General features: G+C 71.3%; 48 protein-coding genes, 2 tRNA genes and 3 pseudogenes (1 of these 53 only partly in view). 16 read left to right on the forward strand and 37 right to left on the reverse strand.

Features of this window, described 5'->3' with window-relative positions; translation table 11 throughout:
- The first annotated feature begins 263 nt into the window (after positions 1-263).
- Positions 264-1,097, forward strand: a complete 834-nt coding sequence (locus TBIS_RS00510) for an MBL fold metallo-hydrolase (RefSeq protein WP_013130367.1) — start codon at positions 264-266, stop codon at positions 1,095-1,097.
- A gap of 165 nt (positions 1,098-1,262) precedes the next feature.
- Here the strand turns inward: TBIS_RS00510 and TBIS_RS00515 are convergent, their stop codons facing one another.
- From TBIS_RS00515 to TBIS_RS20180, 13 genes and pseudogenes are all read right to left on the reverse strand, one after another.
- Positions 1,263-2,138, reverse strand: coding sequence for an NUDIX hydrolase (locus TBIS_RS00515; protein WP_013130368.1), 876 nt, complete (start codon positions 2,136-2,138; stop codon positions 1,263-1,265).
- A gap of 43 nt (positions 2,139-2,181) precedes the next feature.
- Entirely contained in the window at positions 2,182-2,373 is a 192-nt protein-coding gene (locus TBIS_RS00520) for a hypothetical protein (protein WP_041431022.1), read from the reverse strand.
- Positions 2,374-3,155: 782 nt separating this feature from the next.
- Complete coding sequence (locus TBIS_RS00525) at positions 3,156-4,220, reverse strand: YVTN family beta-propeller repeat protein (protein ID WP_013130370.1); 1,065 nt, start codon at positions 4,218-4,220, stop codon at positions 3,156-3,158.
- A 350-nt stretch (positions 4,221-4,570) separates the two neighbouring features.
- Entirely contained in the window at positions 4,571-5,035 is a 465-nt protein-coding gene (locus TBIS_RS19635; protein ID WP_013130371.1) for a YncE family protein, read from the reverse strand.
- Between the two features lie 13 nt (positions 5,036-5,048).
- Entirely contained in the window at positions 5,049-5,627 is a 579-nt protein-coding gene (locus tag TBIS_RS19640; RefSeq protein WP_013130372.1) for a YncE family protein, read from the reverse strand.
- A 562-nt stretch (positions 5,628-6,189) separates the two neighbouring features.
- A complete protein-coding gene (locus TBIS_RS00535; RefSeq protein WP_013130373.1) occupies positions 6,190-7,251 on the reverse strand; it encodes a YVTN family beta-propeller repeat protein in 1,062 nt (353 codons plus the stop codon).
- Between the two features lie 364 nt (positions 7,252-7,615).
- Entirely contained in the window at positions 7,616-8,038 is a 423-nt protein-coding gene (locus tag TBIS_RS00540) for a YncE family protein (RefSeq protein ID WP_013130374.1), read from the reverse strand.
- A 542-nt stretch (positions 8,039-8,580) separates the two neighbouring features.
- Positions 8,581-9,327, reverse strand: a complete 747-nt coding sequence (locus TBIS_RS00545; RefSeq protein WP_242384290.1) for a beta-propeller fold lactonase family protein — start codon at positions 9,325-9,327, stop codon at positions 8,581-8,583.
- Between the two features lie 85 nt (positions 9,328-9,412).
- A pseudogene (locus tag TBIS_RS19645) lies at positions 9,413-9,751 on the reverse strand (hypothetical protein); the annotation flags it as partial.
- A 211-nt stretch (positions 9,752-9,962) separates the two neighbouring features.
- Positions 9,963-10,781: a beta-propeller fold lactonase family protein gene (locus TBIS_RS00550; RefSeq protein ID WP_013130375.1), complete on the reverse strand. Its 819-nt coding sequence runs from the start codon at positions 10,779-10,781 to the stop codon at positions 9,963-9,965.
- A gap of 311 nt (positions 10,782-11,092) precedes the next feature.
- A complete protein-coding gene (locus tag TBIS_RS00555) occupies positions 11,093-12,157 on the reverse strand; it encodes a YVTN family beta-propeller repeat protein (RefSeq protein ID WP_013130376.1) in 1,065 nt (354 codons plus the stop codon).
- A gap of 330 nt (positions 12,158-12,487) precedes the next feature.
- The gene (locus TBIS_RS00560; RefSeq protein ID WP_013130377.1) at positions 12,488-13,552 is read right to left on the reverse strand and encodes a beta-propeller fold lactonase family protein; all 1,065 of its coding nucleotides are present in this window, start codon (positions 13,550-13,552) and stop codon (positions 12,488-12,490) included.
- 125 nt (positions 13,553-13,677) lie between these two features.
- Positions 13,678-14,034 (reverse strand): hypothetical protein, encoded by a 357-nt coding sequence (locus tag TBIS_RS20180; protein WP_148231417.1) that lies wholly within the window; start codon positions 14,032-14,034, stop codon positions 13,678-13,680.
- A 139-nt stretch (positions 14,035-14,173) separates the two neighbouring features.
- Between TBIS_RS20180 and TBIS_RS00565 the strand changes: the two genes are divergently transcribed.
- The gene (locus TBIS_RS00565; protein ID WP_013130378.1) at positions 14,174-14,998 is read left to right on the forward strand and encodes a DUF6597 domain-containing transcriptional factor; all 825 of its coding nucleotides are present in this window, start codon (positions 14,174-14,176) and stop codon (positions 14,996-14,998) included.
- 506 nt (positions 14,999-15,504) lie between these two features.
- Here the strand turns inward: TBIS_RS00565 and TBIS_RS19245 are convergent.
- The 3 genes from TBIS_RS19245 to TBIS_RS00575 all read right to left on the reverse strand — a co-directional run bounded on the left by TBIS_RS19245 (position 15,505) and on the right by TBIS_RS00575 (position 17,168).
- Positions 15,505-15,654, reverse strand: coding sequence for a hypothetical protein (locus TBIS_RS19245; RefSeq protein WP_158306162.1), 150 nt, complete (start codon positions 15,652-15,654; stop codon positions 15,505-15,507).
- Between the two features lie 113 nt (positions 15,655-15,767).
- Entirely contained in the window at positions 15,768-16,526 is a 759-nt protein-coding gene (locus TBIS_RS00570; RefSeq protein ID WP_013130379.1) for a M15 family metallopeptidase, read from the reverse strand.
- Positions 16,527-16,715: 189 nt separating this feature from the next.
- Positions 16,716-17,168, reverse strand: a complete 453-nt coding sequence (locus tag TBIS_RS00575; protein ID WP_013130380.1) for a hypothetical protein — start codon at positions 17,166-17,168, stop codon at positions 16,716-16,718.
- Between the two features lie 363 nt (positions 17,169-17,531).
- On the opposite strand from TBIS_RS00575, the gene TBIS_RS00580 reads away from it, so the two are divergent.
- Complete coding sequence (locus TBIS_RS00580; RefSeq protein WP_013130381.1) at positions 17,532-18,707, forward strand: ATP-binding protein; 1,176 nt, start codon at positions 17,532-17,534, stop codon at positions 18,705-18,707.
- 251 nt (positions 18,708-18,958) lie between these two features.
- Here the strand turns inward: TBIS_RS00580 and TBIS_RS00585 are convergent, their stop codons facing one another.
- From TBIS_RS00585 to TBIS_RS00595, 3 genes are all read right to left on the reverse strand, one after another.
- Positions 18,959-19,582: a hypothetical protein gene (locus TBIS_RS00585; protein WP_041431026.1), complete on the reverse strand. Its 624-nt coding sequence runs from the start codon at positions 19,580-19,582 to the stop codon at positions 18,959-18,961.
- 451 nt (positions 19,583-20,033) lie between these two features.
- Positions 20,034-20,846 carry a MauE/DoxX family redox-associated membrane protein gene (locus tag TBIS_RS00590; protein WP_013130383.1) on the reverse strand — a complete coding sequence of 271 codons (813 nt, stop codon included), beginning with the start codon at positions 20,844-20,846 and terminating at the stop codon, positions 20,034-20,036.
- A gap of 3 nt (positions 20,847-20,849) precedes the next feature.
- Complete coding sequence (locus TBIS_RS00595; protein WP_241019801.1) at positions 20,850-21,800, reverse strand: hypothetical protein; 951 nt, start codon at positions 21,798-21,800, stop codon at positions 20,850-20,852.
- A gap of 275 nt (positions 21,801-22,075) precedes the next feature.
- Here TBIS_RS00595 and TBIS_RS00600 point away from each other — a divergent pair, with 275 nt between their 5' ends.
- On the forward strand, positions 22,076-22,576 hold the full coding sequence (locus TBIS_RS00600; RefSeq protein WP_013130385.1) for a SigE family RNA polymerase sigma factor: 501 nt from the start codon (positions 22,076-22,078) through the stop codon (positions 22,574-22,576).
- A 331-nt stretch (positions 22,577-22,907) separates the two neighbouring features.
- On the opposite strand, the gene TBIS_RS00605 is transcribed toward TBIS_RS00600, so the two are convergent.
- The gene (locus TBIS_RS00605) at positions 22,908-23,657 is read right to left on the reverse strand and encodes a thermonuclease family protein (protein WP_041431031.1); all 750 of its coding nucleotides are present in this window, start codon (positions 23,655-23,657) and stop codon (positions 22,908-22,910) included.
- Between the two features lie 749 nt (positions 23,658-24,406).
- Complete coding sequence (locus tag TBIS_RS00610) at positions 24,407-24,886, reverse strand: MarR family winged helix-turn-helix transcriptional regulator (protein WP_041431033.1); 480 nt, start codon at positions 24,884-24,886, stop codon at positions 24,407-24,409.
- 97 nt (positions 24,887-24,983) lie between these two features.
- Between TBIS_RS00610 and TBIS_RS00615 the strand changes: the two genes are divergently transcribed.
- Positions 24,984-25,547, forward strand: a complete 564-nt coding sequence (locus tag TBIS_RS00615) for a YceI family protein (RefSeq protein WP_013130388.1) — start codon at positions 24,984-24,986, stop codon at positions 25,545-25,547.
- Positions 25,548-25,812: 265 nt separating this feature from the next.
- Positions 25,813-25,903: transfer RNA gene (locus tag TBIS_RS00620), tRNA-Ser, on the forward strand.
- 129 nt (positions 25,904-26,032) lie between these two features.
- Here TBIS_RS00620 and TBIS_RS17980 read toward each other — a convergent pair.
- The gene (locus tag TBIS_RS17980) at positions 26,033-26,791 is read right to left on the reverse strand and encodes a hypothetical protein (RefSeq protein WP_204251898.1); all 759 of its coding nucleotides are present in this window, start codon (positions 26,789-26,791) and stop codon (positions 26,033-26,035) included.
- 19 nt (positions 26,792-26,810) lie between these two features.
- On the reverse strand, positions 26,811-27,020 hold the full coding sequence (locus TBIS_RS00630; RefSeq protein WP_013130390.1) for a hypothetical protein: 210 nt from the start codon (positions 27,018-27,020) through the stop codon (positions 26,811-26,813).
- Between the two features lie 149 nt (positions 27,021-27,169).
- Here TBIS_RS00630 and TBIS_RS00635 point away from each other — a divergent pair, with 149 nt between their 5' ends.
- From TBIS_RS00635 to TBIS_RS00645, 3 genes are all read left to right on the forward strand, one after another.
- A complete protein-coding gene (locus TBIS_RS00635; protein ID WP_013130391.1) occupies positions 27,170-28,408 on the forward strand; it encodes an NsdA family TPR-like regulatory protein in 1,239 nt (412 codons plus the stop codon).
- 197 nt (positions 28,409-28,605) lie between these two features.
- On the forward strand, positions 28,606-29,064 hold the full coding sequence (locus tag TBIS_RS00640; RefSeq protein WP_013130392.1) for a MaoC family dehydratase: 459 nt from the start codon (positions 28,606-28,608) through the stop codon (positions 29,062-29,064).
- A gap of 259 nt (positions 29,065-29,323) precedes the next feature.
- Positions 29,324-29,396: transfer RNA gene (locus TBIS_RS00645), tRNA-Arg, on the forward strand.
- 558 nt (positions 29,397-29,954) lie between these two features.
- On the opposite strand, the gene TBIS_RS00650 is transcribed toward TBIS_RS00645, so the two are convergent.
- The 4 genes from TBIS_RS00650 to TBIS_RS00665 form a co-directional block, all read right to left on the reverse strand.
- A complete protein-coding gene (locus TBIS_RS00650; RefSeq protein ID WP_013130393.1) occupies positions 29,955-30,833 on the reverse strand; it encodes a hypothetical protein in 879 nt (292 codons plus the stop codon).
- Positions 30,834-31,517: 684 nt separating this feature from the next.
- On the reverse strand, positions 31,518-32,702 hold the full coding sequence (locus TBIS_RS00655) for an MFS transporter (RefSeq protein WP_013130394.1): 1,185 nt from the start codon (positions 32,700-32,702) through the stop codon (positions 31,518-31,520).
- Positions 32,699-33,100, reverse strand: coding sequence for a MerR family transcriptional regulator (locus tag TBIS_RS00660; RefSeq protein WP_241019802.1), 402 nt, complete (start codon positions 33,098-33,100; stop codon positions 32,699-32,701). The genes TBIS_RS00655 and TBIS_RS00660 overlap by 4 nt, the downstream gene beginning before the upstream one ends.
- 167 nt (positions 33,101-33,267) lie before the next feature.
- Positions 33,268-33,861: a TetR/AcrR family transcriptional regulator gene (locus tag TBIS_RS00665; protein ID WP_013130396.1), complete on the reverse strand. Its 594-nt coding sequence runs from the start codon at positions 33,859-33,861 to the stop codon at positions 33,268-33,270.
- A gap of 52 nt (positions 33,862-33,913) precedes the next feature.
- On the opposite strand from TBIS_RS00665, the gene TBIS_RS00670 reads away from it, so the two are divergent.
- On the forward strand, positions 33,914-34,750 hold the full coding sequence (locus TBIS_RS00670) for a CPBP family intramembrane glutamic endopeptidase (protein WP_013130397.1): 837 nt from the start codon (positions 33,914-33,916) through the stop codon (positions 34,748-34,750).
- 251 nt (positions 34,751-35,001) lie between these two features.
- Here TBIS_RS00670 and TBIS_RS00675 read toward each other — a convergent pair whose 3' ends face one another.
- The 3 genes from TBIS_RS00675 to TBIS_RS00685 all read right to left on the reverse strand — a co-directional run bounded on the left by TBIS_RS00675 (position 35,002) and on the right by TBIS_RS00685 (position 39,535).
- Positions 35,002-36,639, reverse strand: a complete 1,638-nt coding sequence (locus tag TBIS_RS00675; RefSeq protein ID WP_013130398.1) for a DNA recombination protein RmuC — start codon at positions 36,637-36,639, stop codon at positions 35,002-35,004.
- A 514-nt stretch (positions 36,640-37,153) separates the two neighbouring features.
- A complete protein-coding gene (locus tag TBIS_RS17985) occupies positions 37,154-37,849 on the reverse strand; it encodes a thermonuclease family protein (RefSeq protein ID WP_013130399.1) in 696 nt (231 codons plus the stop codon).
- A gap of 306 nt (positions 37,850-38,155) precedes the next feature.
- The gene (locus TBIS_RS00685; protein ID WP_013130400.1) at positions 38,156-39,535 is read right to left on the reverse strand and encodes an alanine/glycine:cation symporter family protein; all 1,380 of its coding nucleotides are present in this window, start codon (positions 39,533-39,535) and stop codon (positions 38,156-38,158) included.
- Positions 39,536-40,252: 717 nt separating this feature from the next.
- Here TBIS_RS00685 and TBIS_RS20280 point away from each other — a divergent pair.
- Positions 40,253-40,423: pseudogene (locus TBIS_RS20280) on the forward strand (hypothetical protein); the annotation flags it as partial.
- A gap of 53 nt (positions 40,424-40,476) precedes the next feature.
- Complete coding sequence (locus TBIS_RS00690; RefSeq protein WP_013130401.1) at positions 40,477-40,803, forward strand: Pycsar system effector family protein; 327 nt, start codon at positions 40,477-40,479, stop codon at positions 40,801-40,803.
- A gap of 403 nt (positions 40,804-41,206) precedes the next feature.
- Here the strand turns inward: TBIS_RS00690 and TBIS_RS00695 are convergent, their stop codons facing one another.
- Both TBIS_RS00695 and TBIS_RS00700 read right to left on the reverse strand, forming a co-directional pair.
- Positions 41,207-41,845 (reverse strand): SRPBCC family protein, encoded by a 639-nt coding sequence (locus TBIS_RS00695; protein WP_013130402.1) that lies wholly within the window; start codon positions 41,843-41,845, stop codon positions 41,207-41,209.
- A gap of 121 nt (positions 41,846-41,966) precedes the next feature.
- Positions 41,967-42,832, reverse strand: a pseudogene (locus tag TBIS_RS00700) (AraC family transcriptional regulator).
- Positions 42,833-43,540: 708 nt separating this feature from the next.
- Between TBIS_RS00700 and TBIS_RS00705 the strand changes: the two are divergent.
- Positions 43,541-43,933: a hypothetical protein gene (locus TBIS_RS00705; protein WP_013130404.1), complete on the forward strand. Its 393-nt coding sequence runs from the start codon at positions 43,541-43,543 to the stop codon at positions 43,931-43,933.
- Between the two features lie 300 nt (positions 43,934-44,233).
- Positions 44,234-45,730 carry an acyltransferase family protein gene (locus tag TBIS_RS00710; protein ID WP_013130405.1) on the forward strand — a complete coding sequence of 499 codons (1,497 nt, stop codon included), beginning with the start codon at positions 44,234-44,236 and terminating at the stop codon, positions 45,728-45,730.
- A gap of 230 nt (positions 45,731-45,960) precedes the next feature.
- Here TBIS_RS00710 and TBIS_RS00715 read toward each other — a convergent pair whose 3' ends face one another.
- From TBIS_RS00715 to TBIS_RS00730, 4 genes are all read right to left on the reverse strand, one after another.
- Positions 45,961-47,034: a 2Fe-2S iron-sulfur cluster-binding protein gene (locus tag TBIS_RS00715; protein ID WP_013130406.1), complete on the reverse strand. Its 1,074-nt coding sequence runs from the start codon at positions 47,032-47,034 to the stop codon at positions 45,961-45,963.
- Positions 47,031-48,692, reverse strand: coding sequence for a hydroxylamine reductase (hcp, locus tag TBIS_RS00720; RefSeq protein WP_013130407.1), 1,662 nt, complete (start codon positions 48,690-48,692; stop codon positions 47,031-47,033). Before hcp ends, TBIS_RS00715 begins: the two co-directional genes overlap by 4 nt.
- Before the next feature lie 70 nt (positions 48,693-48,762).
- Positions 48,763-49,317 carry a Crp/Fnr family transcriptional regulator gene (locus TBIS_RS00725; RefSeq protein WP_206771188.1) on the reverse strand — a complete coding sequence of 185 codons (555 nt, stop codon included), beginning with the start codon at positions 49,315-49,317 and terminating at the stop codon, positions 48,763-48,765.
- Positions 49,318-50,040: 723 nt separating this feature from the next.
- Complete coding sequence (locus TBIS_RS00730; RefSeq protein ID WP_013130408.1) at positions 50,041-50,937, reverse strand: tryptophan 2,3-dioxygenase; 897 nt, start codon at positions 50,935-50,937, stop codon at positions 50,041-50,043.
- Positions 50,938-51,106: 169 nt separating this feature from the next.
- On the opposite strand from TBIS_RS00730, the gene TBIS_RS00735 reads away from it, so the two are divergent.
- Entirely contained in the window at positions 51,107-51,553 is a 447-nt protein-coding gene (locus TBIS_RS00735; protein WP_013130409.1) for an Lrp/AsnC family transcriptional regulator, read from the forward strand.
- A 267-nt stretch (positions 51,554-51,820) separates the two neighbouring features.
- Positions 51,821-52,264, forward strand: coding sequence for a hypothetical protein (locus tag TBIS_RS19990; protein ID WP_013130410.1), 444 nt, complete (start codon positions 51,821-51,823; stop codon positions 52,262-52,264).
- A 74-nt stretch (positions 52,265-52,338) separates the two neighbouring features.
- Here the strand turns inward: TBIS_RS19990 and TBIS_RS00745 are convergent, their stop codons facing one another.
- A protein-coding gene (locus TBIS_RS00745) for a cation-translocating P-type ATPase (protein ID WP_013130411.1) crosses the window boundary here: on the reverse strand, positions 52,339-56,551 show its 3' portion. The gene runs 173 nt beyond the window's last position; 4,213 of the gene's 4,386 nt are visible here — the last part of the coding sequence; its start codon lies beyond the right edge, outside the window; it ends in the stop codon at positions 52,339-52,341.

The raw sequence follows: 56,551 nt of genomic DNA on the forward strand, positions 1-56,551 counted from the left end.
GACGCCGTCCCGTGCCCTGCGGAGCGAGAGCCGTACCACCACGGTCCTGGGAGACCCGCGGTCCGAGCCGGTCACCCGCGGCACGGGCACTCCGCCGCGGGCCGGGCGGGCGCACGAGGCCGCGATCAGGCGTGCCGTCGCCAGCGTGGGTATACGCCTGCTGAGAGGGTGCGGTGCACCCGCACCGTGTGGGTGATCGAACGCCGCTGACCGACCCCGGAAAGAAGCGCAGATCGAGCCCGACGCGGAGAGGGGGGAGCGGCATGCCCGAGTCCACGGACGCCAGCGTGTACTTCATCGGCAACGCCACGACGATCATCCGGTGCAACGGGTTCACCCTGCTGACCGACCCGAACTTCCTCCACCGCGGCCAGCAGGCGCGGCTCGGCTGGGGCATCCGCACCCGCCGCCGCACCGAGCCCGCGATGAGCGTGGCGGACCTGCCCCCGGTGGACCTCGTCGTGCTCTCGCACCTGCACGGCGACCACTGGGACGAGATCGCCGAGCGGGGCCTCGACCCGTACGTGCCGATCGTCACCACCCCGCACGCGGCGGACGTGCTCCGCGGCCGCGGGTTCGGCAACGCGATCGGCCTGGAGACCTGGCAGACCTACCAGGTGCACCGGAACTCGGGCGTGCTCTCCATCACCGCGGTGCCGGCGCGGCACGCGCCCGGCCCGCTGGACCGGCTGCTGCCGCCGGTCATGGGCAGCGTGCTCGACTTCTGCCGTGGCGACGACCTCGACCTGCGCCTGCACATCAGCGGGGACACGGTCCTCGACCCCTGCCTCGCCGAGATCCCGCGCCGGTTCCCGGAGATCGACGCCGCGATCGTCCACCTGGGCGGCACGCGGATCTTCCGGGTCCTGGTGTCGATGGACGGCGTGCAGGGGGCCGAGTGGCTGCAGCTGATCAAGCCGGAGGTCGCCCTGCCGGTGCACTACGACGACTACGAGGCGTTCACCTCGCCGCTCAGCGAGTTCCAGCACCATGTGCGCCGGCTCGGGCTCACCCACGCGGTGCACTACCTCATGCGCGGTGAGACCTGCCGGCTGCCGCTGCGCACCCGGCCGCGCCCGGTCGCGCGGCCCAGGTGATCCGGTACGGCACGGCCGGGAGGCCCAAGCGCCGGCCGAACGGGGACACGCTCCGGCAGATCGGGGACAAGCGCCGGCAGCGGAGGGGAAAGCGGTGGCCGGCCGGTGAAGATCACGGCGAGGCCGCGGGCACGGCGGGGCCGGCCTGCCGTACCGGGCCGGACCTCAGAGCTGGTTGAGCAGCCAGCGGGGACCGGCGACGAGCGCGCCGAGCGCGGTGACCCGTTCCCGGAGCGCGCGGTCCGCGGTGACCACGAGCACCCGCTCCCAGGGCTTGCGCTCGCGGACCGCCTGGACGATCGCGTCGTCCCCGCTGCCGTTCGCGACCACCACGCTGAGGTTCGTGCCGTGCGCCTCGGGGTCGGCGGCCACGGCGGCCGCGCCTTCGAGCACCACGACGATGCGGGGGAACCAGCGGGCCAGTTCGGGGAGGCCGTCGGGTGTCTCGCGCAGCCCTTCGGTGGCGAGCGGCTGCACCTCGTTGAGCAGCCGGTTGGCGGCGCGCGCCCGGTCCTTCCACCACAGCTCCTCGGGGCGGGAGCCGATGATGTTCGCCACGTCGAGGACGAGGACGAGCGGGCTGAGCGCGGGCCGCAGCTTCGGCCACGAGTCGGCGAACCCCGGGTGGAGCGGCTTCGAGGCGACCTCGTCGGCGGCCACCCAGCGCAGGTCGACGCTCTCGCCGTTCGCCGGGGCCGCGTCGAGCATGCCCGCCGCCTCGGCGATCACCGTCTGGAAGGACCAGCCGCCGTGGTCGTCGACGTAGATGCCCTGGACCCGGAAGAGGTCGGTGGAGAGCACCGTCTCCTCGCGTACCTCGCGCAACGCTCCGGATATCGCGTCCTCATGGCTGTCGAGCGCGCCGCCGGGCAGGGCCCAGGTGCCCCCGTGGTGGGTCCACCAGGAGCGCTTCTGCAATAAGACGTACGGCATGCCGTCGAGTGTGTGGTGGACGGCGAGCAGGCCGGTCGCCCCGTGGATGCCCCAGTGCTGATGACCACGCGCGCACAGCGCCCAACCGTCGCCGTCCTTCGCCGCCATGACCTCATCCTGCACTCATCCGGCGCCGTCATCCAGATATGGATCACCACTCGGCGAGCGGTCTATGCACCCCTGCGGCGAGGTCGTAGAGGATCGCTCCATCCGCGAGCCGGATCACCTGGATCTGCGTGGCGAGCCCGATGTCCCTGAGCCGGAGGGCGGCTTCCTGCGCCAGGGCGCTGAAGTGGTAGCGGTCGGCCGCCGGCGCCTCCGGGCCCGGGCGAATCGAGCGCACTTCGAAACGGTCCGGTGGCCAAACCGGAGGGAGCGGATCAAGGTGCAGCCAGCCAGACATGTTTCTCCTGTCGCGCTTTTCGAGATAAGGAGTCGGCCTGGAAGAAGGGTAGCCGTGGCGGTGCCGTGATGGTGCCGTTGACCGATTGTTATGTACCGGTAAGCGATCCGGCTGTGGCAAGGACGGGGTACCCGTTACGGTGAGGTGCTGTTCACTCTGATTCCCCTCGTCACAGGAGAATCAGGATGTCATATGCCGACACGCCCGCTTCCTGCCGGCCGGAGGAGCGGGCGTTTGATCTTTCTGACGGCTCGCCGCCGGCGAGGACGGCCGGCTCCGCCGGTTCGGCGGCCGAGCGCTGACGACGGCGCTGCCGGCTTCTCCCGCTCCCGGAACCATCCGGCGCGACCATCGCAGGTGGGGAGCGAGCCGACCGTCTGCGCGGCCACGACCCCTGGCACAGGAGCTCACTTCGGGTACGGCCCGCCGGATGCGATCGGGATTCGTGACCCCCGTGCGCATCGGCGGTGGCCCGGCCGGGGTCCGGCGGCAGCGGAGCCGCCTGAGCGCTGCCGTGGCCACGTGTTCCCCGGGCCAGGGCCGGTGATGGCGGCGGTGGCCCGGCGGTTCGCTGACCGCCGGCGGTGTCCGTCCCGGGACCGGTGGTGAAGGATTGAGGCCCCTGGCCGATATCGGTCAGGGGCCGTGTTGCCGTGTGCGAGCGGTGAATTGTGCCCGTTCCCGACGGTGGCTCAGCGTTCATCGCCGATGCCGGCCGGTCGCTACGGAACGTTGGCGATGGCTACCTCGATCGCATTGTTACCAACGCCCAGGGTGGCTTCCACGGTGTTGGTGGCGGTGTTGATCACGGACACGGTGGTGAGGTTGACCGCGTAGGCGCGGGTGCCGCCCAGGGTGACCGCCACTCCAAGCGGCTGGGTGCCGACTGGGACGGTGGTGATGACGCTGTTGCGCGCGACATCGATCACCGAGACGTTGTTGGCGCCGGTGTTGGCGACGTAGGCGCGGGTACCGCCGGGCGTGACCGCCACCCCGAATGGCTGTGCGCCGACGGGGATGGTGGCGATGACGGTGTTGGTGGCGGTGTCGATCACCGACACGGTGCTGTTCGCCCTATTGGTGACGAGGACGCGCGTGCCACCGGGGGTCACCGCCACCCCGAATGGCTGTGCGCCGACGGGGATGGTGGCGATGACGGTGTTGGTGGCGGTGTCGATCACCGACACGGTGTTGGAGCCGGTGTTGGCGACGTAGGCGCGGGTGCCACCGGGGGTGATCGCCACTCCCTGAGGTTCGTTTCCCACGGGGATGGTGGCGATGACGATGTTGGTGGCGGTGTCGATCACCGAGACGGTGCCGGCGCCCTGGTTGGTGACGTAGGCGCGGGTGCCACCGGGAGATACGGCCACGTCGTACGGAAGGGCGCCGACCGGGATGACGGCGATGACGCCGTTGGTGGCGGTGTCGATCACCGACACGGTGTTGGAGCCGTTGTTGGTGACGTAGACGCGAGTGCCGCCCGGGCTGGCCGCCACTCCGAGGGGTGCGTTTCCGACGGGGATGGTGGCGATGGTGGTGTTGCTGGCGACGTCGATCACCGACACGGTGTCGTCGTTCAGGTTCGTGACATAGGCCACCTGGCGTGCTTGGCGTGTCTGGTCGGCGGAGGCCGGAGCCGGCAGGGACGCGGTTGCGGTGAGGCCGGTGACGAGTGCCACCGCCGTGATCGCCGAGCGAAGCCGAGACCGCCTCACTCGTACCTGCGGCTGACCGGATATGCCGGTGCGGCGATTCGCCACTGTGGCTTTGATCCAGCGCGCGAGCATTGAGACCTCCCATCGAGATGACGGTCTTCTTTTACGCGGGCACGGTGCGGTGATCCGATGTCGGCACACCTGGTTGGCTCACCTGGCCGAAAGGTTTGGACGATTGCTGGTTGGAATTCCGGCTGATCGGCCGATTTGCGCGCTGGCAGGAATCGAAAGGAATTCATTCGGATTTATCAGGGGTAGGCCAGGCAACTCTGCGTGGCCCGCTGGCCTCGGTGGCGGTCGGATCGGTGGAGTGCGTTAAGGCCCCTGGCCGGGACGGCAGGGGCCGTGTGGTCGGTGCGGTACGGTGTTCCGCTGTCTCCGGCAGGCGGTGGCTCATCGCCTGGTGCGATGCCGGTGGGTCGCTACGGAACGTTGGCGATCGCCACGTAATCCGGATTGACACCCGCCCCCAGGGTGGCCTCCACGGTGTCGGTGGCGGTGTTGATCACCGATACGGTGCCCGAGTTGAAGTTGGCGACGTAAGCGCGGGTGCCACCGAGAGTGACCGCCACCCCGGTGGGCGAAGCGCCGGTGGGGATGGTGGTAATGACGGTGTTGGTGGCGGTGTCGATCACCGTCACGTCGCCGGAGGTCTGGTTGGTGACGTAGGCGCGGGTGCCGCCCGGGGTGACCGCCACCTCCGACGGTCCGTCCCCGGCGGGGATGGTGGCGATGACGGTGTTCGTGGCGGTGTCGATCACCGATACGTTGTCGTCGCTTCGGTTCGTGACGTACGCGCGGGTGCCGCCCGGGCTGAACGCCACTCCCCGGGGTGCGTTTCCCACCGGGATGGTGGCGATGACGGTGTTGGTGGCGGTGTCGATCACCGAGACGTTGTCGTCAAGCTGGTTGGTGACGTAGACGCGGGTGCCCCCCCGGGCTGACCTTCACCCCGATGGGCCCGTTTCCGACCGGGATGGTGGCGATGACGGTGTTGGTGGCGGTGTCGATCACCGATACGTTGTCGGAGCCCAGGTTGGTGACGTAGGCGCGGGTGCCGCCCGGGGTGATCGCCACATTGAAGGGTGTGACGCCGACCGGGATGGTGGCGATGACGCCGTTGGTCGCGGTGTCGATCACCGACACCGTGCGGGAACCCTGATTGACCACGAACACGCGGGTGCCGCCAGGGCTGGCCGCCACCCCGGTGGGTCCTAGCCCGACCGGGATCGTGGCGATGGTGGTGTTGCCGGCGACGTCGATCACCGACACGGTGTTGCCGTTCAGGTTGGTGACGTAGGCGACCTGGCGTGCTTGGCGGGTCTCGCCGGCGGAGACCGGGGTGGGCAGTGGCACGAGTACGGTGAGGCCGGTGACCAGGGCCGCGGTGATGGCCGAGCGGAGCCGGGACCGCCGCACCCGTACCTGCGGCTGCCCGGACCTGCCGGTGCGGCGTCTCGTGAGCGAACGGATGAGCATGGAGTCCTCCATCGAGCCGACGGTCTCGTTGTACGGAATCGAGGCCGTAGGAATTCGGCGGCGGCACGCCGGATTTGCTCATCCGTCCGGCGGTTTTGCTCAGCGTTGATCGGAATTCCGGCCTATCGGTCAGGGCCGTCACACAGTCCGGGGACTTTTCTGGTCGCGTCTGCCATGAGCTCGGCCGATCGGATTTCCGGTGTTCCGGATTCAGTGGTGCGTTCTGGTGTGGTCACCTGACCGGCCGGACGCCCGGTGATAGCCGTCCCGGCCTTCCTCCGGGCGGCACACGCGGACCGCCTGCAGCCGTGCCGAGATCGTTGCCGGTGAGCTCGCGTGGCGAATGATTCGGTGTCCCCGTGCCGCGTTGACCGGACGGCGACGGATCTCGATGGTCTTCTCGCCGGCGCGGAGCGGACGCCGGCCCCGGCGCGCCGGTCCGGGGCCGGGCGGCTCGATATGCGGTGGTGCGGGCCGGCGCCGGCTCCGGCGGGTGGTGAGCACGGCGCCCGGTCGCGGAGCGCCGGGTCACCCGGTGCGCCGGTCCCTCGCGGTGCCGGCGCTAGGGAACGGTGGCGATGGCCACGTCGCTCGGAACATTGCCCGCGGTCAGTGTGGCGATCACCGTGTTGGTCGCCGTGTCGATCACCGACACCGTGTCGGAGCTCTGATCGGCCACGAACACGCGGGTGCCGCCCGGCGTGACCGCCATCCCGACGGGCCCGAGCCCGACGGGGATGGTGGCGATCACCGTGTTGGTCGCCGTGTCGATCACCGACACGGTGTTGGAGCCGGAGTTGCCCACGTAGGCCCGGGTGCCGCCCGGGGTGATCACCACTGCGTTGGGCGCGTCCCCGACCGGGATGGTGTCGATGACGGTGTTGGTGGCCGTGTCGATCACCGACACGTCGTCGGAGGCCGCGTTGGTGACGTAGACCCGGGTACCGCGGGGACTGATCGCGATCCCGCTGGGCGTGGTGCCGACCGGGATGGTGGCGATGACGGTGTTGGTGGCCGTGTCGATGACCGACACGTTGCCCGTGAACGCATTGGAGGCGTAGACACGGGTGCCGCACGGGGAGACGACGAGGTCGAACGATCCGATCCCGATCGGGACGGTGGCGATGACGGTGTTGGTCACGGTGTCGATGACCGACACGTCGTTGGAGAACGTGTTGCTGACGTAGGCGCGCCTGCCATCGAAGCTGATGGCCACATCGGCCGGTGACGTCCCGACCGGGATGGTGGCGATCACGGTGTTGGTGGCGGTGTCGATCACCGACACCGTGCCGGCGTTCTGATTGGCCACGTAGACCCGGGTGCCGCCGGGACTCGCGTCCAGCCCGTTGGGCGCGGCCCCGACCGGGATGGTGGCGATGGTGGCGTAGGTGGCCACGTCGATCGCCGACACGGTGTTGTCCAGCCGGTTCGCGACGTAGGCGACCTGGCGCCCTTGCCGGGCCTCGCCCGCGGTGGCCGGGGCCGGCACGGGGGCGAGGGCGGCAAGACCGGTGGCGAGCGCCACCGCGGTGACGGCCGAGCGGAACCGGGCCCACCGCATCCGCCGGCCGCGCCCGCGGGTGCGGCCGTGTGCCCTCGCGGTTGTGCTCCAGCGAGTGAGCATGAGACCTCCCATCGAGATGACGGTCTCCTTGTACGCGAGCGGCTCACGGCACCGTCGTATCGGCGCGCCGGATTTGCTCACCTGGAAACCGCTCCAGTGCATTCGTTGGCTGGAATCCCGGCCTACCGGTTGATCGCCGTCAACCGGAAAAGCGCGCATTGATAACCCGTGCGCGTCGCGGAACCAACGTCACCGGTTTATCGGCCGAATTGTGGATAAGCCGGGTGATGGCGGTGCAGAACGGGCCCCTGACCGGTGTGATCAGGGGCCGTTCCGCTGCAGGTGCGAGCGGCACCGGAGCCGGCCGATGCGGGACGCGCCGGTCTCCCCACGGGTACGGCGTACCGCTGGGCCCGGCGGGTCGCTAGGGAACCTCGGCGATGGCGATCTCGAACGGGCCATCCGGCAGGCTCAGGGTGGCGATCACGGTGTTGGTGGCGGTGTCGATCACGGACATGGAGTCGACGTTGCAGACGTAGGCGCGGGTGCCGCCCGCGGTGACGGCCACCCCGAAGGGCTGCGTGCCGACCGGGACGGTGGCGATGACCGTGTTGGTGGTGATATCGACCACCGACACGGTGTCGTTGCCCTGGTTGGTGAGGTAGGCCACCTGGCGCCCCTGCCGTGCGTCGCCGGCGGAGGCCGGGGCCGGCAGGGACGCGAGTACGGCGAGGCCGGTGGCGAGCGCCGTGATGACCGAGCGGAATCGCGACCACCGGACCCTGGCCTGGCCGGATGTGCCGGTACGGCGGTGCGCCGCCGTGGTCATGCTCCGCCGTGTGAGCATCGAGACCTCCTATCGAGATGTCGGTCTCGTTGTACGCGGAAATGGCGAGCGGATTTGTTTCCGGCACGCTCAATTGGCCCAGCCATCCGATGGATTTGCGGGATCGTGGCTCGTGATTCCGGCCGCTCGGCCTATCGCCGCCAATCGGTACAAGTGAGACGGATGGCGTGATCCATCTGCGGAATGGCCTTTCCCCGCTGGAACGTCAACGGGATTTCCGTACGGGGATGGAGAAAAGAAGTCGAGGCCCCGGCCGGTGCCGGCCAGGGCCCGCGTGCGAAGCGCGCGTCTCCCACCCCGCGGTGCGCGGGTTCGGTGGGCTCAGCGCCGATGTCCAAAGGTACGGCCGGCGGTGATGTGCTCCACGGGCTCTGTTCGGTCACCCGGAGCGTGAACCGCGCCGGTTTCCGTGTCCTCTCAGATCGGCGCGGCATCCGGGGACGGCAAGGGTCGTGGCCCCTGACCGCCGCGCATGCGCACCGGTCAGGGGCCTGGTCGTCGAGGATGCCTGGTCCCGGCGGTTGGGTACGGGTGCGGTACCGCTACGGAACGTTGGCGATGGCCACATGGCTCGGAGCGTCACCCACGCCCAGGGTGGCTTCCACGGTGTTGGTGGCGGTGTTGATCACAGAGACGGTGTTCGAGCCGAAGTTGGTGACGTAGGCGCGGGTACCGCCGAGGGTGAACGCCACTAGGATCGGCGTTTCTCCGACCGGGATGGTGGCGATGACGGTGTTGGTGGCGGTGTCGATCACCGACACGTTGTCGGAGCCGAAGTTGGTGACGTAGGCGCGGGTTCCGCCAGGGGTGAACGCCACCTCCCAGGGATTAGTGCCGACGGGGATGGTGGCGATGACGGTGTTGGTGGCGGTGTCGATCACCGACACCGTGTTGTCACCGCTGTTGACGACGTAGGCGCGGGTGCCGCCGGGAGTGACCCCCATTCCGATGGGTTGGGTGCCGACCGGGATGGTGGTGACGACGGTGTTGGTGGCGGTGTCGATCACAGAGACGGTGTTCGAGCCGAAGTTGGCGACGTAGGCGCGGGTGCCGCCGGGGGTGACCGCCACCCCAACGGGCTCAACGCCGACCGGGATGGTGGCGATGACGGTGTTGGTGGCGGTGTCGATCACCGACACGTCGTTGGAGACCTGGTTGGTGACGTAGGCGCGGGTTCCGCCGGGAGAGACGGCCACGTCGTACGGAAGGGCGCCGACCGGGATGACGGCGATGACGCCGTTGGTGGCGGTGTCGATCACCGACACGGTGTCGCCGGTCTGGTTGACCACGTACACCCGGGTGCCGCCGGGACTGGCCGCCACCCCGGTGGGCCCGTTTTCCGACCGGGATGGTGGCGACGGTGGTGTTGCCGGCGACGTCGATCACCGAAACGGTGCCTTCGCTCTGGTTGGTGACGTAGGCGACCTGGCGTGCCTGGCGGATCTCCTCGGCCGTGGCCGTGGTGGGCGGGGATGCGAGTGCGGTGAGGCCGGTGGCGAGCGCCACCGCGGTGATCGCCGAGCGCAGCCGGGTTCGCCGCACCCGTACCTGCGTCTGAGCGGATATGCCGGCGCGGCGTATCGCCGCGGTGTTGATCCAACGTGTGAGCATGGAGACCTCCCATCGAAATGACGGTCTCCTTGTACGCGGACACGGTGAGGCGATTCGATTTACGGCACGCTCAGTTGGCTCACCCGGCCGACGGTTTTGCATGATCGTTGATCACGTACCCGAATAATCACTCAATCCAGGTGCCGATCGCTCACCTGGAATGAATCCGAATTAATGCGTATTCAGGCCTGGTGAATGCGCGTTGCCTGGCAGAAGTCGGCGGTGAGCAGCGAAAGGCCCCTGGCCGATAGGGGGCAGGGGCCGTTCCGCCGGTGCGCGGCGGCTGAGCCGCCGTCGTGCCGCCGCCGGATGGCTATGGGACGTTGGCGATGGCGACCTCGGTCGGCGTGTTCCCCACGGTCAAGGTGGCCTCCACGGCGTTCGTGGCGGTGTTGATCACGGACACGGTGTCGCTGCCCGAGTCGGTGACGTAGGCGCGGGTGCCGCCGAGGGTGACGGCCACCCCGATGGGCCCGGTTCCGACCGGGACGGTGGTGATGACGGCATTGGTGGCGGTGTTGATCACCGACACGGTGTTGGAGCCCTGGTTGGCCACGTAGGCGCGGGTGCCTCCCGGGGTGACCGCCAATTGGTTGGGCGCGGTGCCGACCGGGATGGTGGCGATCACGGTGTTGGTGATGGTGTCGATCACCGAGACCGTGTTGTCGATGGAGTTGGTGACGAGCACGCGGGTGCCTCCGGGAGACACGGCCACATCGAAGGGATCAGCGCCGACCGGGATGACGGCGATCACGCCGTTGGTGGCGGTGTTGATCGCCGACACCGTGTCGGAGCCCAGATTGGTCACGTACACCCGGGTGCCGCCCGGGCTGGCCGCCACCCCCCTGGGCCCGTTGCCGACGGGGATGGTGGCGATGGTGGTGTTGGTGGCCACGTCGATCGCCGAGACGGTGTTGTCGTCCTGGTTGGTGATGTAGGCGACTTGGCGGCCTTGCCGTGCGTCGCCGGCGGTGGCCGGGGCCGGCAGGGAGGCGAGTGCGGTGAGGCCGGTGGCTAGCGCCATCGCGGTGATGGCCGAGCCGAGCCGGGACCGCCGTACCGCCGGCCGCGCCTCACCGGATATCCCGCTGCGGCGATTCTCCGCCGCGGTCGTGAACCAACGCGTGAGCATGGAGACCTCCGATCGAGATGACGATCTCGTTGTACGCGGTAGCGGCGGCCGGATTCGGCTCCGGCGCGCTCACTTAACTCATCCGATCGGTGGCTTTGAGCGATCGTTGAGCGCGATTCCATCGGATCAGAAAGAATTTCGTTTTGTGTGTTATGCGCAGACGCAAGTGATAAACGAGCTCCGGCCGCTGTTCGGCCTGGCCGAATCGGAGATGAGAAAGGCCCCTGACCGATATCGGCCAGGGGCCTTGTCAGCGGTGCGCGTACGCCCGTTCCGGCGGGCGCGCAGCGTTCATCGCGATGAGTGGAGGGTCACGGAACGTTGGCGATGGCCACCTCGACCGGACCGCTACCCGCGCCCAGGGAGGCTTCCACGGTGTTGGTTGCGGTGTCGATCACCGACACCGTGTTGGAGGCGAAGTTGGCGACGTAGGCGCGGGTGCCGCCCAGGGTGACCGCCACCCCGAATGGCTGGGTGCCGACCGGAATGGTGGTGATGACACTGTTGCCCGCAACGTTGATCACCGAGACGTTGCCGGAGCCTTCATTGGTGACGTAGGCGCGGGTGCCGCCCGGGGTGACCGCCACCTCACTCGGCAGGCTGCCGACCGGGATGGTGGCGATGACGGTGTTGGTGGCGGTGTTGATCACCGACACGGTGTTGTCTGACCTATTGGCGACGAGGACGCGGGTGCCGCCGGGGGTGACCGCCACCCCAAGGGGCGTGTTGCCGACCGGGATGGTGGCGATGACCGTGTTGGTCGCCGTGTCGATCACCGACACGGTGTTGGAGCCGTTGTTGGTGACGTAGGCGCGGGTGCCGCCGGGGGTGACCGCCACCCCGAACGGCTGGGCGCCGACGGGGATGGTGGCGATGACGGTGTTGGTGGCGGTGTTGATCACCGACACGGTGTTGGAGCCGTTGTTGGTGACGTAGGCGCGGGTGCCGCCGGGGGTGACCGCCACATCAAAGGGCGCGGTGCCGACCGGGATGACGGCGATGACGCCATTGGTGGCGGTGTTGATCACCGACACTGTGCCGGAGGTCGAGTTGGGCACGTAGACGCGGGTGCCGCCGGGGCTGGCCGCCACCCCCCTGGGCCCGTTGCCGACGGGGATGGTGGCGATGGTGGTGTTGGTGGCGACGTCGATCGCCGACACGGTGCCTTCGGTAAGGTTGCTGACGTAGGCGACCTGGCGGGCCTGGCGTGTCTCATCGGCCGCAGCCGTGGTGGGAAGGGCGGCGAGTGCGGTGAGGCCGGTGGCGAGGGCAGCCGCCGTGATGACCGCGCGAAGCCGAGACCACCGCACCCCCACCTGAGTCTGACCGGATATATCGGTGCGGCGATTCTCCGCCGCGGCTCTTATCCAACGCATGAGCCTGGAGACCTCCCATCGAGATGACGGTCTCGTTGTACGAGGACATGGCGGCGGACTTCGATTTCGGCACACCGACTTGGCTCATCCGGCCGATAGCTTTGAGCGATTGTTGATCACAGTTCCGGCGGCTCGGACAACTCCGCTGAAAACCGTCTGTTTAAGAATGAATCCGCGATTGGTGGTACGGCCTGGTTGATTCGCGTTGGCGGGAATCGGCGGTGGGAAAGGGAAAGGCCCCTGGCCGGCAAGGGGCAGGGGCCTTTTCAGCGGTGTGCGTACGCCCGTTCCGGTGGACGTCGCTCAGCGCTCATCGCGATGAGCGGAGGGTCACGGAACGTTGGCGATGGCCACCTCGGTGGGAGTGGCCCCCACGGTGAGGGTGGCCTCCACGGTGTTGGTCGCGGTGTCGATCACGGAGACCGTGCCGTCGCCGGAGTTGGCCACGTAGGCGCGGGTGCCGCCGAGGCTGACCGCCACGCCGATGGGCGTGGTGCCGACCGTGACGGTGGTGATGAGGCTGGCGCCCGCGGTGTTGATCACCGAGACCGTGCCGTCGCCGGAGTTGGTGACGTAGGCACGGGCGCCGTTGGGGCTGAACGCCACGTCCGACGGCGTGGTGCCGACGGGGATGGTGGCGATGACGGTGTTGGTGGCGGTGTTGATCACGGAGACCGTGCCGTCGGTCTCGTTGGTGACGAGGACGCGGGTGCCGCCCGGGCTCACGCCCACGCCGGTGGGCGCGACGCCGACGGGGATGGTGGCGATGACGGTGTTGGTCGCCGTGTTGATCACCGACACGGTGTTGGAGCCGTTGTTGGTGACGTAGGCGCGGGTCCCGTCGGGGGTGACGGCCACGTCCGTCGGTGCGGTGCCGACGGGGATGGTGGCGATGACGCCGTTGGTGGCGGTGTCGATGACCGAGACGGTGCCGGCGCCGGAGTTGGCCACGTAGGCGCGGGTGCCGCCGGGGGTGACCGCCACACCGGTGGGCCCGGCGCCGACCGGGATGATCGCGATGACGCCGTTGGTGGCGGTGTTGATCACCGAGACCGTGTTGTCAGCGTTGTTGGCCACGAACACCCGGGTGCCACCGGGAGAGGCCGCCACCCCGTCGGGCGCGGCGCCGACCGGGATGGTGGCGATGGTGGTGTTGCTGGCGACATCGATCGCGGAGACGGTGTTGTCCGCGTTGTTGGTGACGTAGGCGACCTGGCGCGGCTGGCGGATCTCCTCGGCCGTGGCCGTGGTGGGCAGGGACGCGAGCCCGGTGAGGCCGGTGGCGAGCGCCGCCGCCATGATGACCGAGCGCAGCCGGGACCGCCGTACCCCTACCTGCACGTGGGATATTTCGCGGCGATTCTCCGCCGCGGTCGTGAACCAACGCGTGAGCATGAGACCTCCCATCGAGATGACGATCTCGTTGTACGCGGGCACGGCGGCGGGATTCGGTTCCGGCACACCGACTTGGCTCATCCGGCCGATAGCTTTGGGCGATTGTTGATCACAATTCCGACGGCTCAGACAACTCTGCTGAAAACCGTCCATTGGAGAATGTGTCCGCTATGGCGGTACGGCCTGGCGTATCCGCACGGGCGGGCATGGGCGGTGGGAAAGGGAAAGGCCCCTGGCCGGTATGGGCCAGGGGCCGTGTTGCCGGTATGCGAGTGATGAATTGTGCTCGTTCTTGACGGGTGTCCCAGCGCCCGCCGGCGTTGCCGCGGGTGCTCCGGAACGTCGGCGATGGCCACCTCGACCGGGACGCTACCCACGCCCAGGGTGGCTTGCACGGTGTTGGTGGCGGCATCGATCACCGACACGGTGCTGGAGAGGAGGTTTGTGACGTAGGCGCGAGTGCCCCCAGGGGTGACGGCCACATTCGAGGGGATCCGTGCCGACCGGGATGGTGGCGATGACGCCGCCTTTTGTGGTACGGCCTGGTCTACCCGAGCTGGTGACCGGCGCCGAGCGACTCGCCTCCGGAAACTGTCACCGGGGCCGGTTAGCGTGACCCGTATGGCGTGGTACGTGGCCGCACCGGTGGCCCCGGACCTGTCCCGCGACCTGGTGACCGCGTGGACCGTCCGGACCGAAGGGCGTCACCGGCTCGTTCCCGACGGCTGTGTCGACGTGCTGTGGATCGACAACGGCACCGTCTGGGTGTGCGGCCCGGAGACGTCGGCGTGGTCGTTCCGCCTCCCGCCCGGAACCCAGGCGGTCGGGGTGCGGTTCCGGCCGGGACGGGCGAGCGCAGTTTTCAAGATCGCCGCCCATGAGCTGCGCGACCGGCGGGTCGCGCTGGAGGACGTGCTCGGCTCGCGCGCCCACCGCCTGCTCGCCGAGCAGGTCGGGTACGCGGCGGACGAGGCGGCACGGCTCCGGGTGATGGAGGACCACGTCCGGCGGTGGGTGGCCGAGGCCCCGGTGGCGGATGCGGTCCCGGCGGCGGTCGTGCGGATGCTCACCCGCGACATCGGGACGAGTATCACCGCCCTGGCGGACGCGGTCGGGCTCGGGGAGCGTCAGCTGCACCGGCGCTGCCTCACCGCCTTCGGCTACGGCGCGGCGACGCTGCGCCGCATCCTGCGCTTGCAAGGGTTCCTGGAGCTCGCCCGGACCGCCGGCGACGTCACGGGTCTGGCCACGCTCGCCGCCGCGGCCGGCTACACCGACCAGCCGCACCTGTCCCGGGATTGCCGGGCCATCGCCGGGATCAGCCCGCGGGCGCTGGTGGCGGAGGCGCGCGCCGGCCGCCTCACCGGCGGCCCCTACGACCAGGTTTCCCGGAGGATCTCCTCGGCCCGCTCGGCGGGCAGGCCGCTCGCCTTGGTGAGCGGCTGAACCGGTGGCCGAGCAGCCGGCCCGCGCTCCCGGGTGCTGTTGGGTGTGACCGGGCCGCGCGCGCCTCCGGGCACGACCGCCGTCCAAGGCACCGTCGTGACACCGGGGGACGGCCGCCGAAATGCTGTCGGGTACGACCGGGGCGCGCGCGTCTCTCCGGTCACGATCGCCCACCGGGTGCCGTCGTGGCACCGGGCGGACACCGGATCCGGACGTGAGCGCCGGGATGTCCGAGCGGCACCAGGGCGCCGGGCGCACGCGGTGCGGCGCCGAACCGCAGCGTCGGCGATGCGCGTGACATCTTCTCCAGCGCGCGCAGCCGTCGACCTCGCCGATGCGGATGTCCGATCCGTACACGACACGGGTGCGGGTGAGGGGCCATGCTGGGGTCATGACCCAAGGTGTCTCTCAGGTTTCCGAGCGTTACCGCCGGCTGGCCGCCGAGTTCACCCGCCGCGTGGAGGCCGTTCCCGCCGGCCGGTGGGAGTCCCCGTCGCCGGCCGGGGTCACGGCGTACGGCCGAGGAAGGCGATCAGCTTGTCCTGCTCGGAGGCGTCCTCCGGCACGCTCACCGGAGGACCGAAGAGCTGCTCACCGCGGAGCGCGTCCCCGAAGCCGACGGCCTCCGCGTGCACCCGGCGGACCTCGTCCAGCACCAGGCGGAGCTGGTCGCGCGCCTGAAGGAGCTCGGCGCCACGCCCGCCGACATCGGCCAGGCGGCCGGCGGCCGGGACGGGCCAAGGCGTCGCCGGCCGGGCGTTCGCCCGGTCTACCTCCCGCTCTTGGAGAAGTGCTGGTAGTCCTTGGCGCCGGACCAGTAGCCGCCCCAGCCCCAGCCGATCGACTCGAAGGCCCGCACCACCCGGTCACCCGCGTTGATCACGCCGGGCTTGTGCAGCGGCCGCTTCACGTAGGCGTCCGCGTTGCGGTGCGCGTTGGAGCCGTCGGCGTACACGTACGGGTTCTCCCGCGGGTTGAGGTCGATGGCCCGGCCGTACGCGTGCTCCGACCAGCGGGTCGACCCGGTGGCCGGCCGGCAGTTGAACGCCGACGTGTTGTCGGCCTCGATCGAGTCGTAGTCGCTGCCCTTGTAGACGTCGATCGGCTCCATCCGGCGGATCGGGAAGCGGTAACCGAACAGGGTGCGGAAGACCGAGACCACGTCCTCGGCCACCGACTCGTGCACCACGAGCTCCCCGGTGTGGACCTTCCCGTCGAAGCCCCAATGGGTCATGGTGATCTTCCGCAGCTCGCCCGGCCGGACCGGGCAGCCCGGCCGCCACGAGTACGGCAGGTCCGCCCGGGTCACCTTGGTGATCGTCGCCGAGAACGTGGGCTCCGGCGCCGGCGTGGCCTGCCGCTCTGCCGTGGCCGTGGCGGTGGGTGAGGCCACCGGCGTGGCCGAGGCGGCGCCCGCCGCGGGCGAGCCGGCCGGCCCGGCGGTCCCACCCCCGCCGCCGCAGGCGGCGAGGCCCGCGATGGCGACCCCCAAGACCGCCGCTGACCTGCGTTTTCTTCTCTCCCCCATAGGCGCAGCGTACCGGCGCCCCGGGCGTGGTCACCGGCCGTCCGCCGGTGGCACGGTCTCATCGGCGCACCGGGCCGCAGGCGTGCTCATCGGGCGTTTACCAGGGCGGGTCAGGACGCCGGGCCGTGGGCGTGGTCGTGGGCCGTCCGGTGGAGGGTGGCCTGATCGGGAGACCGGGCCGTGGCATGGTCACCGGCCGTCCGGGCCGCCGCTGATGCTGTCGATGCGCCACCCGGCCGCGTGGAGCTGGGCGTGGCGCTCGGCGAGCCAGGGCGCGACCGACGCGGGGGTCAGGCGGAGGGTGGTGTGGGCGAGCACGACCTGGCCGGCGGTCCAGATCTCGCGGGCCAGGAGCCCGGGGGTGATGACGATCTCCCACGACTGCAGCCGGCCGTCCAGCTCCCGGGCGTACCGCCAGCGGGACTCCGTCCGGCGCCGGCGCGGTCCCTCGACCAGGGGCGGCCAGCGGTACCGGGCCCACAGGTGCCGCGCCCAGGTCAGGAGTGCGCGCACCGTGCGCCTCAGGCCGCCGCCGATCACGAGGCCGGGCTGCTTCGTGGTGAGCCGGTCCGCGGGAGCGGGGAGCCCGTCCGCGGGAATGGACTGCGGTGCCATGGCGAGGGGATCACTGGCGAATGACATCTGCCTCCTGCTCCAGGGGCGGAAAACGGCGTGTTGCCGATCATTCGGTGACGAACCAGGTCTGCTATATGCCCTTTGACGGCATGGTCGCGGCCGGGCGCGGGAGTGCCAAGTGCAGAAAGCTGGTCAAACGTAATGGCCAGAACGGCCAGAATGCGCGCCGCCCCGCCCGGTGGCCTCGGAAATGATCATGTTCCGGAGCTGAAGATCACTATTCGGCGGGCGGCCGTCTGAAAGAAAAGCGCGAACCCGGTGGCGCGGTTCGCGAACCCGGTGGCGCGGTTCCGGTGTCCCGCGACACGCGCTCGGGTTTTCTACGGAAATCTACGACGGGCGCTATATCCCGCAATAAGGTCCGAGACCATGGACCCGGTGCGCAATCCCTACGCGCCCGGCGCGGGCCAGCGGCCGCCCGAGCTCGCCGGGCGCGATAGAGAGCTGCGGCAGTTCGAGATCGTGCTGGAGCGCGTGGCCCGCGGCCGGCCGGAGCGGAGCATGGTGCTCACCGGGCTCCGCGGGGTCGGCAAGACCGTGCTGCTCAACACGTTCAAGTCCATGGCGATGCAGCGGCTGTGGGGGACCGGGAAGATCGAGGCCCGGCCCGACCAGTCGATCCGGCGGCCGGTCGCCGCCGCGCTGCACATGGCCATCCGGGAGCTCGCACCCCGGCACCGCGCGCCCGAGCGCATCGAGCACGTCCTCAGCGTGCTCAAGGCGTTCGCGCTGCGCGACCCCGGCAAGGGCGCCGCGAACTGGACGCCCGCGATCGACGTGCCGGCCGCGCGCGGCCGGGCCGACTCCGGGGACTTGGTGATCGACCTCACCGAGCTGTTCGTCGACGCGGCGAGCGTCGCCGCCGACCTCGGCGTCGGCATCGCGCTCTTCATCGACGAGATGCAGGACGTGCGGCCGCCGGACATCTCGGCGCTCTGCGCCGCCTGCCATGAGCTGTCGCAGAGCGGCGGGCCGCTGATCGTGGTGGGCGCGGGCCTGCCGCACCTGCCCACCGTGCTCTCGGCGAGCAAGAGCTACTCGGAACGGCTGTTCCGCTACACGCGGATCGACCGGCTCGACCGGGAGGCCGCGGACCAGGCGCTCATCGCCCCGGCCGCCCGGGAGGGCGTCGAGTTCACGCCCGGCGCGCTCGACGCGCTCTACGAGGCGGCCGACGGCTACCCGTACTTCGTCCAGGCGTACGGGAAGGTCGTCTGGGACTACGCCCCGAAGAGCCCGATCACCGCGGACGACGTCGCGGTGGCGGCCCCGGAGGCGGAGGAGGAGCTCGCCGTGGGGTTCTTCGGCAGCCGGTACGAGCGGGCCACCCCGGCCGAGCGCGACTACATGCGGGCCATGGCGCGGCTCGGCGACGACCCGGTGCCGACCGCCGCCGTGGCCGAGGTGCTCGGCCGCAAGCCGTCCAGCCTCTCCCCGGCCCGGGACAGCCTGATCAAGAAAGGGCTGATCTACAGCGCCGAGCGCGGGCTGGTCGGCTTCACCGTCCCGCACTTCGGGCGGTTCCTCCGCGCCCAGCCGGTGTAGCGGACCGATCCGGGGAGCACGGCCCGGCGGACGGGCCATCGGGTTCTCTACTGCTCTCTAGGGGCAGGGCTAGAGAGCCGTAGAGAACGCCATCCATGGCCGGGCCGTACGGCTCGGCTGGCGGTGGCCGCTGACGGGTCCCGGCGGCCGGCCGGGTCACCTCGGCCGTGATCGCGGTGGTGGCGCCGTGTGGTCGGCTCGCGTGCGAGCCCGTCACGGCCGAGGAACGTCCGGCCCTGCGGCCCGCCGCGTCATCCGTCGACGTAGCGACCGAACACCCGCTGGTACTCCGCGGCGTCCGGGGTCGACAGCAGCCGCGGCTCCTTGTCCTCCCGCCACACGTGCATCGCCGGGCACATGCTCTCCTCGAAGTCCTTCCTCCCGAGGATGTCGTCCACCTCGGCGACCTTCTCGCCGGTCCTCACCTCGTAGAGGGTGGCGCGGTACCTGCCCTGATACATGGGGATGGGCCGTCCCCTGAACCGGCACTCACCGATCCGCGGCCCCTCGTCGGCGATCTCCACACAGGCGACAAGCTGCACGCTCGTCGGGTCGTCGTGTTTCCGGTTCCAGTGCTTAGGCAGCGATTGACGGACCCGGGCCGGTGACCAGCCGGGATCACTGACCTGCGAATCGGATTCCTCGAAGATCTGGATGGGGTGCGGGGCCGGTCCCTGGTAGGCGTCGACGGTGGGGTAGTACCTCCGCTGGTACCAGCAGAGCGTCTCCAGATCGTGGGTGCTGTCCGGCGGCTCGTCACTGGCTCTGGGCACAGGGCCGAAGAAGAGGTAGCCGCCGTAACCGATCGCGGCGACGACGGCGAGTGCGAGCAGCCGGAGCACGGCGGTCTTGAGGATGCTCCCTGCCTTGGACATGCCAGTCATGCACCTTCCGACGGGCGAGCCATGGCCGGCCTCGAGCGGCCTCGTCCGCCAAGCGGCCGTTGCGGTGGTCGTCGGCGGTCGGGTCGAGGAGGCCATGGCCGGAGAAGCCGAACTCGATGGCCTTCTCCTCCTCGGACTCCCGGTGCCACGCGGCCGCCGGCGGGCTCAAGCCGCCACCACGGGACCGGGCGGGTGGTGGGATCTCCGGCTTCCGGCCGGCGCCGGATCGCTGACGGGATGCGAGCCGGTGGCCGGATCTCCGGCGGGATGCGAACCGGTGACCGGACCGCCGGCGCGGGTTCGGGCGGACCGGGCCGGTGGTGAATCTCCGGATTCAGGCCGATGGCGGGAACGCTGACCGGACGCGAGCCCGGCGGCGGGGCCACCGGCCGGGTGACGGCCGCCGGCGGAGACCTGAGCCGTTCACGGGGATCGGCACGCGTCACCGGGAGATCGGCACGCGGCTGTCGTCCGCGATCGCGGGCGCGCCGTCCGGCGGGACCACGGCGGCCTTCACCGCCGGGCGCCGGCCGCTCAGGTAGACGGCGAACACCACCTCGGAGCCGTCCTTGGCGGGGAAGGTGAAGAAGCGCCAGCACAGCTCGCGCCACATGTCGCTCGGCTCCTCCGCGGCGAGCATGGGCCGGTGCGCCCGCCACGCCGCGCTCGCCTTGAGCCGGGAGAGCGCCCGGCCGGGCGGGATGCGCCGCTGCTCGCAGGGCGCCCGGTAGCGCACCCGGTCGATCAGTTCCTCCACCTCGGGGGAGAGCAGGAGCAGCAGCGCCGCGTAACCCGCGATCCACGCCGCCACCGTGCCCGACCAGAGGGCCGGCAGGTCCGCCCCGGTGACCCGCTCCAGCGCCACCAGGACCGCCATCGCGGTGAGCACCGCGGACCGGGCGATCGAGCGCAGCCCGACCGGGGCCACGCTGACGTCCCCGAAGCAGCCGCACCCCGCGTCGGGCCGCCGCTTGCGCAGGTCCCACAGCACGTACGTGGCGATGGAGAAGAAGACCACGGGCAGCCAGCGCGCGGCGGGGTGGTCGGCGAAGACCAGGGCGGCGGCGAGCGCGAACTCCCCGGCCGCGCAGCAGATCATCGCGGGCCGGGCGAACCGCTCCGGCACGAGCACGGCGGGCCCGAGGCGGGCGAGGGCGCCCGGCGCGGAGTCGCCGGCGGCGAGCTTGGCCACGCCCCCCAGGACCAGCATCGCCACCACGATCGGCAGGGCGGCTGCGGCAGCGAACTGAAGCACGACCTACCCCAATCCCACTCGGACGTTGAAGCAGCCCTTGGTCAGCTCACCACCGAGCTCGACGTAGGCGGTGGTGGAGAGCTCGACGATCCGGCCCCGCTCGGAGGTGCCGCACTCCAGGCACCGATCGCAGAAGCGCCCGGCCACGCACCCGCAGGCGACGATCGGCAGCCGGTTCCCCCGGCGGTCGCACTCGTTCAGCACGTGCAGCACGGAGCCGAGGGAGAGGTACGGCAGGCCGGTGCAGGAGACCCCGGCGTCCTCGCACCCGGCGTCGCCGGGCTCCAGCATCGGGTAGGCCACGCCGTACTCCTCGAAGTCCCCCCAGACCGCGGTGCCCGAGATGGTGGGCTGTACTCCACGGTACGCGGGCGGGGGCGGCGGCACGGCGTTCGCCCGGTACGGGGGCTGTGACGTGGCCGGGAGGAGGGCGAGCGTGGTCCCCTCGTCGATCATCCCGATCGCGTCGAAGAGGTAGCCCGGCTCGAGCTGGGGGTGGCGGACCCGGATCCGGCCGGTGGCCCGGTAGGGGACGACGACCGACCGGGGGCGCCGGTGCGGGCCGCAGTCGAGCTCGATGGTGAGGTCCCGGTTCCCCGAGACGCTGCGGATGGTCCCGGTGATCCGGGTGATGTCCGCCCAGACCCGGTCGGCCACCGTGCCGCCGTGCAGCGCCCGGATGATGACGTTCGCCCGCAGCGGCAGCTCGGCGGGGGCGATCGGCGCCCCGCGCCACGCGGTGGCCCAGGGGGCGATCACCAGCCGGTGCTCCTCCCCGGCGTCGTCCTCCACCACGATCAGATGCGGGCTGACGTCGATGATCGAGCCGCGCACCGTGCCGTACGGCGCGACGTCACCGGGGGCGGGTTCCAGCGGCGCCACCTCGCGGCCCAGCGCGGCGGCGGCCAGCATCCGCCGGCGGTCGACGGCTCGGTACGGAGTCGCGTTTCCCACGTTTCCAGCCTCACATGCCGTAAGCGGCGGCGCGGTGTGATTTCCGTGCCGGTGGGCGGTGCGGGGGCAAAAATCCTCCTCCAAGATGAATGGCTTCTCTCCTACTTTGCGGTAGTTAATCCCGGTAGGCCAGAGGGCCGGGATAAAGACCATGCCACCGACCTGGCCGGGTCTTTGCCGTTGTCAGCAGGAAATCTGCATTTCGGTTCAGCCGGATTGCGGAGTGAGCCTGCCATTCTGGCACGAGACGCCCTGCAGGCCAGGCTGGTGATCGAATGGTCGTGAACCATGAGGAGTTCCGCGCGTACGTGCAATCCCGCGGAGCGGCCCTGCTGCGTGTCGCCAACCAGATCACCGGAAATCCGTCCGACGCCGAGGACCTGCTCCAAGCCGCTCTCGCCAAGACGTACCTCGCGTGGGAAAAGATCAAGGATCGCGCCTCGCTCGACGGATATGTGCGGCGCGCGATGGTGAACATCAACATCTCGTGGTGGCGCCGGCGCAAGCTGGAGGAATTCCCCGCCGAGCGGCTCCCGGACGTGCCGATCCAGCCCGAGGCCAGGAATCGATACGACGAGCTCGAGCAGGCGCTCGACCGGCTTCCGGCCCGGCAGCGCACCGCGATCGTGCTGCGGTACTACGAGGACATGAGCGAGATGGAGATCGCCAGGGCCCTGGGGATCAGCGTCGGCACGGTGAAGAGCTCGGTGTCCCGGGGGATGGCGAAGCTTCGTGACGATCTCCTCGTCTCGGCCGACCGGAAATCTCTCAATTAGGAACATATACGGCGCAGGCCGTGGGCCGTACGCCTGGGTCCCGCGGGGGCGTGGCAGGCTCGCCGGAGCGGCCGGCCGCGGCGGGGCGGAGTGGTCACCGGGGGTGAGTGCTCAGGTCATGAGCGGGCCGGCCGCGGCTGGGCGGAGTCTCCGGCGGGGCGTCCCCGACACGGTCTTTCGGTGAGACGCCCGCCCGTGGCCGGGCGGGCGGGGCGCCGTGCCCGGGGTCACGGGTGGGGCCGCCGGGCTGACCGATCGGCCGGGCGCGCGCGGAACGGCCTGAGCCGGCCGTTCCGCGCGGCATGCCGCTGGGCGACCGGCGGCCGGGACGTCACCGCTCGCAGGCGACCCCGTCGCCGTCCGCGTCCCGGTACCAGTCGTACTCGGGGTCGATGCCCCGCCGGTAGTCGCCGTAGCCGTACCGGATCGCCTCGGCGCAGGTGCGGAACCGCGGGTCGACGCCGGAGCCGGACGGCTGCGTGGCCGAGGCGGCCGGGGCGCCGGGCTGCGGCTGGGCCGGCTCGAACGGGTTCGCGCCGCGGATGTACCGCTCCGGCGAGCGCGGCCGGTCGGTGCCGCGGATCTCCGGCATCACGAGCGTGCCGCCACCCTGCCGTACCGAGGCGGAGTCCTGCGGCACGTGCAGGTCGACCACCAGGGGACGCTGGGCGGCCTCACCGCACGCCTCCGACCAGATCCCCAGGCGGGTGTCCTGCGCCTTCGACTGCGCACGGAGGATCGACTCCGTGTACGCGTACTTCCGGCCGAACGGCGACGCCTGCGCGTACCCCTTGGCGACCAGGTCGCGGTTGACGAAGTCGCCGGACCGCGACCAGACGTAGACGAGGTAGCGGCCGTCGTCGAACGGCAGCGGCTTCACGGTGCGCAGGTAGGCGCGCTTCCCGTCCGGAAGCAGCTCCTTCAGGCGCTTGAGCGCCTCCTCGTTCCAGCATTGCCCTCGAACGGGGGACTCGGCCTCGAGCAGGCCGATCCGCACGGTCCGGCCCTTCGCCGTCACGACGTCGATCGCGTTCGCGTCGACGACCTTCTTGACCGTCACCTCGATCGAGTTCTTGGGCACGTTCTTGGGCCTACTGGCAGCCGCCGCCGGGGATGCCCACACGGCGGGAACGGCGAGCGCTGCGGCGGCTGCGACCATGGTGAGTGCGCGGGAGAGTGGACTCACAGGTCGCTCCATGAGCTCGTGTGTCGATCGGGTTTGGTGACCTTGGCAGTTCAGCAGAAAATCCGATCATTCGCCACCGATCTTGCGCATTGCCCCCATCTCGCCACGCGCCGTGACATTTCCGGAGAGTTGCCATGAGGGCAGGGGCGCTGCGGGCGGGGCGTGAGCGCCTGGGGCCGCGAGTGCTTCCCTGGGTACGCGCCGTGTTGAGTACGCGCCGCGAGCGCTCTTCGTTGAGGACGCGCTGTGAGCTCCCTGTCCGAGTACGCGCTGCGAGCGCTCTTCCTGGAAGCACGCGCTGTGAGCGCTCGCTCTGCCCGAGTGCGCGCAGCGAGGGCTCTCCTTGGGCAGGCGGCGACTGCTCTCCCCGGCCATGCGGCGAGCCGGCCGCGGTGCCGGCGGGAGCATCGTGACGATGGCGGGCCGCTCGCCGGCCGCCCGGCTCTCTCTTAGCCCGAAGGCTTAGCCCGCAGGCCGCCATGCGGCGGACGAACCGTCTCGAGGCCGGGAACGCCCCGTCTTGCTCAGGCCGCTGCGCTCGCGAGTGACGCCCAGGGGTGGTCGCCGCGCGGATCCAAGGTCCGCCCCCGGTCCGCGGTCCTGGTGCGGCCCCGGTCCTGGTGTGGCCGTGGTTCGCTATCCGGTCACCGGCCGTGCCGGGGCGCCACCCCGGCTGTGGCGTTGGGCCGTACCACGTCGCGGATCGTCCGCAGGGCCTCCAGGAACTGGGTGAGCTGCTCAGGGGTGAGCAGGCCGGTGAACCAGGTCTCGATGTCCGCGAGGTGCTGCGGCAGCACCTGTTCCAGGCGCTTCCTGCCCGCGTCGGTGAGCACCGCGTAGAGGGAGCGGCGGTCGTTCGGGCAGGCGCGCCGCTCGACGAGGCCCTCGCGCTCCAGCCGGTCGACCACCCGGGTGATCCCGCTGGTGGACATGGACGTCTGAGCCGCGAGGTCGCTCATCCGCAGCCTGCGCTCGGGGGAGCGCGCGAGCCGGATCAAGGTCTCGAAGTCGACCTCGGACAGCCCGGCCTCGGCGAAGGTCCGGGTGGTCTTGGCCGACAGTCCCGCGTACACCTCCGCGAAGAGGCCCATCGCGGTGAGCCGAGGGTCGTCGAACAGATCCATGCTCTCAGTGTACGCGCAGATATTTGACATGGGGAATATTTCTTCGGTAGAAAGTTGTACGAGAAGAATTCCCCGCCAGCACATTCGGAGGGTGGCTATGAGCGTTCGGGAGTGGGAAGGTCTCCAGATCCCCACGGCCGGCGACTTCGTGCTCGATCAGGCCCACACCCGGGTCGGCTTCGTCGTCAGGCACATGATGGTGAGCAAGGTCCGCGGGCACTTCGGCGAGTTCGAGGGCAAGATCGTCATCGCCGAGAACCCGCTCGAGTCCAGCGTCGAGGCCGTCATCAAGGCCGCGAGCATCGACACCGGGGTCGCCGACCGCGACGCTCACCTCAGGAGCGACGACTTCCTCTCGGCCGACAAGTTCCCGGAGATCACCTTCCGGAGCAAGCGGATCGCCGAGCACTCCGGCAACGAGTTCAAGGTCGTCGGTGACCTCACCATCCGGGACGTGACCAAGGAGGTCACCCTCGACGTCGAGTTCGGCGGCGCCGCCACCAACCCGTGGGGCAAGCACATCTTCGGCTTCTCGGCCAAGACCGAGATCGACCGCGAGGACTTCGGCCTCACCTGGAACCAGGCGCTCGAGACCGGTGGCGTACTGGTCGGCAAGAAGGTCACCATCGAGATCGAGGGCGAGGCCGTCCGCGCCGAGTGAGTATCCACTGAATCCACAGCCGACGCACAGCCGTTGTCCACAGCCTGTGGACGATGGCTGTGTATGATCAACTTGACGGGGCCGGGAGCCCGGCCCCGTCATGAACCGTTCAAGATCTCCGATCGCACGCCTTATCCTGTTTTCCAGCGCTCGGCCACCGCGTCCGGGCCGGACGTACGGCTCGGCTGCCCGGGTGGTGCGCCATACCGGGGCTCCGCTTTGCCGCGTTGCACGATCGCCGGTACGCTGTGCTGAGCAAACTCCAGGAGGCTTCGCCTAGTCCGGTCTATGGCGCCGCACTGCTAATGCGGTTGGGGCTAATTCGCCCCTCCCGGGTTCAAATCCCGGAGCCTCCGCTCGGGCGAAACGCCCTCTCCTCGATCGTCAGGAGAGGGCGTTTCCGGTTTCCGGGGATCCGCCGGGACATTGACGGGCCATCCTGAGGCTCATGCCACACCCGGCCGGATGTCTCGCCCAGCAGCCGATCACCGCCCGGCAGCCACGTTGGATTCACCGTCCGGCGGGCGATCACCGCCTGGCGGCCACGTTCGATCCGTATGCGGCATCGGCCTACTGTGCACGCCGAGCCGCATGCGAGCTCCGGCAGGTGCGGCTGCGGCTCGGCCCGGCGCTGGAACCCGTAGGCCGTCATCCCCCGGTGCTCGATCTTTCTTGACGAGGGCCCACCCCGGCTCGCGGGTGTAGTAGTCGACCAGGCGGGGGTACGGGCCGGTGCCGCGCCGTACCCATAGCCGGCCGAGCCGGTGGGTGTGGTCGAGCGCCCACCACGCCATGAGCCGGCCGATCCGCTGCCCGTAGTAGCAGGGGTGCGTGAACGCGGTGGCCAGGAACAGCGACGGCTCGTTGCGTTCGGCCTCCTCCGGCCAGAGCGGTTCCGGGGTGTGGTCGTAGCCGCTCACCACCCCGGCGATACAGCCGGTGCCTTCGTCGACCGCGACCCGAACGGGGGCCGTGCCGCCGGCCTGGCCGGCGAGCGCCGCGGCCTTGGCGTGCGCGTTGTCCCAGTCCGGCATGGATCGGTCGCGCATCCACTCGGCGCGGGCGCGGATGAGTGCTTCGATCTCCGGCCGGTCGCCGGTCGCATGCTCAGCATGGGGCCTCGCCAGGGTCAAGGGCGGCGGGCGCGGCGCCGCTGAGCCATCCGTGTGCCGCCGATCCCAAGCCGCTGGGCGCGCATGGCCGATGCCGCGGCACGCCTCAGCGGGACGCTCGAGCCGGCGCACCGGGCGTGCGCGGCGGAGTTCACGGTCGCTGAGCGAGGGCGGCCAGGCGCTCCTGCTCGGCGATGGCCCGGCACAGCTCGGCGAGGTCATCGCCATCCACGGTGCGCGCGGCACCGGCGGCCTCGGCGGCCGCGGTGAACGGCCGGATCCGGGTGGCCCACCATCGGCCGGCATCGGACCGCCAGATCCGCCAACCGGGTGCCACCGCCGCGGCCTCATCGTGAGTCACGCGTCTGACCTCCCGATCGGATGCCTGTCGTCGTGCGCACACGCGCTCGCCTGCGCATGCGGCCCCATGAAATCCGCCCGATGACCGCCCGCGGCAGAGGGCGCAGAGGGAAACTCGGGGAAGGTGCCCTTCGACCTCGACCGTCGGCCATGGAAGACCTTCCCGCATGGGCGGACCGGATCCGGCGCGAGCGGCGTAACCGGGGCTGGTCCCAGAAGGAGCTGGCCAAGCGGCTCGCCGAGGTGGCCGCGAGGCTCGGCGTCCCCATGCCCGAACGCGCATCGCTCATCCGCTCGATCCGGAACTGGGAGGCGGGCCGCTGCCGGCCGCGGGACCCCTACCCGATGCTGCTGGCGCGCGTGCTCGGCCTCGGTGAGGAGGAATTGTTCGCCGGATCGTGGCAGCCGTACCGGCCGGCCCCGGGCGAGGTGCTCGACGGCCTGCTCCCCGAGGGCGACCCCGTGGGCGTGCTCCAGGCCGGGCGGCGGATCGGCCCGGGGATCGTGGCCCACCTCGCCGCCCGCGTGCACGGCCTGCGCCGCTCCGATGACGTGCTCGGCGGGGGTGACCTGATCGGCCCGGTGTTCCGGGAGCTCGGCGGCATCGTGCGGCTGTACCGGGAGGGCAGCCACGATGCGCGTACGGGCCGCGCGCTGCTCACCGTCATCGGCGAGTGCGCCCAGATCGCCGGCTGGGTCGCCAGCGACGCCGGTCGGCATGACACGGCGGCGCGGACCTACCGGCTCGGCATCAGCGCCGCGCGCCAGGCCGGCGACCGCACGCTGGAGTCCCACCTGCTCGGCTCGCTGGGCTATCAGGAGGTCAACCGCGGCCGCCTGCGCGAGGGCACCGAGCTGACCCGGAGCGCGGTGCGAGTGCTCGACCGGCGCTCGCCCGCCCGCGCCCGGGCCCTGGCCTGGGACCGGCTGGCCTGGGCGCACGCCCGGACCGGGAACGCGCAAGCGGCCATGCGCGCCCTGGGCGAGGCCGGGGACGCGCTCGCCGGCGACGACGGCGGCGAGACGCCCGCCTACCTCTATTGGGTGAACCCCGCGGAGCTGCAGATCATGGAGGCCCGGGTGTACACCGAGCTCCGCAGGCCGCTGCGTGCCGTGCCGCTGCTGACCGAGGTGCTCGACCGGTACGACTCCACGCACGCCCGTGAGCTCGGGCTCTACCTCTCCTGGCTGGCCGTCGCCCTCGTGGACGCCAACGAACCGGAGGAGGCGGCGCGCACCGCCCGGCGGATGCTCGAGGTCTCCGCCGGGGTGGCGAGCGCGCGGACCGCCGAACGTGCCCGGGTGGTCCTCCGCCGTCTGCAGCCCTACCGGGACCTGCCCGAGGTGCGGGACGTGCTCTCCGTCGCCGGGGACGCTCTTCAGGGCTGAGCCGTACGGCGAGGCTGAGCCGTGCGGCGCCGCCGGGGCGTGCCGGGACCGGGGCGGCCGGGTGCGGTCGGCCGCGGGCGGATCGCGGTGGCCGCCGTTCGGGCCGGGCCGGTGAGAAGGAGCCGGGTGCCGGCAGGAGCCTGGGCGGCGCGCTCGGCGGGCTGGCGCGGCCGGGGTATCCGAATTATGTTCTGGTCATGCGGATCTTCAAGAGCCTCGACGAGATGAAGGCGGCCAAGGGAGAGCACCTCGGGTACAGCGACTGGCGGCAGATCACCCAAGAACAGGTGAACCTGTTCGCCGACGCGACCGACGACCACCAGTGGATCCACGTCGACGTCGAACGGGCCAAGGAGGGCCCCTTCGGCGGCACGATCGCCCACGGCTACCTGTCGCTCTCGCTGCTGCCCTCGCTCGTCAAGGAGATCTACCGGGTCGAGGGCCTGCGCATGGGGATCAACTACGGGCTGAACAGGGTCCGCTTCCCGAGGCCGGTGCCGGTGGGCTCCCGGGTGCGGGCGGGTGCGGAGATCCTCGACGTGAAGGACACCCAGAACGGCACCCTCACCGCCCTCAAGGTCACCCTGTTCGTCGAGGGCGACGAGAAGCCCGCCTGTGTCGCCGAGACCCTGTCGCTGCTCGTCCCGCAGACCTGAGCGCGGCAGCCGTACCGGCTTCCCATCCCGGCACCGGGTCCAGCGGCCGGCGCGTATGAGGGTGGCCGGGGTGGGACGACGCCGATGAGCGCCGCGTTGGGGGTGTGCGTCCGCCGGCGGCGGCCCGCGCGCTGCTCCGGCTCATCGCCCATGTCACCGGGGCGTGGACACCGCCGAGGCTCCGCGGCGCGCAGTGGGCAAAACGTGGCACAAGCCGGTGTCCAGGGTCTGGTACAGTTACCACTGTCGTGAATCACCGGCGGCCGTAGCTCAATGGATAGAGCATCTGACTACGGATCAGAAGGTTAGGGGTTCGAGTCCTCTCGGCCGCGCATCTACGGAAAGGCCCGTGACCAGGGGAAACCTGGAAGCGGGCCTTTGTGCTTCCTAGATCATCCGGATCTTTTGCTAACACCGTTGCTAACAAGGGCGGCGCTGCGCGCCGCCTGGTGTTGCCCTACGCCCGTCCGGCGGCTAGGCATGCGGCCCTGGGGGTCGAGTCCTCTCGGCCGCGCCAGCTCAAAGGCCCATTCCGATCATGGAGTGGGCCTTTTGATCTTCGTACAGCGGTGAAGTACAGCAATCGCCTGACACGAACGCTCGCGAGGCCGAAGGGCCACGGGCTGAGGGCGAGCAGGCGAACGACCGCGACAGGTACGGCCCTTAGCGCAGCGCTACTACGCAAGGCGCCGACCGGCTATAGGACCGGTCCCAGGCTCAGGCGCTGCTGAGCTCCCCTGAAGCGTGTCGCCCCAGGTTCTGCCGCCAGCACGGCCACCGCCACGCCGTTCGCGAGCATCCACCGGCGCACCGGTCATGCCGGCATTGCCGGCACCGACCACCTGGAGAACCGGGAAACCGGCGCTCGTGGCCGCGAACGCAACTCGGCTTCAGGTGTTCTTGTCGTCCGGTGGAATCGGTTCGTTCTGCCGGCGGACGTACGCCAGCAGATCAGCCTCGTCGATGACCTCGTCGGCGGGCGGAGCGGTGACGACGAGGTGGAATCCCCAGCCGGTGTAGCGCGTGTCGCTGCGCTTGACCAGTGCCTTCTTGCCTTCCCCCGCGGTGTCCGTGGTGATCAAACGGGTGGGCAGGCCGGTGCGGTCGGTCCACAGCCGCCACGCGATGGTCCCCTTGCTCTTCTTCCCGATGGGCCGGCCCGTGGTCCAGGAGACGATGGCGTTCTTGGAGATCTTGCTCAGCTCCCGGTAGCTCATCGTGCCCCGATAGAGGAACCCGCCGGAGACCCGCGTGCTCGTCGAGCGCTTCAGCACGGCCGTCAGCATGGACGGGTCGTACACGTTGATCGGCTGCAGCCCGGCGTCCTGGGCCATGTCGCGGTTCATGGCGCCCAGGTGGTTCTTCGGGAACCGGATCCACTTCTTGCCGGCCGGCACCGGTCCGGGGTACTGGTCGCGGCCGACGTACACGTCCTTGCCGAGGCGGATCACCCGATGGGCGTCCGGCTTCGCGGCGGTGGAATCGGCCTTCCGAGGCAGGTCCCACCAGGTGAACCGCACGGCCACCGGGCCGGACGGGCCGAGCTGGAGCACCCCGCGGATCCTGACCCCGTTCCCGAAGGTCTTCGACCACTCGTCCAGGAAATAGCGGGTGGTCTCCACGACCCGGACGCCGTGCTTGGCTCGGAGCAGCCGCTTGACCGCGCGCACCGGGCGGGGAGCGTCCGCCTGCGCGGTGGCGGGATTCACCGTGATCATGGACGTGATCAGCACGGTGACCGCCAGGGCGGCCCATCGTCTGGTGGGCATGTGCTCCCGCCTTCCCGACCAGCGCCTACGCGCATGCACGACAACCAAGCGGCTGAGCGCGGCGACGACACTTTACTCGATAGGAATCTACCTGGTCATGGTCGCCTCAATACGGTCGACGGGGATACGGGCATTGGCCACGGTCCACTCGGACACCGGATAACAAGGGGTACTTGAGGCAATGAAGATCCTCCGATGACGACGATAACCGGCGGCCCAACCGAGCCTCTCCATCTGTTGATCTTGCTAACGCAGGTGCTAACAACAACCCTGGACGACCACGGACAGCTGTGGAACCTCCGAGGCCGGTCACCTCTTTTGAGCAGGCGTTTATGTCAGCCGTAGACGTCTGTGGACATTAGTGATCCTGCTACGGATCAGAAGGTTAGGGGTTCGAGTCCTCTCGGCCGCGCAGCTCAATGGCCCACTCCAATCACGGAGTGGGCTTTTTGGTTTTCCGGTCTCCCCCACGAAGCACGGCTGTCGTGCGGTCGGTTGGCCGCGAAGCGCGACGGCGTACCCCGCCTGGGCTGCAGCTTGCCTCCGTCCACACGAAGCCGATCGCGCGTCGCAGGCGATCCGGGCACTGCTCCGCCTTTGCAGGTCTCCGGTCAATAGGGACCCACAGAGAGGTCGGAGCCGTCCGCGGCCTGGAAGCCCTCCGTGTCACACACGGAAAGGCGGTCAGGACGACGCCCGGCGGGGGATCAGCGGCACGGCCGCGAGCAGGAGCACACCACCGGCCAGCGGGATGGCCGCGGGTCCCCATCCATCGAGGAGAATCCCGCCCATCGCCCCACCCAAGGAAGCGCCCGTGAACAACGCGGCAGTGGCGAGCGCCATCGCCTCGGCGGCGGCGCCGCGGGCGAAGCCGTACATCATCGACTGCAGCGGCGGGTTGATCGCCCAGGCGGCGAGCGCGAGCAGCACGACCACCACGCCGAGCACCGCCGATGGCACGCCCCCGGCCATCGTCAGCGCCGCGGCGGCCCACAACGTCACCCCGTAACCGGCCAGCGCCGCCACCAGCGTCCGGTAGGGCCCCCACCGGTCGGCCCCGCGCCCGCCGAGCCAGGCGGCGGCCGTGCCGGCCACGCCGTACAGGGTGAACAACGCGGTCATCTGCTGGTGGCCGACACCGCCGGCCTCGCGGAGCACCGGAAAGAGATAGGTGAGCATCATCATGCCGCCGATCCCGCTCACCACCGTGGCGGCGAGCAGCCGCGCCACCGCCGGTACGGCCAGCGGGGCGAGGCGGCGCCGCAGACCGAGCGAGGGCGGCGCCGGCACGAAGGGCACCCCGGCGGCCCCGGCCAGGGACACCGCGCCGAGCAGGGCGACGAACACCATCGTCGACCGCCACCCGTACTCCCCGCCGAGCCAGGTGCCGGCCGGGACGCCGGCGACGAGCGCCACGGTGAGCCCGCCGGTGACCAAGGCCAGGTACCGGCCACGCCGCTCCTCCGGCGCGACCTCCGCGGCGATCGCCACCGCCGCCGGGGTGCACGCCGCGGCCGCCAGCCCGGCAAGGACCCGCAGCACCAGCAGCACCCCGAACGACGAGACCACCGCCGCGGCCGCGTTGACCACGGTGAACGCGGCCAGGCCCCAGGTCAGCACCCGGCGGCGCGGCATCCCGCCGGTCAGCGCGGCGACCAGCACGGTGCCGCACCCGTAGGCGACGGCGTACGCGGTGACCAGCTGCCCCGCGGCCGCCTCGCTCACCCGCAGGCCTGCGGCGAGGGCGGGCAGGATCCCGGCGATCACCATGTCGCCGGTGCCCGCGGCGAACGACGCCCCGGCCAGCGGGAGCACCCGGAGCAGCGACGCGGCGCCGCCGGCCGCGGACCGGGTCCCGACCGCCGTCATCGGACGGCCTCGCCGTTCTCGATCGCCCGCCGGATCTCCTCGCCGTGCCGGGCCAGCCGGTCCCGCAGCCGCTGCAGCCGGCTGATGCGCTCGTCGAGGCTGCGCAGCCGGGCCTCCACCGTGGTCAGCTCCGCGGCGCAGCGCGGGGTCTCCTCGAGCGGCCGGTCGAGGCAGCCCTTCTCCAGGTAGCCGCGGATGTCCTCGGTGGTGAGGCCGATGGCGAGCAGGTCCCGGATGTTCCGGGCGTGGATCAGGTCGAGCTCGTCGTACTCCCGGTAGCCGTTTGCGGCACGGGCAGGGGCGAGCAGGCCCACCTGCTCGTAGTAGCGCAGCGCTCTGGTGCTGACCCCGGCGCGCCGGGCCAGCTCCCCGATCTGCATGGTCAGCTCCTTCAGCATGGCCGGACGGTAAGACCTTGACGCCCGTGTCAAGGTCAAGCGCCGGGGCCTCACCGCTTCGCCGTACGGCCCGCCGCCTCGCCATCCGCCCCCCGCCGGCCGGCCGTACCGCACGCCGCGTCGCCGTACCGCACGCCGCCTGGCCGTACGGCCGGCCGTGCGGGTGCTCAGTCCGCGAGCAGGGATCGCACCTGGGCGTGGACGAGCCGGCGCAGGGTGTCGTGGTCGAACGCGGCCGGGTCGAAGACCGCCTGCAGGGTGAGCCCGTCCACGTGGGCGATGAGCGAACCGGCGGTCGCCAAGGGGTCGAGGTCGGCGCGGAACCGTCCTTCCTTCTGCCCCTTGGTGATGATCTCGGCGATGGCCTTCCGCCACTCGTCGTAGACCGCGCGGAGCAGGGCGGTGGAGTCCTCGCGGGCCAGGGCCCGGTCGAGGAAGGCGAGCCAGACCCGGGCCTCGGTGTGCCGGGCGTCGTTGAGCGGCAGTGAGGCGAGGAGCGCCTGGAAGAGCAGCTCCGCCGTGTCGGGGTAGGGCGGAAGCTCGCGGAGCCGGAACGCGCTCCTGGCGACGACCTCGGTGAACGCGGCGGTCAGCAGCTCGTCCTTGTCGGCGAAGTAGTGCGCGAGCGCCCCCACGGACACGCCCGCGGCGGCTGCGGCCTTGCGCACCGTCACCGCCTCCGCGCCCTCCCTGGCGATGAGGTCGAGGACGGCCGAGACGATCTCGGCACGGCGGGCCCGATGATCCACCACTCGCGGCATGGTGCTATCGTACCGTTTTAAGACGGACGTTCGAAATAAAACGAGGGGAGCGATGACGACCGCCGCCCACCGCGCCGACCTCCGCGGGCTGATCTGGTTCTACGTGCTGGCCACCGCCGTCACCTGGGTGTGCTACATCCCGCTGGTGCTGGACGCCCACGGCCGCCTCAGCATCGACCTCGACCTGCAGAGCCTGCTCGGCCTGACCGCGATCATGGCCCCCACCCTGACCGCGTGCCTGCTCGCCGCGGTCCGCGGCGGGCGCGGGGAGCTGCGCCGCCTCCTCGGCATGGCGGTCCGTGTCCGGTTCGCGGCCCGCTGGTACCTGGTGGTGCTGCTCGTGCCGTTCGCCGTGCCGCTCGCCGCCGTCGCCGTGGAGTCCCTGACGTCCGGTACGGCTCCCGCCGCCTGGCTGGTCGCGCCGACCACGTGGACGCTCGCCACCTTCTGGATGGCCGCGGTCGGTGAGGATCTCGGCTGGCGCGGTTACGCCCTGACCCGGGCGTTGGGCCAGTGGGGGCCGGTCAAGGCGAGCGTGGTGCACGGCTCGCTGTGGGCCCTGTGGCACCTGCCGATGTTCTTCATGCCGGGGACCGCGCAGAACGACCAGGTGTTCCCGATGTTCCTCCTCCAGCTCATCGGGGCGACCATGATCTTCGTGCGGATCTTCATCGGGACCGGCGGCAGCGTGGCGGCCATGATGCTGATGCACGCCACCGCGAACCTGGCGTTCAACACGGTCCCGGTCTTCGCCACCGAGGGCGGCAACCCCACCCGAGCCGCGCTCGTCTCGGTGATCTACCTCTTGGCGGGCGTGGTGGCGCTGGCCACGCTCCCGCGCCGTACCTCCCCCACGGCGGGCGTCACCACGGTGACCGAGGCGGCCTGAGCGGGGTGCGCCCGGCGGCGCCGCCAAGCCGGATTGGGTCGGCGTGCGCGTAGGTCTTGCCGCCGGGAGCCGGACCCGCGGTCCGGGGCAGCGGGGCCTGAGGTGCGGCGCGGCGGATGCCGGGACCGCGCCCGCTCGCTTACCTCCGGGACACCGCCTCCCGTACATTCGGGGCCCCGCTCCCGGGTCGCCGCCGCGTTCGCCGTACGACCCGCGGCTCCGGTGCGGCGGCGGTGAGCCGGTGACGCGGATCAGCCGATGGTCTCCGGGCCGCCGGCCGGAGCAGGGGTCACACCGCTCGCCTCATCGGCCGCCGGTCCGGTCAGCTCGGGAGCACCGAGCGGCCGGGGCGCCTGCTCGATGGGGTCCAGCCGCTTGAGCTGCGTCTCGGTGAGCTTCAGCGAGTGGAACTTGCGCGCGGTGACCAGGACGCGCCGCTCCAGGGAGCCCACCGTGTCGTTGTACGCCTTGACCGACTGGTTGAGCGCCTTGCCGAGCCGCTCGAAGTGCTCGCCCAGCTTGGACAGCCGCTCATAGAGCTCGCGCCCGATGTCGTAGACCTGCTTGAGGTTCTCCTCCAGCGCGGCCTGGGTCCAGGCGTAGGCGATCGTGCGCAGCATGGCGATCAGGATGGTCGGCGTCACGATCATGACCCGCTTGGTGGCGGCGTACTCCTGCAGGGCCGGGTCGTGCTCCAGGGCCGGCACCAGGAAGGCGTCGCTCGGCACGAACAGCACCACGAACTCCGGCGAGGCGCCCACCCGCCGGTGGTACTCCTTGCTCGCGAGATCGTCGACGTGCTGCCGGAGCTGCCGGGCGTGATCCGCCCAGTGCTTGTCCGCCTCGGCATCGTCGCTCGCTTCGATCGCCGCGATGAACGCGGTCATCGGGACCTTCGCGTCGACGACCACATGCCGGCCGTTGGACAGGTGGATCACCAGGTCGGGCCGCTGCGCGTTGTCGTCGTCCGCGAGGTGGACCTGGGAGTCGAAGTCGCAGTGCTCGACGAGCCCGGCCAGCTCGACGGCGCGCTTGAGCTGCATCTCGCCCCACCGGCCGCGGACCTGCGGCTTCTTCAGCGCCTCGACCAGCTTGCGGGTCTCCTCCCGGGTCCGCGCGCCCTCTTCGGCCAGGGTGGCGAGCTGCTGATCGAGCTTGGCCTCCGCCGCCGCGCGGCTGGTGCTGAACTCCTGGAGCTGCCGGTCCAGCAGCGCGAGCTGCTCCTTGACCGGCTTGCTGACCGCGGCGAGCCGCTCCTCCGCCTCGGCGACCAGCTCCGTCCGGGACTTTTGCAGCATGTCGGCCGCGGTGGCGCGGAGCGTCTCCTCCAGCAGCTTGTTATTGCGCTCCCGGATCCGATCCAGCTCCTTCCGGGCGGCCTCCAGCCGGGCGGCCTGCTCCTGCAGCCCCTGCTTCTGGGCGGTCAGCTCGCTGAGCTGCTCCCGGAGCTCCTGGACCTCTTCGCGCGCCTTGTCCTCCCTGGCCGCCAGGGCGGCGATCTTCTTCTCGGCCTCCTGGAGCAGGCGGTCGCGCTCGTCCAGCCGCTGCCGCTCCGTTTCGAGAGACGCCTTCAGCCGTTCGGCCTCGGCCTCGGCGCGCTGCAGCCTCTCCTGGCCGGCCTCCAGGGCGGCCTGCAGACGGGTGACCTGCCCGGTCAGGGTCTTGAGCTCGGTCTGCGCCTTGGAGTGCTCCCGCTCCAGGCCGGAGACGCGCTCGTGGGCCTTGTCACGTTCCGAGCGCAGGCCGTCCGCTTCCGCGCGGGCCTGGCGGTACCGCTCCTGCGCGACCCTGAGGTCCGCGCGCTCGGCGGCGGTACGGCTCCGCGCCACGAGATATGCGATCGCCGCGCCGGCGAGCGCCGGCAAGAGCGCCAACAGAACGGACGACATGGGAGGCTCCCTTTCGTACCGCGCGGGTCGGGTGGTGGGACCCGCAGGGGAAGTCGCGGTCACCGGAGGATGTCGTCGCGCGGCGAGCGGCGGTCCCGAACGATGGCCGTTGCCGAGCTCAGGACCGGGCTTCGCCTGCGTGAGTCTTCCCGGCCCGGCGATCCACCGGATCACCAGGCCGGACGCTCCGCGAGCCCGCACCATCGCCCCTCTGGCGCGGTGCGGAGACCGATCCGAGGTACCGCCGCTCCCGGCGGCACCGGGTCTCGGTGCACCCGCCCGATGGTCACCCCGCCGGACCGGCGATGCCACCGGGCGGTGGTCCCGTCCGATCTCGCCGCCCGCCTCGGGCCGGGCCCGGCGGGGAGATTCGCCGTCGTGCCGGCCCGGGCCAGGTGCCCGGGCCTTGGCGGGCGGCGCCGCCCATGGGTGGGACCGCCGCCGTGGCCGCCCTCATCGCCTCACGCAGCGGTCCTCTCGATGGCCGTGACCGTGGGCGGCGGTCCGATCAGGGTCACCGTTCGCAGACGACCCCGTCGCCGTCGCGGTCCTGGTACCAGGCGTACTCGGGGTCGCGCCCCCGGTAGTAGGGGCCGTACCCGTTCCGGTTCGCCTCGGCGCAGGTGCGGAACCGCGGGTCCGTGCCGGTCCGGGCAGTCGTCTTCGGCTCGGCGGTCCCGCCCTTGGTCTTCGGCTTGGCGGTCCCGCCCTTGTCGCACCGGCCGGACCAGATGCGCAGCTTCTGCCGCTTGGCCTTGGCCTCCTCGCTGCGCATCAGCTTGATGTACTTGTCGTTCGGCTTGATCAGCATCGCCCGGGCGTAGCCGTACCGCACCAGGTACCGGTTCACGAACGTCCCGTTGTGGGACCAGACGTAGAAGAGGTACCGGCCGTACCGGTCCTTGGGGTCACGGTCACGGAGCAGGTAGACGGGCTTGCCGACCGGGAGCAACGCCTTGGTCTTCGCGGTCGCCGCGTTGTACCAGCACTGGCCCCAGTCGGGGGTGTCGATCTCCAGCAGCCGGACCTTGAGCGTCCGTCCCCTGGAGATCACGTGGATCGTGTCACCGTCCACGACCTTCTTCACCTGGGCGGTGATCGCGGCCTTCGGCACCCCCTTGGGCCGGGAGGCGGCCTCGGCCGGGGTGGCGGTCGCCACGGTGAGCGCAACGGTCGTCAGCGCAAGCAGAGCATGGGGGAGCTGTCGCACCAGTGCCTCCTGTGACTAAAGGGGCAACTGGGGTGAACTGTAGCATGATTACGATCAAGTGTGAATTGAGTTCATTTACCCAAATGGTCGTGTGGGCGGATCAGGTGACATCGGTGCAGGATGCGCCGTACAGGCAGGGCCAGGCGGATGAAACGAGAGCAGGGAGCCGCTCCCACCATGGTCACCGGTGAGAGCGGCTCCCTGCCGGGTTGGGCCCGTGCCCGGCGCCGCCGGTGACGCGGCGCCGGGCACGGGCCGATGTGACGGAGCCGGATTCAGACGGTCAGGGGTGATGAGCCCCGCGGCTCACCGCTTCGTCGAGACGGGCCGGTACTCGGTCTGCCAGTCGGGACGGCTGAAGTACGCCTTGGTCTCCCGGACCACGAGGCCGGAGAGCAGAACCAGGCCGATGAGGTTCGGCAGCGCCATGAGGCCGTTCATGATGTCCGAGAACGTCCACACGGTCTGCAGCTCGAGCACCGTGCCGACGAAGATCAGCACGATGAACACCAGCCGGTACGGCACCACCGCACCCCGGCCGAAGAGCCGGTCCATGCAGCGCTCGCCGTAGTACGCCCAACCGAGGAGGGTGGAGAAGGCGAAGAAGACCAGGCCGAGGGTGACGATGATGCCGCCCCACTCGCCGGGCAGGCCCTGGCTGAACGCGAGCGAGGTGAGCGGGGCGCCGTTCTCGCCGCTCTGCCAGGCACCGGTGACCACGATCACCAGGCCGGTCATGCCGACGACGACGATCGTGTCGATGAAGGTCTGGGTCATCGACACGAGCGCCTGCCGCACGGGCTCGTTCGTCTTGGCGGCCGCCGCCGCGATGCCGCCGGTGCCCAGGCCGGACTCGTTCGAGAAGATGCCGCGGGCCACGCCGTACCGGATCGCCAGCAGGACGGTGGCGCCGGCGAAGCCACCGGTGGCGGCGGTGCCGGTGAAGGCGTCCGTGACGATCGTGGCGATGGCGCTCGGCAGGCTCCCGATGTTGGCGATGATCACCCACAGGGCGCCCAGGATGTAGAAGATGATCATCACGGGCACGAAGGCGCTGGTGAACGCACCGATGCTCTTGATGCCGCCGAGGATGACGACGGCGGCGATCACCGTGATGATCAGGCCGGTCACCCACATGGGGACGCCCCACTGGGAGTTGATCGCATCGGCCACGCTGTTGGACTGCACCATGTTGCCGATGCCGAAGGCCGCGATCGCGCCGAAGATCGCGAAGAGGATGCCCAGGGTGGCGCCGAACTTACCGCCGATCCCATAGGTGAGGTAGAACATCGGGCCGCCGCTCTGCTCGCCCTTGGCGTCGGTACGGCGGAAGCGGACGCCGAGGAAGGCCTCGCAGTACTTGGTGGCCATGCCGACGAGGCCGGTCACCCACATCCAGAAGACCGCGCCCGGTCCGCCGAAGTGGATGGCGGTCGCGACACCCGCGATGTTGCCGACGCCGACGGTGGCCGCCAGCGCGGTGGACAGGGCCTGGTAGTGGCTGATGTCGCCCGTGCCTTCCGGCTCCTTACGACGGATGAACGCGAGCCAGAGGGCGTAGAGCAGCTTATGGAACTGCAGGCCCCGCAGCACGATCGTGAGGTACAGGCCGGTCAGCAGGAGCAGGGGGATGAGCAGGAAGGGCCCCCAGACGAAGTCCGAGATCCCGGACAGGATGTCTTCCACGCACGCTCCTATCGGTCGCTTGTGGCGAAGTAACGCTGCCTAACATCCCTCATGTCCGAATTGAAGGCGAGAGGGCGGCGCGCTTCGTAACAGAAACGATGACGAGCTTCCACCTCGGCGTCATGACCGCAGGCAGGCGCGCCGCACCGGTCGGCGGGCCGTACGCCCCGGCACGCCGGCGATCCGGCACTGATCGCGCTGCGTCTCCGGGCCGGCGCGCCGCTCGCCCCCTGGACGCCGGCCGTACGTGTCACCCGGGTGGGATGCGCGGCGCGGGGTGAGCCCTGGCCGGTCTCCGGCAGCACGCCGCTGGGCCGGCACGCCCCGGGCGCGCTGCGGGCGAGGTGCGTACGGTTCGGCGGAGTGCGCCGTCGACCGGTGGGCTGAGCCGGCCGGCGAGAGCCGCGGCACGTTCCCCCTCCCACGGCGGCCGTGCCGGAGGAACGCCTCCCCTGCCTCGTCGGGAAGGCCGGGGGTAGGCGCCCTGCGCCATGGCCGGGATCCGGCACCGGCTGGTGCGCGACCCCTCCCGGCGTGCGCGACCGTCGCGGCATGCGCGGCCACCTCTCCGCGCGGCCGCCGATTCCCGGAACATATCCTGATCGCCGCTATTCTCGCTCACCCGCTATCGATTAACATCGACGCATTTTTCTGAACCCCGGTCGCGCATATCCAATTGAGCGCATAATGGCATTGGGGGATGCGACGGGGGACAACATGCTGCGACGGTTATTCGCCGGCGAGAAGAATCGGGCCGCCTCTCACGAAGACCTCGTTCGCGCGGAGGCCGAACGGCTGCTGGGAGAGGCCAAGGCGGAGCTCGACCGTGTCGATACGAAAGCGCAGGTCCTGCTCGGTATCGCCGGCATCGGGCTGGGCGCCGTGGCGGCCGGGCTGCTGGCCGGGACCTGGTCGCCGACGGGCCTCGACGACAGGGTGGAATGGCTCTGGTGGGTGGGGGTGGGCTTGACGCTTTCGCCGTCGGAGCATTCGCCGGCGCCGTCTATCCGCAGGTGGGCGCACCGAAGCGGGACGGTTCACTCACTCACTTCATGGATATCGCCCAGTACGGCACGGCGGAAGAAGTCGTCAGAAGGCTTTCCCATCCCCGGGCCGCGAATGTCACCGAACTGGCCGGGGAACTCCTCCGGATCAGCGTGCTCGTCCGGCGCAAGTACCGGTTCGTCCGGTGGGGCTGCTGGTCGCTCTTAACGGGGGTCGTCCTGTCGCTCGGCTCGATCATCACCGGCTGGCTGCTAACCGTGTGATCGCCATGGAATGATCCGGCAGCCCGTGCCCGTCCGCTCGCCGGCGCACCCCGGCGATGAGCGGTGAAGTGGCGGGATGCGCCGCCGCGTATTGCATCCCGGCCGATGTTCCAGCCGATGGGAGAGCAGTGGTCACGTGGTCCAGAGGGGGTCGGCATGGTCTCCCGGCGCTGCCGAGGCACGCCGCTCTCGTACGGCCGCGCCATGCGAGCGGGGACATCCCGCGGTGGCGAGGACACTCCTCCGGCGAGGAGCGGTGGAAGCCGCGGATCTCCAGAGCACCCTCGATGTCCCGCCACACCCGGCGTCCCTCCATGGAAGCCGAATGGGCACGGCCGCGCGTGTGACCGCGGCCGTGCCCACACGGCTCACTGGGAACCAGGCACCCGGCTCAGCGGGCGGGTCAGAGCTCGCCGTTCTCGATCGCCTGCTTGAGGGCGGCCTGGATCTGCTGGTGCGCTGCCACGCCGTTCGTGGCGGTGAAGTCGATCAGCGAGTTGTCGGCCTCGAAGGTGAGGTACTCGGTGACCTTGGTCTGCCGCTTGCTGAGCGGCTTGAAGACGATCTTCTGGTGGGTCACCACGCCCGGGGCCGACCAGGAGTCGACCTCGTAGTAGCGCTTGCTCCGGTGGAGGCGCTGCTGCGCGTGGGTGTTGAGGGTGACGATCGTGCCCTCGTACGGCACCTCCTCAACGGCGGTGAGGTTGATGTGGCGCAGGCTGCCCTTGCGCCAGTCCTTGTGGGTGACGACCCGGGTCAGGAACGGGTTCCGGCCGATGTGGTTGCTGAAGTTCGAGTACGCGTCGAACACGTGCCGGAACGGGGCGTCGATCACGATGGAGATCGTGGCCGTGCGCTGGCTGCGCCCCGAGTCCGGCGCCGGGGGCGTGCGGTCGTAGAACTTGTAGGTGTCCCACGCGTACTGCCACTCGGCGGCGAGCCCGGGGTCGGTGTCGGCCGTGGTGGCGTGGGCCGGCCCGGAGAGGCCGATGAAGGCGAAGACGGCGGCGAATGCCGTGAGCGCTCGCAGGATCTTCTTCACGGATTACCCCAAAGGGATGATCGGCTTTTTGAAGATCTTCTACCGCACCGAACGTTCAAACTGGAAGCATTCGCCCCAACATTCACTTCTGTCCCGTGACCCGGCTCCGGGCCGGCCGTGATCAGTGCGCGGTCCGCTCCACGGGGATCCACAGCTCCGCGTCCGCCCTCGACCCGTCCGGTGAGATCCGGGCGCTGAGCATCTCCGGGCCCGGCCTGCTCTGATAGGGGTTCGACGGGAACCACTGGGTGAAGACGTCCCGCCACAGGTACTGGATCGCCAGGGGGAAGTCGCCCGAGATCTCGAAGACCGCCCACGTCCCCGCCGGCACGGGCAGCACGTCCAGGTCCTCGGGCGTGGGAGCGCCGGTGACCACGCCGTGTAGAAGTCGAACTCGGTGCCCTCCGCGCGGCCCTCGGCGAGGTCGTGGCTCACGTTGAGGATGCCGCGCGGCTCCTGGTCGGAGAGCTCCTCGATCCGCCGCCGGGTCTCCGGGTCGATGCTCTGCACGAAGGCGACGATCGCGGGGTTCATCCCCTCATGGACCAAGGGGAGACGGGCCTTCTTGCCCACGATGCGGAACCCCTCCTTCTCCACGATCCGGTATCGCATACCGCTGCTCCCTTCGACGACGAGGCGGAACGAGATGCGTGGCTGGGAGAACAGCGCGGCACCGGTCCGCCTCGCCTCGGCGGGCCCGACACCGTGCAGGGCCCGGAACGCGCGGGCGAACGCCTCACCGGAGCCATAGCCGTACCGCACCGCGATATCGAGCAGCGTCTCCTTCCCGGCGAGCACCTCGGCGCCCGCGAGGGTGAGCCGCCGCCGGCGGATGTACTCCGAGAGGGGAATGCCGGCGAGCGCGGAGAACAGCCGCCGGAAGTGGTACTCCGACATGAGGGTGATCCGCGCGAGCTCGGCCCCGTCGATCCGCTGATCGAGGTGCCGCTCGATGTAGTCGACGGCCCGGTTCAGCCGCTCCAGCATCCCGTCGCTCCTTTCCCGGCCACGAGCCCACGCTAGGTGCGGCCCGCCGTACCGGACCCGACATCTCGTGCCCGGAACGGTCGGTCGCCGCCCGCCGCGCGGCGGTCACGTCCGGCCCGCGTGATCCGGTACGGCACGGCCCGGCGCGGCCGCCCGCGAGGACCGGCGGGAGGCCCGACTACCGGGCACGGGGTTCGGCCTGGCTCTGGAACCCGGCCGGCGGGGTACCCGGTCCGGCGCGGGGAATTCCGCCCGGCGAGGCGTCCAGGCCCGATGGTGGTTTTTACGGAATTCAGCGTGATCCCGCACCGTGTCATTCGAATTCCGCCCGGTGTTTAGGCGCTTCGTTGACGTATTTCCCACGGCTTTCCCGCGGCCGATGCATCTCGGCGTCCCGGGCTCGGGATCGGCGGCGCCGCCGGCGCCGTCCGGTGCGCCGGCGCCCTGACCTGCGGTGCCGTACGGCCTCTGGATCTTGGAATCGGATATTTCGTCACAAAGGGGACTTTCCAACCGTAATGGCAGTAGATATGTCCCCAATGCTAAATCAAGACCACTATGCGCCTGTTTGCGCCTGGATCGTCCAGGAAATCACGTGAGTGCAGGAATGCGGGGCGGAAGTGTCAATGGCGACGCTTCTCGTTCCGAGTCCAGGAAATAGGCTCTGCCATTTCTTGGGCGAACGGTTCCTATTTAGGAGGACATGCAATGCCTGCATTCAAGAAGATCCTCGCTGGTCTGGCGCTGGGGACCGCCCTCACCGGTGGTGCGCTCACCCTGGGCGCCACCGCCGCCAGCGCCACCGCGCCGACCGGCAATTTCGGGCCCTGTTTCGACAACAACGTCTTCTTCAACGACTGCAACAACTTCTGGAACAACAGCAACTTCTGGACCAGCAACTGCTGGAACGACTCCTACGACGACTCGTCGGCGTTCGTCGTGAGCAACGGCACCGCGACGATCAGCTTCTTCGACGAGACCCACCGGGACAGCTACTGGTCTAACAGCGGCTGGTTCAACAACAACGGCTGGTTCAACAACACGCCCTTCTTCAACGACTGCGGCTTCGGCGGCTTCGGCGGCTGCGGCTTCGGCTTCTGACGGATCTGCCGTCCGGCCGCTCATGGCCGTAGATGATCGGAGCAGCTGAGGGAACGAGTTGATCCGGTTACGGGCTGACAGGCGAGCCTGTCACCCGGCGAGGCCCCTCCCGCGCGTCGGGAGGGGCCTTCCGCTGCCTCCGTACGGCTGTCTCCGTACGGCCGGGCCGGTTCCGGGGCGACGACTCGCGGCCGGAGCAGGACGGCAAGCCCGGAGCGGGCCCCGAGGCATGCGCCCGCCGCGGCCGGGGGTAGAGAACAGTCAGCGATCGGCCAAGGCCGCCCCGGGAGGTCGGAGACGATGCGCGCCGCGTTGACCCGGGTCCGGGAGCTCGCCGAGCGAACCCCGCCCACGCGGGACCGGTTCATCGACCTGCTCCGGGCGATCTCGATCATCGCGGTGGTCCTCGGGCACTGGCTCGTGTCCGTGGTCGGCTACGACGAGCAGGGCGAGCTCTCCGGCCGCTCGGCACTCCCCGACCTGCCGTGGGCGTTCCCGATCACCTGGGCGGTCCAGGTCATGCCGATCTTCTTCTTCGTCGGCGGCTATGCCAACGCCGCGTCGCTGACCGCGGAGCGGCGCCGGGGCGGGAACGCGGTCGAGTGGCTGATCTCCCGCAGCGGCCGGCTGGTCCGGCCCACCACCACCCTGGTGCTCGTGATCGCGGCCGGTGCGCTCGCGGCCCGGCTGTGGGACACCGACCCCTCCCGGGTCCGCCTGGTCGCCTGGTTCGCCACGATCCCGCTGTGGTTCCTGGTGGCGTACCTGACCGTGGTCGCCCTCACCCCGCCGATGTACGCCCTGCACCGCCGATACGGGCTGCTGGTCCCGCTGGTGCTGGCCGGCCTGGTCGCCCTCGGGGACGTCGCCCGGCTGACCGGGAGGCCGCTCTGGGGGTACGGCAACTACCTGTTCGGGTGGCTGGCCATCCACCAGATGGGGTTCGCCTGGTACGACGGGCGGCTGCCGGCCCGCCCCCGGGTGGCGCTGCCGCTGCTGCTCGGCGGGTTCGCCGCCCTGCTCCTGCTCACCCTGGCCGGTCCCTACCCGGTCAGCATGATCAACGTGCCGGGGGAGCGGTTGCACAACATGTCGCCGCCGAGCCTCGCGCTGATCGCGGTGGCCACCGCGCAGCTCGGCGCCGCGCTGCTGCTCCGGGAGCGGGGCGAACGCTGGCTGCGGCGCCGCACGCCGTGGCTGGTGGTGGTCGCCGTGAACACCGTGATCATGGTGATCTTCATCTGGCACATCTCGGCCGCGATCCTGCTCGCCGGCGCGCTGCACTTCGCCGGCGTCCTCCCCACCCCGGAGGTCGGCTCGCCGGCGTGGTTCGCCTGGCGCATCCCCTGGCTGATCATGCTGAGCGCGGTGCTCGCCCTGCTGATCATGGTGTTCGGGCGGTTCGAGCCGGGCGGCGCCCGGGTCACCGGCCGGGTCCGGGTCGCGCTGCCCGAGGCACCGGCCCGGGTGGTGGCCCGGCCGGCCACCCGCCTCATCCTCGTGATCGCGGGGTTCGTGAGCGTCATCTACGCCCTGCTCAGCAACAGCAGCTTCCCCGACGCCGCCCCCGCCGTGTACGGCCTGCCGGAGGACGCGCTCATCACCTATCTCGGCGGCGCCGCCATCCTCCGCCTCCTCCGCTCGGTTCCCCGGCGGGAGCAGGCCCGATCGCGGGCGGCGGCACCGGACGGCATCGGCCCGTCCCGGCCGGTGGATCGGCCGGGCGCCGGGCCCGAGACCGGCCGGCCGGAGGATTCCGGGGGCCGCGCCGCCGGGCACCCCGGCGGCGACCGCTGACGGCGCCCCTGCCGCTCCCGCCCGCGCCCGCGCCGTTCCCGGCCCCGGTCAGGACCGCGCCCGGCCTCGGCCAGGGCCGGGCCCGCGCCGCCCGGGCCTGGTCAGGTCAACGCCCCGCACCGCCCTCGGGCCTGGTCAGGCCGGTGCCCCGCGCCGTCCCCGGATCTGGCCCGGCCGCGCCCCGTGCCACGCGACCCGGTCAAGGCCGGCGCCCCTGCCGCCTGGGACCGTCAGGTCGGCAGGTAGCGCTCCCGGATGACCCGCTCCTCCGGCACGCCGGCCGTGAGCGCGGCCTGGGCGACCGCGTCGACCATGGGCGGCGGGCCGCAGACGTAGATGTCCGGCTTCTCCGCCGTCGCCGCGAGCAGCTCGGCCACCCGGTCGGCCGGGGTGCCCGCCTGCCCCTGCCACGAGGGGCCGGGCCGCCACACGCAGACCTCGTAGCGGAACCCGGGCAGTTCGGCGGCCACGGCGTCGAGCTCGGCGAGGCCGAACACGTCCGCCTCCTCGTTCACCCCGAAGAGCAGCCTGGCCGGTTGGGGCTCCTGCCACTCGGCCATGTGCCGGACCATCGACAGCAGCGGGGCCAGCCCGGTCCCGCCCGCGACGAACCAGCGGGGCCGCAGCCCGGTCTCCCGCAGGCCGAAGGCGCCCTGCGGGCCGTGCGCGGTGAGCCGTTCCCCGGGCCGGGCGCGCTCCTGCAGGTAGGTGGAGAACAGCCCACCCGGCCGGAGCCGGATGAAGAACTCCAGCCGGCCCTCCCAGTTGCCGGTGTTCGCCAGGGAGTACGCCCGCTTCGCGTCCGTCCCGGGCACCTCCAGCTCCATGAACTGCCCGGGTTCGAACTGGCAGCCGCTCCCGGCCTCCTCGTCCGGCTCGAGCTGCAGCTCCAGCCGCACGGTCTCGCGGGCGACTGTCTCCAGCGCGGTGATCACGGCCTCGCGCCGCGGTATCCCGCCGTACAGGATCCGGGAGCTCTCGTACGGCAGCGCGACCGAGAGCGGGCCCTGCGGGTAGGTGCGGCAGAGCAGCACCTCCCCCTGCTCCCGCCGCTCCGGCGGGAGAGCCATCGGGCTGCAGGGGCCGTGGTCGAAGGCGCCGCCGGTGACCGAGGCGTGGCAGGAGCCGCAGGTGCCCTGCCGGCACGAGGCGGGCAGCGCCGCCCCGGCCGCGGCCGCGGCCTCCAGCACGCTCTGCCCCGGCGCGCACGGGAACTCCAGCCGCTCCCCGTCGGCCGTCACCATGGACACCGGCCGGGCCTCGGCGGTTCCGGCCGCCGGAGCCGATTCCGCTGTGGAGGTCATGCCCGCCCCAATGCCGCCGCCAGGTCGGCCTTCGGGTCCCCGATCAGCCGCAGCCCGAACCGGTCGACGAGCGTGTCGACCAGGGCCGGGGTGAGGTACGCGGGGAGCGTCGGGCCGAGGTGGATGCCGCGGACGCCGAGCGCGAGCAGGGTGGCGAGCACCGCGGCCGCCTTCTGCTCGGTCCAGGCGAGCGCCAGAGTGAGCGGGAGGTCGTTGATCCCGCAGCCGAAGGCGTCGGCGAGCGCCATCGCGACCCGGATGGCCGAGTAGCTGTCGTTGCACTGGCCCATGTCGAGCAGCCGGGGCAGCCCGCCGATCTCCCCGAAGTCGTGCCGGTTGAACCGGTACTTGGCGCACCCCAGGGTGAGCACGACGGTGTCGTCCGGGGTGGACAGGGCGAGCTCCCGGTAGTAGTCGCGCCCCGGGGTGGGCCCGTCGCACCCGCCGATGAGGAAGAAGTGCCGGATCGCGCCCTGCCGTACCCCCTCGATGATCCGGTCGGCGTGGGTGAGCACGGTCTCCCGGCCGAACCCGACCGTGATGAACTCCTCCGGCCCGTCCTCGGCGAACCCGGGCAGCGCCTTGGCCGCCTGGATGAGCGGGGTGAAGTCCCCGTCCGCCAGGTGGCGCACCCCCGGCCAGCCCACCGGGCCGGTGGTGAAGATCCGGCGGCGGTAGCTGAGGTGCGGCTCGATGATGCAGTTCGACGTCATCAGGATCGGGCCGGGGAACGCGGCGAACTCCCGCTGCTGGTCCTGCCAGGCGCCGCCGTAGTTGCCGACCAGGTGCGGGTACGCCTTGAGCCGCGGGTAGGCGTGGGCCGGCAGCAGCTCCCCGTGGGTGTAGACGTTGATCCCGGTGTCCTTGGTCAGCTCGAGCACGGCCGCCAGGTCGCGCAGGTCGTGGCCGCTCACCAGGATCGCCTTGCCGGCGACCGGGGTGACCCGGACCGCGGTCGGCTGCGGGGCGCCGTACGTGCCGGTGTTGGCCTTGTCGAGCAGCTCGATGACCCGGAAGTTCAGCCGGCCGAGCTCGAGCGCCCGCTCCAGCAGGCCCTCGGCGTCGGTGGGCTCGCTCGCCAGGTACGCCAGGCCGCTCTCGATCCCGGCGAAGACCTCGGCGCTGTCGTGGCCGAGGACGTGGGCGTGGTGGGCGTAGGCGCAGATCCCCTTGAGCACGTAGAGGTTGAAGGCGCGCAGCCCGACGATGTCCGGGCCGACCGTGTCGATGCCGGCGTCGATGCGGGCCTCAGCCGCCTGGGCGAGCAGGCCGTCGAGGTCGGCGGCCGGCTCCCACTGCGCCGACGCGGGGGGCGGCTCGGGCTGCAGCCCGTTGGCCCGCGCCGCCTCCTCGTACCGCGCCCGGACCCGGTCCCGGACGGAGGCGGCCTCCCGGATCAGGGCGTCGAACCGGGTCGGGTTGAAGTTGACGTTGGTCAGCGTGGTGAACATCGCGTAGACGATGAACGCGGCCGCCTCGTCGTCGGGCGCGCCGAGCTCGCGGGCCTTGGCCGCGTACCGGGCGATGTCCTTGACCGCGTGGATCAGCAGGTCCTGCAGGTCCGAGGTGATCGGATCCTTACCGCAGTTGCCGAGCGGACCCGCGCAGCCGGGGGTGAGCCCCGTGCGGTCGGTCTGCTCGCATTGAAAGCACAGCACAGCCGTTCTCCCATCGTCTCGCGTACGGCGCCACGCTAGGGACGGCGTGCCGGGCTTTCCTTGACCTAAGTCAAGGTCTGGGGCCGACCGGGCAGGATGTGGCGGAATTCACGGCCGGGTCGAGCCGCTCCCGCAGCCGGGGGACGTCGCGCAGGGTGATCTGGTGGCCGCGGACGCTGATCAGCCCGTCGGCGGTGAGCTCGCGCAGGATGCGGGAGAGGGTCTCCGGCGCGATGTTGAGCCGGGAGGCGAGCACGTGCTTGCGCATCGGCAGCCGGATCGTGCACTCCCCCTCCGGCCCGGGGTCGTCCTGCACCGCGTGGAGCAGGAAGCCGACGACCCGCTGCATGCTCGACCGCAGGGAGTACGCCTCCACGTCGCGGATCAGCCGGCGCAGCCGGACCGCCATGTTGGCGAGCATCCGGCGGGCGAACGACGGGTCCCGGTCGAGCAGGTCGAGGACGGCCGAGCTGGAGACGCCGAGCAGCTCCGTGTCCACCAGCGCGGTGGCGGTGACCGGGTAGCGGATCCCGTCGAAGACGACGGCCTCGCCGAAGCTCTCCATCGTGGTGACGATCTCCACGACCTTCTCGGCGCCCTCGGCCGTCGACACGGAGAGCTGCATCTGGCCGCGCAGGACGTAGAAGAACCCGCGGACGGGGTCGTCCTGGTGGAAGAGTCCCCCTTGCGCAGCCTCGTGATGGACGATCCCGCGCGGATGACCGCGAGCTGTTCCTCCGTGAGGCCGGAGAACAGCGGCAGCCGCGGCAGGACGTCGTCCAGCGTCCTCGCCTCCACACGCCGAGGCTATCGCAGGGGTGCTCGACCTCCCCCTGCCTGGGACTCCAGGACGGGGGCGGCCCCGTGGGGCGCGGGGATGGCCTCGCCCCGGCCGGCCCGCCGCCCGCCGCGGATCGCGGTCCGGTGCGCGGGCCGGGACGCGCAACCGGGCCACCGCGGGCGGGAGGACCTGCCCCGCGGCCCCTCCCCGCGGGGAGCACGTGGCCCCGGGATCGTCGCCTCGCGAGGAGAGGGGGTGCGTCCGAGATCGCCGCCCTGGGGAGGGGTGTGCTCCCGGGAACGCCACCCGTGGGAAGGATCTGCTCCCGGGACCGCGGGCTTGGGGAGAGTGCGCTCCCGCGTGCGCGGCCGGTGGAAAGGTGCGCTTCGGACCCCGGCCGTGCGAGGGGGTGCTTCCGGGGCCCGGCCGGTGGGGAGGGGTGCTCCCGGGGCCTGGCCCGTGAGGAGGGGGACCCGGGGCCGCCGCCCGCGGGGGAAGGGCGACGGGAGCGGCCCCGGGTGCGGCACCGGGCGGGGGATGGCCCGGTCGGGCTAAGGCCGGGGGAGGTCAGATGATGGTCCGGGCGGACCAGAGCTCGGGGAAGACCACCCGGGCCAGGCTGCGCTGCAGCCAGGCCACACCGGACGATCCGCCGCTGCCGGGCTTCTCGCCCATGGTCCGCTTGACCGCCTTGAGGTGCTCGTAGCGCCAGTCGCTGAACCCCTCGGCGATCTGGGCGAGCGCGTCGCCGAGCCGCCGGAGGTCGGGAGTGTCCTCCCGGTACACGGTCACCCACGCGGCCTCCACCGCCTCGTGCGGCCGGTGTTCCTCGGTGAAGTCGCGCTCGAGGAGGTCGTGCGGGATGTCGAAGCCGCGCCGGGCGAGCAGCGCGATCGTCTCGTCCCAGATGCTCCGGGAGCGCATCTCGTCGACCAGGGCCTGATAGACCTCGGGCTGCCGCCGGAAGGGGCGGATGAGCGAGGTGGAGCGATAGCCGAGCACGAACTCCAGCCGCCGGTACATCGCGGACTGGAAGCCGGACGCCTCGCCGAGGAGGTCGCGGAACCGGTTGAAGTCGGCCGGGGTCATCCAGCTCAGCCCGTGCCAGGTCGCGTTGAGCCCGGTCAGGTGGAGCACGGCGCGGTTCAGCGGGGCGAGCGCGGCCGGAAGGTCGTCCTCGCGCAGCGCGCGGCGGGCCTCGCACAGCTCGAAGCAGATCAGCCCGAAGTAGAGCTCCATGATCTGGCTGACCATGAGGAACGACATCTCGCCCGGTTCCGAGCTGAGCGGCCGCTGCAGGGTGTGCAGGGTGCTGGCCCGCACGTACGCGTCGTACGGGCTGATCCCGGTGAAGTCGAGCGTGGGCTCGCCGCGGTTGGCGGCGGCCTTGGCCGCGCGCTGCTCGGCGGTCGTCGGGCCGAGCTCGGCGGCGGCCGGGGCGGGCGGAGGGGGGCTGATGCTCATGGCGCGTCTTCCTCGGGTTCCTCGGGGGGAGAGGACCGGTTTGCTCCGGGGTGTCACCAATGTTCCCTGAAGCGAAAGATTCCGAGAAGGCGCGATCAACGGTAATGCTGGGGTTCTTCTTAACAATCAACGCCAGTTGTGGCGTTCCGCTTAACGATCGGAAGGTGCCGTGGACGACCGGGATTGGGAGCTGCTCCGCCACCTGCAGGCCGATGCGCGGCTGTCCTTCAGCGAGCTGTCGCGCCGGGTCCACCTCTCGCCGCCCGCGGTCGCCGAGCGGGTGCGCCGGCTGGAGGAGACCGGGGTGATCCGCGGCTACCACGCCCACGTCGACCTGGCGAGGGCCGGATGGACCGTGGTGGCGCTCATCCGGATGTCCTGCTACGGCCCGCGGTGCGTGCTGCGCGACCCCGAGGTGCGGGAGTGGCCGGAGGTCTTCGAGATCCACCGGATCACCGGCGACGCCTGCTGCGTGCTGAAGGTGGCGGCGACCTCGATGGAGGGGTTCGAGCGGCTCATCGACCGGCTCGCCCCGTACGGCCGGCCGTCGAGCACGATGGTGCTCTCCACCCCCGTCGCCTGGCGGCCGGTGGTGCCGCCGCCCTCGGGCCCGTGAGCACCGGCCCGGTCCACCGAGCGCAGCGGCCCGTCCACCGATGGCATGCCCGGGGACGGCGCCGGGCCGGCCTCGCCCGGCCGGCGGGAGCCGCCCGTGCGTCCGGCGTGCCGGAGGCTGACGCCCGGCAAGGGAGCTGATACGGCGCTCCGTGGGCGGGACGATCCCGTTCCGGAGCTTTGAACCTGCATTGGGCGTGTATCGCGCGATCAACAGCGATCTGCGGCCTAGCGTCTTGCCCGTACCGCTATCACCACGGGGGGTCAGATGATCACTCAGCTAGCCGCCGCAGGAGTGACCGCGGCCCTGCTCGCCGCGGGCGCGTCCACGCCCAGCCCGACCCCGACGCCCACCCGGACCGTGGTGGTGGGCAAGGACGGGGTGCCCGAAGAGATCGTCGTGGTGCCGATCCCCATCGACTCCTCGGGCCGTGCGGAGGCCGTGTCGATCCCCATGCCGGACTTCGGCCCCACCAGCATCCAGCTGGCGGCCGACCCGCGCTCCCGCCGCCGGACGTCGGGCAACCCCGCGTTCGACGACCGGTTCTGGGACCGGCACTGGCAGGTCCGCCAACCGGCGAAGCACAAGCGGCCCAAGAAGGCCAAGGCCGTACGGAACACCGCGTCGAGCGCGCGGAAGCACGGCGCGCCGGCCGCCCAGAAGCCGAAGAAGGCCAAGCAGGCGCGGAAGAACGCCCGCGCCCGGTCCTGACGGCCGCCGGCCGCGTGCCCCGGGCACCGCGTGGGCGCACCGGGCCCGGAGCCCTGCCGCGGCAGGGCCCCGGGTCAGGCGGCGGCCGGAGCGGGGGTGAGCGCGGGCCGCGGCGCGGCAGAGGCCACCGGCCGCAGCAGCCACCGCTGGACCACCTCCCCGATGAGGGCCGCGAGGCCGGCGCTGCCCAGGCCGACCGTCCACCCGACCGGCCCGAGCGGCCGGCAGCCGAAGAAGCCGCTCACCCCGGGCGCGGTCACGATCACGCAGAGCAGGGCGAAGGACGCCAGCACGGCGAGCACCACGGTCCGGTTCGTGCCGCCACCGGAGAGGGTCTGCAGCAGCTGCGCGGTCACCAGCGCGACCAGCCCGATCGTGGCCGCCCGGCCCCGGGTGCCCGTCGCCCGCCCGGCGAGCCAGCCCATGGCCGCGGCGAGCGCGGTCACGCCCGCGCGCACGTAGATCTCCCGCATGAGCGAGGCGCCGAGCGACGCCTCCGGGCCCTCGGTGAGCAGCCGCTCCGGTTCGGTCGAGGTGGGCGGACGCAGCGCCACGGCGATGGCCGGCGCGAGATCGGTGAGCAGGTTCACCAGCAGGAGCTGGCGCGCGTTGAGCGCCGTGGCGCCGATCAGGCTGGACGCGATGGTGTAGATGATCTCCCCGAGGTTCCCGCCGACGAGGATGCTCAGCGCATCCCGGACCGACGACCACATGGCCCGGCCCTCGACGATCGCGTCGACCACGGTCTCGATCCGGTCGTCGGTGACCACGAGGTCGGCCGCGGAGCGCGCCGCGGGGGTGGCGCGCGAGCCGAGCGCGATCCCCACGTTGGCGATCCGGATCGCCGGGGCGTCGTTGGCACCGTCGCCGGTGACCGCGACCACTTCGCCGGCCCGGCGCAGGCAGGAGACGATCCGCACCTTGTGCGCCGGGGTGACCCGGGCGAAGACCGACACCTCCGGCAGGAGCTTGGTGAGCGTCTCGTCGTCGAGCTCGTCGAGCTCCGGCCCGGTCATGATGCGCCCGCCGTTCAGCGTGTTGAGCTCGACCGCGATCGCCTCGGCCGTGCTCGGGTGGTCCCCGGTGATCATCACGATCCGCACCCCGGCCCGCATGAGCCGGTCCACGCTCTCCGCGGCCGTGGCCCGGACCGGGTCGGCGAGCCCGAGGAAGCCGAGGAAGCACAGCTCGTCGATGCGCGACTCGTCGAGGTCGCTCCGGTCGGACGCCGGGCGCTGGGCGACCGCGAGCACCCGGTACCCCTGGCGGGCCAGCCGGGCGACCTCCCTGGTCAGCTCGTGCCGGACCGCGTCGTCGCACGGGACCACCTCGGTCCCCCGTAGCGCCGTGGTGCAGTGGTCGATCACGATCTCGGGCGCCCCCTTGACGCTCAGCAGGTGCCCGTGCTCGGTACGGCCGAGCACCGCGTGGTAGCCGCGCCCGGGCTCGAACGGCATCTCGTCCACCCGCTCCCACACCTGCAGCCCTTCCCGCGGGGTGATGCTGAGCCGTTCCGCGGCCTCGTGGATCGCGCGATCGGTGGGGTGGGCGAGCACACGGCCGCCGCCGGTCTTGGGGCTCGCCCGCACCGCGGCCGCGATGACCCGCCGCAGGTGGTGGGTGAGCTCCTCCACGGGCCGGCCGGCCCGGCCGTCGGAGACGTACTGCAGGCTGATCCGGCCCTCGGTCAGGGTCCCCGTCTTGTCGAAGCAGAGCACGTTGACCCGGCCCAGGGCCTCGATCGTCTTCGGGTTGCGCACCAGCGCGGCGCGCCGGGACAGCCGCCGGGCCGCGGCGAGCTCGGCGGCCGTGGCGACGAACGGCAGCCCTTCCGGGACGGCGGCCACGGTGAGGCTCACCGCCGGGACGAGCGCGGCCGCGAGGGAACGCCCGCGGAGCAGCTCGGTCACGAGCAGGAACAGCCCGGAGCCCACCGACAGCGGCAGCACCCGGCGGCTGAGCTCGCGCATGCGCAGCTCGACCCCGCTCACCCGGGGCGGTGCCGTGCCGAGCTGGGCGGCGCGCCGGGCCTCGGTCATCTCCCCCGTGGCGACGACCACGGCGAGCCCGGTGCCCGCCGCCACGGTCGTCCCCTCGTAGACCATCGAGGCGCGGTCGGCGATCGCCGCGGCGATGGTGGGCTCTGTCCGCTTGGCGATCAGCTGCGACTCGCCGGTGAGGGTCGACTCGTCGACCTCGAGGCCGACCGACTTGATCACCCGTCCGTCGGCGGGGATGGCGTCGCCGGCGCGCAGCTCCACCACGTCCCCGGGGACGAGGTCCTCCTTGCGGATCTCCACGGTCCCCTCCGGCCGGCGGACCCGCACCCGGACCGAGGTCGTCTCGGTGAGCCGGGTGAGCTCCCGGTCGGCCTGCGACTGCTGCACGCCGCCGATGAACGCGTTGATGACCATCACCCCGCTGATCATCACGGAGTCCACCGCGGAGCCGATGAGCGCGGCGATGGCCGCCCCGCTGGCGAGGGCCGGGGTGAGCGGGTTGGCCAGCTCGCCGAGCACGGTGCGGGCGAGCGACCGCGGCGCGGCGATCTCGACGGGCCGTGCCGCGGCACGGCGCCGCTCCGCCTCCTCCTCGGAGATCCCCCGGGGCGACGACCCGAGCCGGGCGAGCACCTCCGGGACGGACATGGCGTGCCAGGGGGTCGGGTCGGCGCGGAGCGGCACCGGTGTCCGGGCGAGAGCCCGGCCGGCCAGCTCCCCCCACGCCACGGCGACCAGCGCGCCCAGGGAGCTGACGAGCTGCGCCCGCCCCACCGCGCCCGACGCGGGCCCGGCGAACGAGAACAGCGCGCCGATGAGGCCGCCCGCGACGCCGATCCGGACGCCGTCGCGGCTCGCCGTCTCGGCCCGCCGCAGGCCGATGAGGAGCAGGTGGAGCCCGGGGAGCCCGCCGGCCACGTCGGCGTCCCACGGCACCGTGGCCGTGCCCGGGTCCATCACGCCGAAGCCGATGTCGGCCTGGGCGAGGGCCTCCCGGGCGCGCCGGGACACCACGAGCACGCAGTGCCCCTCCGCCTGCATCTCGAACACCCGGTGGGCGAGGTCCGCCCCGCCCGGGAGCACCTGGTCGATCGCGAGCCGGTGGGCGGTGCCGTCCTCATCGCCGGCGAGCAGCACGGTCCCCGCGGCCTTGGCCGCGGCCACGATCGGAACGGCGAGCGGGTCGATCTCCCGGGACAGGCCCACGAGCGCCACCGGGGTGTCCGCGCGGCGCACCTCGACCAGCCGCATCCCGCGCCCCCGCCACTCGGTGGCGTGCGTGCCCGGGAACCGGGCCGGGTCGGTGAGCGGCGCGGCCGACCACTCCTCGTCGATCCGGGTCGCGCCCGGGTCGGTGAAGTCCAGGAGCCGGTACAGGCGGGCGTACAGCTCGTTGAGGTCGAGCTCGTCCACGAGCGGCTCGACCCGGTCGATCGCCCAGGAGCCGGTGGTGAGCGCGTCGGAGTCGAGGACCACCGTGTCGACGCGGTCCATCCTGCGGAGCGCCTCGGCGTCGAAGACCACGGTGTCCCGCTCACCCAGCGCCCGCCGTACCGCGCCGGCGAACGCCTCCCGGGTGTATTCGGCGATCTTCGGGGTGATCGCGGTGAGGACCGCGAGCGCGCGCTCGTCCTGGCGCGCGGCGAAGCGCATGAACCCGTAGGTGAGGGCGGCGGCCGTGCTCGCCAGGTCGGCGTACCGCTCGATCGGGCCGTGCGGCAGGTGCGTGGGGCGGCGCCGGAACCGCGCCCGGACGTGGCGGTAGGAGCCGGGGACCTCCGCGAGCCGCCGCTCCAGCGCCACCCACGAGCGCTGGGCCGCCCTGGTCTCCACGTAGCGGCTGAGGGCGGCCATCGAGTGCGCCACCAGCCCGAGCGGGCGGAGGGTGAGCGTCTGGGTGACCAGGTTGGCGGTGTGGAAGAGCGCGTTCGCCGGGCCGCGCCCGATGCGCTTGTCGAGCTCCTCCCGCAGGACGGGTGTGGCGTTGAGCAGGTTGACCAGGGCGGGCACGGCCGGGGAGAGCCGGGGCGCCCGCAGCGCGATCCCGGTGAAGATCGTGCCGACGCCGGCCACCCCGGTGGCGAGCCGGATGATGGACCGGATGTGCTCCTCGACGACCCGGACGGGGGTCTCGTGCGCGTGCCGCTCCTGCTCGTCGAGCTCCCGGGCGATCTCGAGCAGCTCCTCCCGGTCGACCGCCTCGGGGTCGCACCCGACGAAGACGCAGCCGAGCCGGCCGTTGACCTCGGCGCGCTCGACCCCGGGCAGCGCGCTCAGCCGTTCCTCG

The sequence above is a fragment of the Thermobispora bispora DSM 43833 genome (assembly GCF_000092645.1).
Taxonomy (GTDB): Bacteria; Actinomycetota; Actinomycetes; order Streptosporangiales; family Streptosporangiaceae; genus Thermobispora; species Thermobispora bispora.

Excerpts from the sequence above, each read along its gene's own strand:
- TBIS_RS00510 (WP_013130367.1), top strand. The coding sequence starts at position 264 with ATGCCCGAGTCCACGGACGCCAGCGTGTACTTCATCGGCAACGCCACG.
- TBIS_RS00515 (WP_013130368.1), bottom strand. The coding sequence starts at position 2,138 with ATGGCGGCGAAGGACGGCGACGGTTGGGCGCTGTGCGCGCGTGGTCAT.
- TBIS_RS00525 (WP_013130370.1), bottom strand. The coding sequence starts at position 4,220 with ATGCTCGCGCGCTGGATCAAAGCCACAGTGGCGAATCGCCGCACCGGC.
- TBIS_RS19640 (WP_013130372.1), bottom strand. The coding sequence starts at position 5,627 with ATGCTCATCCGTTCGCTCACGAGACGCCGCACCGGCAGGTCCGGGCAG.
- TBIS_RS00535 (WP_013130373.1), bottom strand. The coding sequence starts at position 7,251 with ATGCTCACTCGCTGGAGCACAACCGCGAGGGCACACGGCCGCACCCGC.
- TBIS_RS00540 (WP_013130374.1), bottom strand. The coding sequence starts at position 8,038 with ATGCTCACACGGCGGAGCATGACCACGGCGGCGCACCGCCGTACCGGC.
- TBIS_RS00550 (WP_013130375.1), bottom strand. The coding sequence starts at position 10,781 with ATGCTCACGCGTTGGTTCACGACCGCGGCGGAGAATCGCCGCAGCGGG.
- TBIS_RS00555 (WP_013130376.1), bottom strand. The coding sequence starts at position 12,157 with ATGCGTTGGATAAGAGCCGCGGCGGAGAATCGCCGCACCGATATATCC.
- TBIS_RS00560 (WP_013130377.1), bottom strand. The coding sequence starts at position 13,552 with ATGCTCACGCGTTGGTTCACGACCGCGGCGGAGAATCGCCGCGAAATA.
- TBIS_RS00565 (WP_013130378.1), top strand. The coding sequence starts at position 14,174 with ATGGCGTGGTACGTGGCCGCACCGGTGGCCCCGGACCTGTCCCGCGAC.
- TBIS_RS00570 (WP_013130379.1), bottom strand. The coding sequence starts at position 16,526 with ATGGGGGAGAGAAGAAAACGCAGGTCAGCGGCGGTCTTGGGGGTCGCC.
- TBIS_RS00575 (WP_013130380.1), bottom strand. The coding sequence starts at position 17,168 with ATGTCATTCGCCAGTGATCCCCTCGCCATGGCACCGCAGTCCATTCCC.
- TBIS_RS00580 (WP_013130381.1), top strand. The coding sequence starts at position 17,532 with ATGGACCCGGTGCGCAATCCCTACGCGCCCGGCGCGGGCCAGCGGCCG.
- TBIS_RS00585 (WP_041431026.1), bottom strand. The coding sequence starts at position 19,582 with ATGTCCAAGGCAGGGAGCATCCTCAAGACCGCCGTGCTCCGGCTGCTC.
- TBIS_RS00600 (WP_013130385.1), top strand. The coding sequence starts at position 22,076 with ATGGTCGTGAACCATGAGGAGTTCCGCGCGTACGTGCAATCCCGCGGA.
- TBIS_RS00610 (WP_041431033.1), bottom strand. The coding sequence starts at position 24,886 with ATGGATCTGTTCGACGACCCTCGGCTCACCGCGATGGGCCTCTTCGCG.
- TBIS_RS00615 (WP_013130388.1), top strand. The coding sequence starts at position 24,984 with ATGAGCGTTCGGGAGTGGGAAGGTCTCCAGATCCCCACGGCCGGCGAC.
- TBIS_RS00635 (WP_013130391.1), top strand. The coding sequence starts at position 27,170 with ATGGAAGACCTTCCCGCATGGGCGGACCGGATCCGGCGCGAGCGGCGT.
- TBIS_RS00640 (WP_013130392.1), top strand. The coding sequence starts at position 28,606 with ATGCGGATCTTCAAGAGCCTCGACGAGATGAAGGCGGCCAAGGGAGAG.
- TBIS_RS00650 (WP_013130393.1), bottom strand. The coding sequence starts at position 30,833 with ATGCCCACCAGACGATGGGCCGCCCTGGCGGTCACCGTGCTGATCACG.
- TBIS_RS00655 (WP_013130394.1), bottom strand. The coding sequence starts at position 32,702 with ATGACGGCGGTCGGGACCCGGTCCGCGGCCGGCGGCGCCGCGTCGCTG.
- TBIS_RS00660 (WP_241019802.1), bottom strand. The coding sequence starts at position 33,100 with ATGCTGAAGGAGCTGACCATGCAGATCGGGGAGCTGGCCCGGCGCGCC.
- TBIS_RS00665 (WP_013130396.1), bottom strand. The coding sequence starts at position 33,861 with ATGCCGCGAGTGGTGGATCATCGGGCCCGCCGTGCCGAGATCGTCTCG.
- TBIS_RS00670 (WP_013130397.1), top strand. The coding sequence starts at position 33,914 with ATGACGACCGCCGCCCACCGCGCCGACCTCCGCGGGCTGATCTGGTTC.
- TBIS_RS00675 (WP_013130398.1), bottom strand. The coding sequence starts at position 36,639 with ATGTCGTCCGTTCTGTTGGCGCTCTTGCCGGCGCTCGCCGGCGCGGCG.
- TBIS_RS00690 (WP_013130401.1), top strand. The coding sequence starts at position 40,477 with ATGGCTCTGGTGGGTGGGGGTGGGCTTGACGCTTTCGCCGTCGGAGCA.
- TBIS_RS00705 (WP_013130404.1), top strand. The coding sequence starts at position 43,541 with ATGCCTGCATTCAAGAAGATCCTCGCTGGTCTGGCGCTGGGGACCGCC.
- TBIS_RS00710 (WP_013130405.1), top strand. The coding sequence starts at position 44,234 with ATGCGCGCCGCGTTGACCCGGGTCCGGGAGCTCGCCGAGCGAACCCCG.
- TBIS_RS00715 (WP_013130406.1), bottom strand. The coding sequence starts at position 47,034 with ATGACCTCCACAGCGGAATCGGCTCCGGCGGCCGGAACCGCCGAGGCC.
- TBIS_RS00725 (WP_206771188.1), bottom strand. The coding sequence starts at position 49,317 with ATGCAGCTCTCCGTGTCGACGGCCGAGGGCGCCGAGAAGGTCGTGGAG.
- TBIS_RS00730 (WP_013130408.1), bottom strand. The coding sequence starts at position 50,937 with ATGAGCATCAGCCCCCCTCCGCCCGCCCCGGCCGCCGCCGAGCTCGGC.
- TBIS_RS19990 (WP_013130410.1), top strand. The coding sequence starts at position 51,821 with ATGATCACTCAGCTAGCCGCCGCAGGAGTGACCGCGGCCCTGCTCGCC.